Consider the following 55,405-nt stretch of genomic DNA (forward strand, 5'->3'; position numbering starts at 1 on the left):
GGCGCGCCTGGAACGCGCGTTGGCGTTGTCGCACTTCCACTCCAAGCGGCGATAGCCGAGATCGTCGAAGGCGTGGCGGGCCAGCAGGTAAACCGCCTCGGTCGCGCCAGGTGTGCGCTGCATCGACGCCCCGAAGACCACGTGGCCGATCTCGATGCTACCGTCCTGCGGGGTGATGCGCAGGTAACTGAACAGCCCCAGGGCGCGCCCCGAGCCCTGCTCCAGCACCGTGTAGAACAGTGGATCGCGGCTGCCGGCATTTGTGGTGAGCCAGGCATCGAATGCGCCGCGTTCGTTGAACGGGCCATAGGGCAAATAGTCCCACAGCGCCGGGTCCGGCCCCTGCAGAGCGGCCCACAGGTCATCGCCGTGGCGTGTGGCGTCGAGTGCCTCCAGACGTACGAAACGGCCCGGCAGCGTACGCTGATCCGGCGTCGGGCGAGGTTGCCAGTGGCTGAGGTCCCGGGTCATCAAAACAGCTTCCTGTACTGGATGAAGCCGGAGCGATCGGCAATACGGTCGTAGAGCTGGCGCCCGCGGTAGTTGGCTTCCTGAGTCAGCCAGTGCACGCGGCTGGCGCCGGCTGCCCGGGCCTGTGCATAGACATGTTCGATCAGCGCAGCACCGATGCCGCTGCCGCGAGTGTTCTCGGCCACGTACAGATCCTGCAGGTAGCAGTAGTCGCCCTTGGTCCAGCAACTGCGGTGGTAGATGAAATGCACCAGGCCGACGGCCTGGCCATCGAGCCAGGCGAGCGCGGCATGCATGGGTTCGGCCGGGTCGAGAAAGCGCTGCCAGGTCAGTGCGCTGGTCGCAGCGGGGATCTCGGTCTGGTAGAAGCGCTGGTAGCCGTGCCACAGCGGCAGCCAGGCAGCGTGGTCATCGGTGCCGATAGGGCGGATTTCGAGCATGGCGGTGTTCCTCTCAGTCCAGGGTGGACATACGGGCGGCAAGTTCGTGGTTGCGCGGGCTGGGTGAGGCGCTCAGCCCGGCACGCACGCCTGCCTGGTCGGCAGCCGAGCGGTTCTGGCCGAGCTTCCACTTGCCCTGCAGACGACGGATCGGCAGTGCGAAACCGACGATGGCGCGGAGCATGGTGTCGAGGTATTCGCGTGGTGCATCGCTAACCGCCCAGGGCTGCGCCTGCTGACGCTCGTGGCGGTCGCTGAGACGGCTGACCAGCTGCAGCAGGCGTTCGGGCTCATCGAACACTTCGGCCTGGCCCCAGGCGTGCACGGCGATGTAGTTCCAGGTCGGCACCACCTTGCCGTGCTCGGCCTTGGCCGGATACCAGCCCGGGTGGACGTAGGCGTCTGGACCGTTGAACACCACCAGCGCTTCGGCGCCGCTGGCGAGGTCGCGCCAGTGCGGGCTGGCGCGGGCGAAATGGCCGTACAGGGTGCCGAACTCGCCTTCGCCCGGCTCCAGCAGCAGCGGCAGATGGCTGGCCTGCAGGCCCTGTTCGCCAGAGCTGGTCAGCACGGCCAGGCCACTGGCATCGATCTGTGCATGGAGGGTGGCCAGGTCGTCCTGGCGGAATGCAGAGGGGCAATACATGGGCGTCTCCTGGTTTCGATGCGCCCATGCTAGGCAGGATATTGGTTCCCTGTAAGATCCATTTACAGGCAGTTTCATGGAGCCAATCATGCCCGCTACGCCACCCTTGCCGGTCGATCTGTCCGGTATCCGCCTCGACCCTGCAGCCGGCCTGTCGCGCCAGCTCTATCAGGCGTTGCGCGAACGCATTCTCGATGGTCGCCTGCCGGGCAATACGCGTCTGCCGGCCAGTCGTGACCTGGCCAGGCAGTTGGCGATATCGCGCAATACCGTGACCCGTGCCTTCGACCAGTTGTACGCCGAGGGCTATGTCGAAGGTCGGGTGGGTGACGGCACCTACGTGGCCGATCTGGCCCTGGCGCGGCCGGTTGTGCCAGCCATACCCTGCGCACCGGATCCGGGTGCCTCGCTGCAGCGCCATTCTCTGCCCGCTCCGCTGACGGGGGCGCCGCGTGCCTTCCGTATCGGCGTGCCGGCTTTCGACCTGTTCCCATTCGACACCTGGGCGCGCCTGCAGGCACGCTTCTGGCGCCGGCCCTCGCCTGAGCGCCTGGGCTATGGCGACCCGGCCGGCGATCGCACGCTGCGCGAACTGGTGGCCGCCTATCTGCGCAACGCCCGCGGGCTGGCCTGTGACCCGCGGCAGGTCGTGATCACCTGCGGCGCCCAGCAGGCGATCAGCCTCTGCGCGCAGTTGCTGGTGCAGCCAGGCGACCGTGTAGCGGTGGAAAACCCCGGCTATCGCGCCGCCGCTTACGCCTTTTCCGTGGCGGGCGCCGACCTGCGTGGCGTGCCGCTCGATGGCGAGGGCATGGAGACCACGGCGCTGGCAGCCATCGAGGGCTGTCGCCTGGCCTATGTGACGCCGTCGCACCAGTACCCGACCGGCGTCACCCTGTCGCTGGCGCGGCGCCTGGAATTGCTGGAATGGGCCGAGCGCCAGGACGGCTGGATCGTCGAGGACGACTACGATGGCGAATACCGCTACAGCGGCACGCCGCTGGCACCGCTGGCCGCGCTGGATCGTCAGGGTCGCGTGCTGTACGTCGGCACCTTCTGCAAGATCGCCTTCCCGGCGCTGCGCCTGGGCTATCTGGTGCTGCCGCCGGCACTGGCGGAGGCCTTTGCCCAGCGCCAGGCGCTGCAGATGCGTCATAGCGAGATCGGCACTCAGGCGGTGATGGCCGAGTTCATCGCCGCCGGGCATTTCCAGCGTCACGTGCGGCGCATGCGGCAGGCGGCACGACAGCGTCGCGATGCCCTGGTCCGGGCCTGGCCACAGGCGATACCCGGCTGTGCGCCGCTGCCGTGCGTGGAAGCCGGGCTGCACCTGTGCGTACGGGTCGACAGCCTGGCCCGCGAGCGCGAACTGGTCAGTGCCGCGCGGGCAGCCGGAGTGGAGATGAACGCGCTCAGCGATTACTGGCTGGAGGACAGCGTCGAGCCTGGCGATGCCCGCGCCGGGCTGGTGCTGGGTTTCGCGGCAGTGCCCGAGGCGCAGATCGACGAAGCGGTGCGGGAGCTGCGGCGGGCCTGGCATCTGTCGTAAAGCTCGGCAAGCCAGGTGTCGGCGGCTATGCCCGCCTGATTCTTGCACGCGCGGGCAGCTTCGTCGGAAAACCTATCCCGGAAGTCAACAACAGGCTAGAATGCGCGCCGCTCGTGGCCATGTCGGCTGCGGCAGTGGGTTCCCTCACCCCACTCCATGAAAAAGGACGCAGACATGACCCTGATTCCCGCGTCGGTCAGCCGCCCCGTGCTGGCTGGCCTGATCGCCTTCCACATCCTCATCATCATCGCCAGCAACTACCTGGTGCAGTTGCCGATCACCCTGTTCGGCTGGCATACCACCTGGGGCGCGTTCAGTTTCCCGTTCATCTTCCTGGCCACCGACCTCACCGTGCGCCTGATCGGCAAGCATGCCGCGCGGGTGGTGATCGCCCGGGTCATGCTGCCGGCGCTGCTGGCTTCCTACGTGGTCTCGGTGCTGTTCCACGAGGGGGCTTTCGGCGGCCTGGCGTCGCTCGGCGAGTTCAACCTGTTCGTGTTCCGTATCGCCGTGGCCAGCTTCCTCGCCTATGCCTTCGGCCAGTTGCTCGATATTCAGGTGTTCGACCGCCTGCGTACGATGCGCCAGTGGTGGATCGCCCCCACCGCCTCGACCATCTTCGGCAACCTGCTGGATACCTTCCTGTTCTTCTCGGTGGCCTTCTGGCGCAGCGACGACCAGTTCATGGCCGTCAACTGGGTGGAAATCGCCACGGTGGACTACGTGATCAAGCTGGCCATCAGCCTGATGCTGTTCGTGCCGCTGTACGGCATGCTGCTCAGCGCCATCATCCGCGCCCTGCCGCAGCGACCGGTGACGGCCGCCTGAGGCGGCGGCAAAAACCTGCTGCCGACGGTCTTCGTACAGAAAAATCTGCGGTCACGCCGCTCCGGCTTGGAAAAAACGCCAAGCCGCCCTTCCCTAGCATGTCTCCCATGCCCATCGGCCCGGAGACATCGCCATGCCCCTCGATCATCCCCTGCTGTTCAAATCGCTGTGCTACGTCGACGGCCACTGGGTGCACAGTGACGACGGCGCCAGCGTGGCGGTACAGAATCCCGCCGACCAGAGCGTGATCGGCCATGTGCCAATGCTTGGCGAGAAACAGATCAGCGCTGCGGTGGATGCCGCCCAGCGCGCCTTCGCCAGCTGGCGCGAACAGAGCCTGGATGCCCGTGCAGGCCTGCTACGGCGCTGGGCCGAACTGATCCTGCAACATCAGGAAGATCTGGCGCGCATTCTCAGTCAGGAGCAGGGCAAGCCGCTGGCCGAAGCCCGTGGCGAGATCCGCTACGCGGCCAGCTTCATCCCCTGGTTCGCCGAAGAGGCGCGCCGGCTATACGGCCAGACCATCCCCAGCCATATCCCCGGTGCCCAGCTCGGCACGCTGAAGGAGCCGGTCGGCGTCTGCGCCCTGCTCACGCCGTGGAATTTCCCCAGTGCGATGATCACTCGCAAGGCCGCTGCCGCCCTGGCGGCCGGCTGCACCGTGGTGGTCAAGCCGGCGCACGAGACGCCCTACAGTGCCTTTGCCCTGGCCCAGCTGGCCGAGGAGGCGGGGTTTCCCGCCGGCGTGTTCAACGTGGTGCTGGGCGAGCCACAGATGGCCATGGAGACGCTGGTCAAGGACACCCGCGTGCGTTCGGTGAGCTTCACCGGCTCGACCCGGGTCGGCAAGCTGGTGCTGCAGGCCGCCGCCGAGGACGTGAAGAAGGTGGCGCTGGAGCTGGGTGGCAATGCGCCGCTGATCGTCTGCGCCGATGCCGATCTCGACCACGCCGTGCAGGTGGCGCTGGATGCCAAGTTCCAGACCTCGGGGCAGGACTGCTGCGCGGCCAACCGCATTCTGGTGGAACGCCCGGTCTATGAAGAATTCCTGCAGCGCTTCGCCAGGGCGGTGCGCGGCCTGCGTGTCGGCCCCGGCAGCGACGAGCGCAACCAGATCGGCCCGCTGATGCACCAGGCCGCGCTGGATGCCACGGCCGCGCGCGTCGCCGATGCCGTCGAACGGGGCGCGCGTCTGCTCGCCGGCGGCGAGCCGCATGCACTGGGCGGCTGGTTCTGGCAGCCGACGCTGCTGGCCGATGTCACCGACGACATGCGCATCTACCGCGAGGAAAACTTCGCCCCCATCGCCGGCGTCCGCGCCTTCGACAGCCTGGATGAGGCCGTGGCCATGGCCAATGACACCGAATACGGCCTGGCCGCCTACATTTGTTCCAACCGCGTGGACGTCGTCCACCCGCTGATTCGCCGCCTCGATCACGCCATGGTGGCGGTCAACGGCACCAAGTTCACCGGCCACCCGATTCCCTTCGGTGGCATGAAAGCCTCCGGCCTCGGCCGCGAGGGTGGTACGGAAGGCTTCGAGCCCTTCGTCGAAACCAAGTACTTCTGCATCCATCATCAGGGCCAGCGCTACTGAGCCCCACCCGGAGGATTTCCATGAGCCATTACGACGAGCTGTTCGCCCAGGACCGTGCCCACTTCATGCACCCGTCCACTCACGCCCACGATCACGCCAGCGGCGCGCTCAAGGGACGCATCATCAAAAGCGCCTCGGGCATTCGCATCAAGGATCACGAAGGTCGCGAGCTGATCGACGCCTTCGCCGGTCTGTACTGCGTGAACATCGGCTACGGCCGCACCGAGGTGGCCGAGGCGATCTACAAGCAGGCCAAGGAGCTGGCCTACTACCACACCTACGTCGGTCACTCGACCGAGGCCATCATCGAGCTGTCGGCGCGCATCATCGACTGGGCGCCCAAGGGTATGAAGAAGGTCTACTACGGCATGTCCGGCTCGGACGCCAACGAGACCCAGATCAAGCTGGTGCGTTACTACAACAACGTGCTCGGGCGCCCGGCGAAGAAGAAGATCATCTCGCGCCAGCGCGGCTACCACGGCTCGGGCATCATGACCGGCAGCCTCACCGGCCTGGCCAGCTTCCACCAGCATTTCGACCTGCCGCAGCCGGACATCAAGCACGCCGCCTGCCCGCACTTCTACAAGGCGCCGGCCGGCATGGACGAGGCAGCCTTCGTCCGCCACTGCGCCGAGGATCTGGAGAAACTGATCCTCGCCGAAGGCCCGGATACCGTGGCCGCCTTTATCGGTGAACCGGTGATGGGCACCGGCGGCATCATCGTCCCGCCCAAGGGTTACTGGGAGGCGATCCAGGCCGTACTGGCCAAGTACGACATCCTGCTGATCGCCGACGAAGTGGTCTGCGCCTTCGGCCGCCTCGGTACGCCGATGGGCAGTCAGATGTTCGGCATGCAGCCGGACCTGATCACCACCGCCAAGGGCCTGACCAGCGCCTACGCACCGCTTTCCGCGGTGATCGTCGGCGAGAAGGTATGGAGCGTGATCGAAGAGGCCTCCGCCCGCGACGGCGCCATGGGCCATGGCTGGACCTATTCCGGCCACCCGATCTGCGCCGCTGCGGCGCTGGCCAACCTGGACATCCTGGAGAAGGAAAACATCGCCGCCAATGCCGCCGAAGTCGGCGCCTACCTCAACCAGCAGCTGCGCCAGACCTTCGAAGGTCATCCGCTGGTCGGTGAAGTGCGTGGCGTCGGCATGCTCGCCGCGCTGGAGTTCATGGCCGACCGCGAGGCACGCACGCCGTTCGATGCATCGCTCAAGGTGGGTCCGCGGGTCTCCGCCGCATGCCTGGAACGCGGCATGATCGCCCGTGCCATGCCGCACGGCGACATCCTTGGCTTCGCCCCGCCGCTGGTGCTGACCCGCGCCGAAGCGGACGAGGTGGTGGGCATCGCCAAGGCCGCGGTGGATGCGGTGGCCTGCGAGGTGCTCTGAGTCGAGCAGTGCGCAAGGTGGATGGCTGCGGCCATCCGCCCTCACCCATCCCCACCGTTTCGGATATCGATCTAGCGCGGCTGGGCCGCCGCCACCGGCAGCGCCTGCAGGCGCGACAGGTGCAGGGCTACGGCCAGCGCCACCAGCAGCAACGAGCCGATGAACAGGCCGAGGCCGTCCCAGCCGGCTGCCTGCCAGAACACGCCGCCCAGGGTACCGGCCACGCTGGAGCCGACGTAGTAGCAGAACAGGTACAGCGACGACGCCTGCCCCTTGGCCTGGGTGGCACGGCGGCCGATCCAGCTGCTCGCCACCGAGTGGGCGCCGAAGAAGCCGAAGGTGAACAGCAGCATGCCCACCAGTACCGCCGCCAGGTTGTCGACGATGGTCAGGGCCAGCCCGCCGAGCATCAGGCCGATGACCGCCCACAGCACCTTGCGCCGGCCCAGCTTGTCGCCCAGTGCGCCAATTTGCGCCGAGCTGTAGATACCGGACAGGTACACCACCGAGAGCAGGCCGATGCTGGTCTGGTCCAGGCGGAACGGCGCCTCGATCAGGCGGTAGCCGATGTAATTGAACAGGGTGACGAAACTGCCCATCAGCAGGAAGCCGAGCAGGAACAGCCAGGGCAACCCGGCATCGCGGAACTGCAGGGTGTAGCCCTGCAGCAGGCTGCGTGGGCGCAGCGAGCGTGGGCGGAAGTTGCGCGACACCGGCAGCAGGCGCCAGAACAGCAGCCCGGCCAGTACGCCCAGACCGCCAAGTGTGCCCAGCACGGCGTGCCAGGACATGTAGTCGACCAGTACCCCGCTGAGCAGGCGCCCGCTCATGCCGCCGATGGCGTTGCCACCGATATACACGCCCATGGCCAGGCCCAGGTGCAGCGGGTCGATTTCCTCACTGAGGTAGCTCATGGCCACGGCCGCCAGGCCGCTCAGGGCCAGGCCGACCAGTGCGCGCATCAGCAGCACGCCTTCCCAGGTCGGCATCAGCGCGCTGCCGACGGTGAACAGCGCCGCGGCCAGCAGCGAGACCACCATCACCGGCTTGCGTCCGAGCGCATCGGACAGCGGGCCGGTGATCAGCAGGCCGACGGCCATGGTGATGGTCGACACCGAGAGAATCAGGCTGCTCTGCGCCGCGCTCAGGGCGAACTGCTGCGACAGCATGGGCATCATCGGCTGCACGCAGTAGAGCAAGGCAAAGGTGGCGAAACCGCCGCAGCACATCGCCAGCAGGGTGCGCAAAAAGGCGTGGGTGCCCTTCTCGATATAGACGGGAGCCGCAGTCAGGCTGCCAGGAGCAGGCTCCTCGTCGGCGGGTACGCACTCGTTGGGCGCGTGGGGAACGGGTTGGCGCATGGTGACCTCGTGGGCGTGCGTTTTTCGGGCAAAGACCTGCCGTCACGCAGGGATCTGCCCGCGCGAGGACTGTTCTTGTCGTTGGAATGCCACAAGGATAAGTAGGACGCTATTTTTCATCCAATATAATATTCGACACCAATGATATGTTTTGCGACTTATGGAGGGCTCATGGAGCTGCGTCACCTGCGCTATTTCGTCGCCGTCGCCGAGGAGCTGCATTTCGGCCGGGCCGCCGAACTGCTGGGCATTTCCCAGCCGCCGCTGAGCCAGCAGATCCAGGCGCTGGAGCAGGAGTTGGGCGTGCGCTTGTTCGAGCGCAGCAACCGGCATGTGGCGCTGACCGATGCCGGCCGGCTATTTCTCGAGGAAACCCGTCAGACCCTGGCCCAGGTCAGTCGCTCGGTGGACGTGGTGCGGCGCGCCGAACAGGGCGAGATCGGCGAGCTGCAGATCGGCTTCACCGCGTCGGCTCCTTTCGTCTCGATGATCCCCCGCGCGGTGTTCGCCTTCCGTCAGGCCTTTCCTGCCGTGCACCTGAATCTACAGGAGATGACCAGCAGCGAGGTCAGCCAGGCGCTGATCGAACGCAAGCTGCAGATCGGCATGATCCGCCCGCTGGAGCTGCCGGCCGAGCTGGAAGCGGTGGAGTTGCTGCGCGAGCCGCTGATGGCCCTGCTGCATGCCAATCACCCGCTGGCCGCTGACGAGGATCAGGGGTTGGCGCTGGCCGAGCTGGCCGACGAGCCATTCGTGTTCTTTCCACGGGGTCATGGCACCGGGCTTTACCCGCAGTTGTTCAACCTGGCGCGCCAGGCCGGTTTCAGCCCAAGGGTCAGCCAGGAAGCGCACGAAGCGATGACCATCATCGGCCTGGTGGCCGCCGGTCTCGGGGTTTCGGTGTTGCCCTCGTCGTTTCGCCGGGTGCGGATCGACGGGGTGGTGTTTCGCCCGCTGCTCGACGCCGATGCCACCACCGCGGTCTGGCTGGTCAAGCGTCGCCAGGAGCATTCACCGCTGGCGCAGGCCTTCGTCGATCTGCTGACCCGGGAAGTGCAGGCGATGCAGTAGGTCGCGGAGGCGTCATCTGCCCGATGCTCAGGGGCGGGCGGGCTTGTCCAGCTTGCGCAGGAACACGGTCATTTCCTTCTCCGCCTGCTTGTCGCCCTTGTCCTGCGCAGCGGTGATGCCCTGTTGCCAGGCCGTCCGTGCGCCGTCCGCATCTCCGCCTGTTTGAAGAGCCTTGCCCAGCAGCTTCCAGGCGGCGGAATAGTTCGGGTCGAGTTCGACGCAGCGTTGCAGGTGCTCGGCTGCCCGCGCGGCGTTGCCGCCATCCAGATACGCCTTGCCCAGACCGAAGCGCAGCAGGGCATTGTCCTTGCCGCTGGCCAGCATTCTTTCCAGTGCCTCGGTACTCATCAGGGTTCTCCCGGTAGGCGCGAATTGCTTCGCAAGCAGCTGATATCCAGCCCCAGGGCTGGTCGCGCATGACGCGCCCTCGGCAACGTCAGAAGAAGGTCAGACCCGCCTGGAACAGCCGCTCGACGTCGCGAATGTACTTCTTGTCGACCAGGAACAGGATCACGTGGTCGCCGGACTCGATCACCGTGCTGTCGTGGGCGATCAGCACGGTCTCGTCGCGGATGATGGCGCCGATGGTAGTACTCGGCGGCAGGGCGATATCTTCGATGGCGCGGCCGATGACCTTGCTCGACTTGGCATCGCCATGGGCAATCACTTCCAGCGCTTCCGCCGCGCCCCGGCGCAGGCTGTGCACGCTCTCGATATCGCCACGACGCACATGGGTCAGCAGGGTGCCGATGGTGGCCAGCTGCGGGCTGATGGCAATGTCGATCTCGCCACCCTGGACCAGGTCGACATAGGCCGGATTGTTGATGATGGTCATCACCTTGCGCGCGCCCAGACGCTTGGCCAGCAGCGACGACATGATGTTGGCCTCGTCGTCGTTGGTCAGGGCGAGGAAGATGTCGGCGTCGTTGATGTTCTCTTCCACCAGCAGGTCGCGATCCGAGGCGCTGCCCTGCAGCACGATGGTGCTGTCGAGATTCTCCGACAGGTAGCGGCAGCGCGCCGGGTTCATCTCGATGATCTTCACCTGGTAGCGACTTTCGATGGCTTCGGCCAGGCGTTCGCCGATATTGCCGCCGCCAGCGATAACCACGCGCTTGTAGCTGTCCTCGAGGCGGCGCATCTCGCTCATCACCGCGCGAATGTGTGCCTTGGCGGCGATGAAGAACACTTCGTCATCGGCCTCGATCACGGTATCGCCCTTGGGCATGATCGGCCGGTTGCGACGGAAGATGGCCGCCACGCGCGTGTCGACGGTGGGCATGTGCGCACGGATCTGGCGTAGTTGCTGGCCCACCAGCGGGCCGCCGTAATAGGCCTTGACCGCCACCAGCTGCGCCTTGCCTTCGGCGAAGTCGATCACCTGCAGGGCGCCGGGGTATTCGATAAGGCGCTTGATGTAATTGGTCACCACCTGCTCGGGGCTGATCAGCACGTCGACCGGGATCGCCTCGTTGTTGAACAGTGCTTCGCGGGTCAGGTAGGCAGCCTCGCGCACCCGGGCGATGCGTGTCGGCGTGCGGAACAGGGTGAAGGCCACCTGGCAGGCGATCATGTTGACTTCATCGCTGTTGGTCACCGCCACCAGCATGTCGGCATCGTCCGCCCCGGCCTGGCGCAGCACGGTGGGGAAAGAGCCCTTGCCCTGCACGGTGCGAATGTCCAGACGGTCGCCGAGATCGCGCAGGCGATCACCATCGGTGTCGACCACGGTGATGTCGTTGGCCTCGCTGGCAAGGTGTTCCGCCAGGGTACCGCCCACCTGTCCGGCGCCGAGAATGATGATTTTCACTGATCACTCCGTTAGCTGTGGCTGGTCACAGCGCTCTTTGTCAGCTTGGCATAGTAGAAGCCGTCGTGGCCGTCGATTTGCGGCAGCAACTGGCGGCCATGCTCTGGCTGCAGGCCGAACTCACCGGCGATGGCGACTTCCCTGGCGTCATGCGTGCGTGTCAGGAACGCGGCAATGGTCTCGCTGTTTTCCGTCGGCAGCACCGAGCAGGTGGCATAGAGCAGGATGCCGCCAGGCGCCAGGGTCGGCCACAGGGCATCGAGCAGTTCACCCTGCAATTGCGCCAGGGAGGGGATGTCCTGGGGCTGGCGGGTCAGCTTGATGTCCGGGTGGCGGCGAATCACGCCGGTGGCCGAGCAGGGCGCGTCGAGCAGAATGCGCTGGAACGGCTGGCCGTCCCACCAGGCGCCGGTATCGCGTCCGTCGGCGGCGATCAGCGTGGCCTGCAGCTGCAGGCGCTCGAGATTCTCGCGCACGCGCGCCAGGCGTTTGGGCTCCAGGTCGACGGCAACCACTTCGCTCAGGTCCGGCTCGACCTCCAGCAGATGGCAGGTCTTGCCGCCCGGTGCGGCGCAGGCGTCCAGCACGCGTTGGCCGGGCGCCAGTTCGAGCAGGTCGGCGGCCAGTTGTGCGGCTTCGTCCTGCACGCTGACGCGTCCTTCCCTGAAGCCCGGCAGCGTGGTCACGTCGCAGGGCTGCAGCAGGCGCACGCCATCGCGGCTGAAGCGGCAGGGTTCAGCGGCCAGACCGGCGCCACGCAACTCGTCGAGGTAGGCATCGCGGCTGCCGTGGCGGCGATTGACCCGCAGGATCAGCGGCGGATGGGCATTGTTGGCGGCGCAGATGGCCTGCCAGTGCTCGGGCCAGAAGGCCTTGAGCTGTTTTTGCAGCCAGCGCGGGTGTGCGCTGTGCAGCACCGGATCGCGGTCGAGTTCGGCAAACAGAACCTCGTGCTCGCGTTGGGCGCGGCGCAGCACGGCGTTGAGCAGGCCCTTGGCCCAGGGTTTCTTCAGCACCCCGGCGCAGCCGACCGTTTCGCCGATGGCGGCATGTTCGGGGATGCGGCTGTGCAGCAACTGGTAGAGGCCGATCAGCAGCAGGGCTTCGACGTCCCTGTCGGCGGCCTTGAAGGGCTTCTCCAGCAGCTTGTCCGCCAGAAGTTGCAGACGCGGCTGCCAGCGTGCCGCGCCGAAAGCCAGGTCCTGCGCCAGGGCACGGTCGTGGTGTTCGACCTTGTCCAGCTGCGGTGGCAGGCTGCTGCCCAGCGAAGCCTTGCCGGAGAGCACGGCGGTCAGGGCGCGGGCGGCCGCCAGGCGCGGGTTCATTGGCCGAGCACCAGGCCGGCGGCGAACTGCTCGCGGCGGCTGTTGTACAGGTCGGCGAAGGCCAGCGGCTTGCCGCCGGGCAACTGCAGGCGGGTCAGGCGCAGCGCACCCTCGCCACAGGCTACGGTCAGGCCGTGCTTGTCGGCGGCGAGAATGCTGCCGGGAGTGCCCTTGCCCTCGCCGATCTCGGCGGCATGCACTTTCAACGCATCACCGTTCAGTGTGGTATGGCAGATCGGCCAGGGGTGGAAGGCGCGCACCAGACGCTCCAGCTCGACGGCCGGGCGGTTGAAATCGAGGCGCGCTTCGTCCTTGTTCAGCTTGTGTGCATAGTTGGCCAAGGCGTCGTCCTGCACCTCGCCCTTCAGCGTGCCGGCGGCCAGGCCGTCGATGGCCTGCAGTACGGCCTGCGGGCCAAGTCGGGCCAGGCGGTCATGCAGCGTGCCGCCAGTGTCGTCGGGGCTGATCGGCGTGCTCACCTTGAGCAACATCGGGCCTGTGTCGAGGCCGGCTTCCATCTGCATCACGGTGACGCCGCTCTCGGCATCGCCGGCCTGCACCGCACGCTGGATCGGTGCGGCGCCGCGCCAGCGCGGCAGCAACGAGGCGTGGCTGTTGATGCAGCCCAGGCGCGGGGTGTCGAGCACCACCTGCGGCAGGATCAGGCCGTAGGCCACCACCACCATCAGATCCGGCTTGAGCGCGGCCAGCTCGGCCTGCGCCTCTTCATTGCGCAGGCTGGCCGGCTGATGGACCGGGATGCCGTGCTCGACGGCCAGCTGCTTGACCGGGCTCGGCATCAGCTTCTGGCCGCGACCGGCCGGGCGATCCGGCTGGGTGTAGACGGCGATGATCTGGTGCGGGCTGGCCAGCAGGGCCTTGAGGTGTTCGGCGGCGAATTCCGGGGTGCCGGCAAAGACGATACGCATGGGGTCACCAAAGAAAAAGGCTTGCCTGGCAGGTCACATGGAAACTACTGCGCTCGGTTATGCCGCGTTGAAAACAGGCTCGGACTGCTCATTTACAGCTCGTAAACTCCGCGTCCTCGTCTGTTTTCGCCTTGCCTAACCTTCGCTCGTGACGTTTCCATGCGACCTGCTACGCAAGCCTTGGGAATAAATGAATCAGGCGCGCTGGCGATGCTGTTTTTCCAGCTTCTTCTTGATCCGGTCGCGCTTGAGGTTGGAAAGGTAGTCAACGAACAGCTTGCCGTTGAGGTGATCGCACTCGTGCTGGATGCACACGGCGAGCAGGCCTTCGGCGATCAGCTCGTAAGGCTGGCCATTACGATCCAGCGCCTTGATCTTCACCTTCTGCGGACGATCGACGTTCTCGTAGAAACCGGGCACCGACAGGCAGCCTTCCTGGTACTGGTCCATCTCTTCGGTCAGCGGTTCGAACTCGGGATTGATGAAGACCCGCGGCTCGGACTTGTCCTCGGACAGATCCATGACCACCACGCGCTTGTGCACGTTGACCTGCGTCGCGGCCAGGCCGATACCGGGTGCGTCATACATGGTCTCGAACATGTCGTCGATCAGCTGGCGGATGGAGTCGTCCACAACGTCCACCGGTTTGGCGATGGTACGCAGGCGTGGATCAGGAAATTCGAGGATATTCAGGATCGCCATATGCGTTTGTGATGCACTTGTGGAATAAAGTCAAAATCCGCTGCTAAGATGATGAACAGCATTGAAAAACGGCTTCACGCCGCGTATTCAGCGGGTTTGGCACGCGGCGCTAGGGCGCTTCACGTGAAGGCACATAATAAAGGGATTCACCGTATGAGGAAATCACTACTCGCCCTGCTCCTGGCAGCTGGCGGATTGGCCCTGACCTGCATGGCCCAGGCTGCAGTGCAACTCAAGGACGGTCATCCGGACCGTTACACCGTGGTCAAGGGCGATACGCTGTGGGATATCTCCGGCAAATTCCTCAGCCAACCGTGGAAGTGGCCGGAGATCTGGCATGCCAACCCACAGGTCGCCAACCCGCATCTCATCTATCCCGGCGATACCCTCAATCTCGTTTATGTCGACGGGCAGCCGCGCCTGATGCTCAACCGTGGCGATTCGCGCGGGACCATCAAGCTGTCGCCACAGGTACGCAGCACGCCGATGGCCGAGGCGATCCCGACCATCCCGCTGGAAGCGATCAACAGCTTCCTGCTGAGCAACCGCATTGTCGACACTCCTGAAGAGTTCAACGGCAAGCCTTACATCGTTGCGGGCAACGCCGAGCGCGTCGTCAGCGGCGCTGGTGATCGTGTCTATGCGCGCGGTCAGTTCGACGATGAACACGCTATCTACGGTGTCTTCCGTCAGGGCAAGACCTACGTGGATCCGGAAACCAAGGAATTCCTCGGTATCAACGCCGACGACATCGGTACCGGCGAGATCGTCGCGGAAGAAGGCGATGTGGGTACCCTGCTGCTGAGCCGTTCGACTCAGGAAGTACGCCTTGGCGATCGCCTGTTCCCCACCGAGGAGCGTGCGATCAACTCCACCTTCATGCCCAGCGAGCCGTTCGGCGAGATCAACGGCCTGATCCTCGACGTGCCACGTGGCGTGAGCCAGATCGGCCAGTTCGACGTGGTCACCCTGAACAAGGGCGCACGCGATGGTCTGGAAGTCGGCAACGTACTGGCGGTGTACAAGACCGGCGAAACCGTGCGCGACCGCGTCACTGGCGAAAGCGTGAAAATTCCCGACGAGCGCTCCGGCCTGCTCATGGTGTTCCGCACCTATGACAAGCTCAGCTACGGTCTGGTGCTCCAGGCCAGCCGGCAACTGGCAGTGATGGACAAGATCCGCAACCCGTAATACCCAACGAGCCCCGCGATTGCGGGGCTCGTGCTTTCTGCCCGCCAGGATGGCGGCGCAACATTTCAGGGAAGAATCGCCATGTCTTTACCCTCCCCGCATTTTCCCGCCGTCTCTCCTGCGGAACTTGAAGCCCGTCTGCGCCTGCACCTGCTGCCGGAACTGGGGCCGCGACGTTTTCGCAAACTGCTGCGTGCATTCGACAGCGCTTCGGCGGCGCTGAGTGCGCCGGCCAGTGCCTGGCGTGCGTTGGGGCTGCCCGCGGTTTGCGCCGAGCCTCGACGTAGCGAGGAAATTCGCGAGCGGGCGCGCGCTGCGCTGCAGTGGCTGGAAGAACCCGGGCAGCATGTGCTGATGTGGGATGACCCGCGTTATCCGGCTTTGCTGGCCGAGTTGGCCGACGCACCGCCGCTGCTGTTCGTGGCGGGCGAGCCAAGCGTGCTGGAGGCGCCGCAGCTGGCCATGGTCGGCAGCCGGCGTGCCTCGCAGCCGGGGCTGGACAACGCGCGGGCCTTTGCCCGCAGCCTGGCCGGTGGTGGTTTCGTCATAACCAGCGGGCTGGCGCTGGGCATCGACGGCGCCGCGCATCAGGGTGCGCTGGAGGCTGGTGGTAGAACGCTCGCCGTACTGGGCACCGGCTTGCAGTGTCTGTATCCACGGCGACATGTGGGGCTGGCGGCACGAATCATCGAGCAGGGCGGCGCACTGGTGTCCGAGTTGCCGCTGGACTGTCCGCCACAGGCGAGCAACTTCCCGCGGCGCAACAGGATCATCAGCGGCCTCTCCTTGGGCGTGCTGGTGGTCGAGGCCAGCCCTTCGAGCGGCTCGCTGATCACCGCGCGCCTTGCCGCAGAGCAGGGGCGCGAGGTCTATGCCATTCCCGGATCCATTCACCACCCAGGGGCGCGGGGCTGTCACCAGTTGATTCGCGATGGCGCTACGCTGGTGGAAAGCATCGAGCATGTTCTCGAAGCGCTGCGTGGCTGGCAGACGCCATCCGCCACCCCTGTAGCCAAGGCGGCGCCTGCCGGTGCCGGGCATCCTTTGCTGGCCTTGCTGCATGCCGCCCCGCACAGCACCGAGGCGCTGGTTCAGGCCAGTGGCCAGCCGCTGGCCGAGGTTCTCGCGGCATTGACCGAACTGGAGCTCGATGGCCTGGTGTGTAACGAAGCCGGGCGCTGGTTGGCGCGAAACCCTTAACCCAGGGAAAACACGCGTTCCATCTACAGTCGCATGGCGGTCTTGGATAGACTGCCGGCCATTGGTTCACTGGGAGACAGTCGATGGCCAGCAACTGGCAGATACAGCAAACGGCGCGAGTGGTGCGTCAGGGCGGCGTGATCGCCTACCCGACCGAAGCGGTCTGGGGCCTGGGCTGTGACCCGTGGAACGAAGAGGCGGTGGACCGCCTGCTGGCACTCAAGTCACGGCCGATGTACAAGGGCCTGATCGTGGTCGCCGACGACATCGCACAGTTCGACTTCCTCCTCGATGACCTGCCCGAAACCTGGCTGGAGCGCCTGGCAGGCAGCTGGCCGGGTCCGAATACCTGGCTGGTGCCGCACCAGAATCGTCTGCCCGAGTGGGTCACTGGCGAGCACGACACCGTTGCCCTGCGCGTCAGTGATCATCCGCTGGTACGTGCACTCTGCCGCTACACCGGCCCGCTGATTTCCACTTCGGCCAACCCGGCGGGACGCCCGTCGGCGCGTTCGCGGCTGCGTGTCGAACAGTATTTCCCGGGCGAGCTGGACAAGGTACTTGGCGGTGCCCTGGGCGGGCGCAGGAATCCAAGTCTGATCCGTGACCTGCGCACGGGCGATGTGATTCGTCCGTCCTGACTACTCTGAATCCCGCGGCTAAAGCCCCCTTGAGCACGGGGCCTTTAGCCGTGAGTGTTTCAGCGCGGAAGTTTTACGGCAGCAGAATGGTCGAGCCGGTGGTCTGCCGCGAGCTCAGTGCGTCCTGCGCGGCGGCGGCGTCCTTCAGCGCATAGCGATTGCTGATCTCCACCTGCAGCTTGCCGCTGGCGATCATCCCGAACAGCTCGTCAGCCATGGCCTGCAGACGCTGCGCGCTGGTAGCGTAGCCGGCCAGCGTCGGGCGGGTGACGTACAGCGAGCCCTTCTGCGCCAGGATGCCCAGGTTGACCCCGGTGACCGCCCCCGACGCATTGCCGAAGCTGACCAGCAGGCCGCGCGGCGCCACGCAGTCCAGCGAGGTTTCCCAGGTGCTCTTGCCGACACCGTCGTAGACCACCGGGCACTTGGCGCCGTCGGTCAGCTCCAGCACGCGCTGCACAACGTTCTCATGGCTGTAGTCGATGGTCGCCCAGGCGCCCAGCTCCCTGGCCCGCGCGGCCTTCTCCGCAGAGCTGACGGTACCGATGAGCTTGACGCCCAGCGCATTGGCCCACTGGCAGGCGAAGGAACCGACGCCGCCTGCTGCGGCGTGGAACAGGATGGTTTCGCCACCCTTGAGCTCATAGGTCTGGCGCAGCAGGTACTGCACCGTCAGGCCCTTGAGCATCACCGCGGCGGCCTGCTCGAAGCTGATGCTGTCCGGCAGTTTCACCAGCTTGTCGGCAGGCAGCACGTGCAGTTCGCTGTAGGAGCCGAGCGGGCCGGTGGCGTAGGCGACGCGATCGCCCACTTCGAGGCCTTCGACTTCACTGCCCACCGCCTCGACCACACCGGCGCCTTCAGTGCCCAGGCTCGAGGGTAGTGCGGGCGGCTGGTACAGACCGCTGCGGTAATAGGTGTCGATGAAGTTCAGGCCGATGGCCCGGTTGGCTACCCGTACTTCGCGTGGGCCGGGCGCCGCCGGCTGGTAATCGTGGTATTCCAGCACGTCGCTGCCGCCGTGCTGGCTGAACTGAATACGCTTGGCCATTTCGGATTCCTTGTCTGCTCAGGGCCGTCTCTGACGGCATAAAGGGTCTATCCAAACGCTCCGATTGACCGACGTCAACTGCGGATGTGCCTGGGTGAATGCTATGCTGCCCGCCGATTCCGCCCTGCTCTCTGTTCAAGGTGCCGCCGTGACTGACCGTACCGAGGCCGTGAAGGCCTATCTGCTCGACCTGCAAGATCGCATCTGCTCCGCCCTGCAAGCTGAAGACGGCCAGGCCGTGTTCGCCGAGGATGCCTGGCAGCGCCCGGCCGGCGGCGGCGGTCGCACGCGGGTGATCGAGAACGGCGCGCTGATCGAAAAGGGCGGAGTGAACTTCTCCCACGTGTTCGGTGACAGCCTGCCGCCTTCGGCCAGCGCCCACCGTCCCGAGCTGGCCGGGCGCGGCTTCCAAGCCCTCGGCGTGTCGCTGGTGATCCACCCGGAAAACCCCTACGTGCCGACTTCGCACGCCAACGTGCGCTTCTTCAGCGCCGAGAAGGCAGGTAAAGAGCCGGTGTGGTGGTTCGGTGGCGGCTTCGACCTGACGCCCTACTACGCCAACGAGGAAGACTGCGTGCACTGGCACCAGGTGGCCCGTGACGCCTGCGCGCCGTTCGGCGCCGAGGTCTATCCGAAGTTCAAGGCCTGGTGCGACCGCTATTTCCACCTCAAGCACCGCGGTGAGCCACGCGGCATCGGCGGGCTGTTCTTCGACGACCTCAACGAATGGGACTTCGACACCTGCTTCGCCTTCATGCGCGCCATCGGTGATGCCTATCTGCAGGCCTACCTGCCCATCGTGCAGCGCCGCAAGCTCACCCCCTTCGGCGAGCGCGAGCGCGAGTTCCAGGCCTTCCGTCGGGGTCGCTACGTGGAATTCAACCTGGTGTTCGACCGTGGCACCCTGTTCGGCCTGCAGTCCGGCGGGCGTACCGAGTCGATCCTCATGTCGCTGCCGCCGCATGTGCGCTGGGGCTATGACTGGAAGCCGGAGCCGGGCAGCGAGGAGGCGCGCCTGACCGAGTACTTCCTCACCGATCGTGACTGGCTTTCGGCCTGATTCCGCAGCCCGGCCAACACAACAGGATTTCTCATGGACCGCTACTGCGTCTTCGGCAACCCCATCGGCCACAGCAAATCGCCGCTGATCCATCGTCTGTTCGCCGAGCAGACCGGTCACGCGCTGACCTACGATGCGCGTCTGGCACCGCTGGATGACTTCGCCGGCGATGCCCGAGCCTTCTTCGCCGACGGTCTGGGCGGCAACGTCACCGTGCCGTTCAAGGAAGAGGCCTTTCGCCTGGCCGACGAACTCACCGAGCGTGCCCGCCGCGCCGGTGCAGTGAACACCCTGAAGAAGCTGGCAGACGGTCGCCTGCTCGGTGACAACACCGACGGCGCCGGGCTGACCCGCGACCTGCAGGACAACGCCGGTTTCAGCTTGGCCGGCAAGCGCGTTCTGATCCTCGGCGCCGGTGGCGCCGTGCGCGGCGTGCTGGAACCCTTCCTGGCGCAGAAGCCGGCGGTGCTGGTGATCGCCAACCGCACCGTAAGCAAGGCCGAGCAACTGGTGCGCGAGTTCGCCGATCTCGGCCCGCTGGTCGCCGCCGGTTTTGACTGGATCGATGCGCCGGTCGACCTGATCGTCAACGGCACCTCGGCCAGCCTGGGCGGTGAGTTGCCGCCGATTGCACCTGGCCTGATCCAGCCCGGACATACGCTCTGCTACGACATGATGTACGGCCGCGAGGCAACCGCCTTCAATCGTTGGGCCGCCGAGCAGGGCGCTGCGCGCTGCCTGGACGGCCTGGGCATGCTGGTCGAGCAGGCGGCCGAGGCCTTCGAGCTGTGGCGTGGCGTGCGTCCGGACACCGCGCCGGTGCTGGCCGAACTGCGCCGCCAACTGGCGGGCTAGCGCCCATGGACGAACGGACGCTGCCACGGGTGCGGGGTTACCACGCCCACGTCTACTTCGATGCCGGCACCCTCGATCAGGCCCGTGCGCTGTGCGAAGAAGCCGCGCGGCGTTTCCCGCTGAAGATGGGACGGATGCACGAGCGCCCGGTCGGGCCGCATCCGGACTGGAGCTGCCAACTGGCCTTCCGTCCCGATCTGTTTGGCGAGCTGGTGCCCTGGCTGATGCAGCACCGCGACGGCCTCAATGTGCTGGTGCACCCGATCACCGACGATGAGCTGCGCGACCACCGTGACTGGTCGCTGTGGCTCGGTCAGTCACGCCCGCTGGACCTGAGCGCATTCGCGGACGAATGATGGCCGGGGCCAGTTGCCCCGCTCAATGCTCGAACTGCATCGGGCAGTGCTCGGCGCCCTCCAGCTTGAGAATCTCCTCCACCACCTGAGGTCGTGCCTGGCGCAGCACCAGGTTGCGCTGCGCCGCCTGCAGGCGACGCGCCTCCTGGTGCAGCATCTCCACCCCGGCATAGTCGATGAAGTTGATGTGCCGAGCGTCGATCACCACACGCCGGCCACGGCTGCGTTGCAGCAGTTGCTGGATGTACTGGCAGGCGCCGAAGAAGATCGAACCGTCGATGCGCAGTACCTCGTCATCGCCGTCGTGCCACAGGCGCACGCGTGGCTGCGAGGTACGTTTGAGGTAGAAGAACAGCGAGGCCAGCACACCGGCGTAGATCGCCGTCTGCAGCTCCAGCACCAGAGTGGCGGTGAAGGTCAGCAGCATCACCACGAACTCCGAGCGACTGACCTTGCGCAGTGCCCGAATCGCCGGCAGATCCACCAGGCCCCAGCAGATCAGCAGGATACCGGCGGCCATCACCGGCAGAGGTATGTGCGTCAGCAGCGCCGCGCCGAACACCGCGAACAGCGCTACCAGCAGCGCCGAAAACACTCCGGCCAGCGGTGTGCGTGCGCCGGCCTGCAGGTTCAGCGCCGAGCGGGTGAAGGAGCCGGCCGACAGCGAGCCGGAGAACCAGGGGCCGATGATGTTCGACAGACCCTGGGCGCGCACTTCCTGGTTGGCGTCGAGGAACTGGTGCGACATCACTGCCAGGGCGCGGGCGATGGACAGGCTGGTGACCAGCCCGAGCATGCCGCAGGCCACCGCTGCCGGCAGCAGGCGCAGCACGTTGTCGAGGTCGAAATTCAGGATGGTCAAAGGCGGCAGGCCGCCGTCGAACGGCGCGACCAGAGCGATGTCCGCGGCGAAGCGGGCGGGCAGCAGCCAGACCAGCAGGCTGCCGCCGACCAGGCCGATCAGCAGTGCGGGTGCCTTCGGCCAGAGTTTGCGCACGGCCACGCTGAGCAGCAGGGTAAAGGCCGCCAGCGCCAGGCTCGGCCAGTGCGCCTCGGGCAGGTGCTGGCCGATCTGCAGCAGGCCGGTCAGGGCCGTGGGTTGGTTGGCGACCTCCACGCCGAGCAGATTGGGCATCTGCCCGATGGCGATCACCAGCGCCGCGCCGAGGGTGAAGCCGAGCACCACCGACTGCGAGACGAAGTTCACCAGCGCGCCGAAGCGCAACAGGCCGAGCAGCCACTGGAACAGCCCGGCGAGAAAGGTCAGCAGCAGGATCAGGGCGATGAACTCGTCGCTGCCCATGCGTGCCATGGGCGTGACGCTGGTGAACAGGACGATGGAGATGGCGGCGGTCGGCCCGCAGATCAGGTGCCAGGACGAGCCCCACAGGCAGGCGATGATTACCGGCACGATGGCCGCATACAGCCCGTACTCCGCAGGCAGTCCGGCGATCAGGGCGTAGGCCAGCGACTGCGGCAGGGCCAGGATGGCGCCACTGAGGCCCACCAGCAGGTCGTTGCCGAGGGTCTTGCGGCTGATGCCGGGTAACCAGCGTAGAAACGGCAACAGGGTCTGGCGGTCAGGTAGGCGCATGGCTCGGATCGGGGATGGGCCGCAGGCGGCTCCACCCTACTCACTTGCGGCGGTTAATTCAAAGTCGCGCCTTCACGGCAGCCACGCCGTCGCCGCCGTCGCGGGTGGTGACGCCTTGCAACCAGCCATCGAGCACCTGCGGGTTGGCCTTGAGCCAGGCCTTGATCGCGGCGTCGTTGCTGGCCTGCTTGCTCAGTACTTGGTCCATGATGCTGTTCTCCATGTCCTGGGTGAAGCGCAACTGGCTCAGGAGCTTGCCGACGTTCGGGCACTGCTCGGCATAGCCCTTGCGCGCCAGGGTATTGACCTGGCCACTGTCGCCGAAATACTTCTCGCCGCCCTTGAGGTACTGCATGTCGTACTGCACGTTCATCGGGTGCGGCGTCCAGCCGAGAAACACCACGAACTGATCGCGCTTCACCGCTCGGCCCACCTGCACCAGCATCGCCTGCTCGCTGGACTCCACCAGTTGCCAGTCGCCCAGGCCGAACTCGTCGGCGGCAATCATCTGCCTGATCGACTCATTGGCCGGCGAGCCGGAAGCGATGCCGTAAAGCTTCTTGCCGAACTTGTCGGCGTGCTTGTCGAGGTCGGCGAAGGTCTTCACCCCGGCCTCATAGGCATAGGTCGGTACGGCCAGGGTGTACTCGGTGCCTTCGAGGTTCTGCGCCAGCTTGTCGACCTCACCGCTGGGGACGAACTTGTCGTAGTTGCTCTGTTGCGCCGGCATCCAGTTGCCGAGGAAGACGTCGACCTGGCCCTTCTGCAGCCCGGCGAAGATGATCGGCACGGCCAGGGTCTGGCTTTCCGCCTTGTAGCCCAGGCCGTCGAGCAGGAAGCTGGCGATGCCGTTGGTCACGGCGATGTCGCTCCAGCCCGGATCACCCAGCTTGACCGTGCTGCAGGCTGCATCCTCGGCCCAGACATTTGCGGCGCTGCTGAGCGCGGTGGCGAGTAACAGCGCATTCAATCGGTTCATGGCGTCTCTCCTTTTTTCTTCTGTTTTGGGGGCGGCAGTCAGTAAAGGTTCATACCTGAGGGAAACGGGCGCGGCGCTCCAGATCGTCGAGGTCGATGTGGTTGCGCATGTACTGCTGGCTGGCGTCGACCCAGGGCTGGTGATCCCAGCTGGTTCGCTTGCCCTGGCTCAGCGCTTCGGCCACCAGTCGGCGGCGACGCTGGCTGGCCAGGGTGGCGGCGTGGATCGCCGGAACGTCCCAGCGCTCGCGGGCCTCGGCGAGGAAGCCGGCGAGGATGCCCTTGTGCTCGCTGCAGTCGGCCAGGTTGTGGCGTTCCTGCGGGTCGCTGTCGAGGTTGAACAGCAGCAGCGGGTCCTGCTCGGAGTAGACGAATTTCCATGGGCCGCGGCGGATCATCATCAGCGGGCTGAGCGTGCCTTCGGCCATGTATTCGCCGAGCACTTCGTTATGGCCGCCTTCACCCTTGAGATGCGGCAGCAGTGAGCGGCCTTCCAGCTCCAGGCCGGCATCGACCTGGCCACCGGCGAGTTCCACCAGGGTCGGCAGCAGATCGAGGGTGGAGACCGACTGGCTGACCCGATGCGCGGCGAAGCGCTTCGGTGCATGCACCAGCAGCGGCACGCGGGCCGACATCTCGAACCAGTGCATCTTGTACCAGAGGCCACGTTCGCCAAGCATGTCGCCGTGGTCGCCGGAGAAGACGATCAGGGTGTCTTCGGCCAGACCGCATTCTTCCAGCGTCTTCAGCAGCTTGCCGATGTTGTCGTCGATATAGCTGCAGGCGCCGAAATAGGCGCGGCGGGCGTCGCGGATCTTATCCTCGGGTAACGGCTTGTCCCACAGGTCGATGACCTTGAGCAGGCGTTGCGAGTGCGGATCCTGCTCGGCCTGCTCGATGTGCTGATGTGGCATGGGAATGTCCACATCTTCGTAGCGATCCCAGTATTCACGGGGAATGGTGTAAGGGTCGTGCGGGTGGGTCATCGATACGGTCAGGCAGAACGGCTGCTCGGGTGTCATGCGGACGTGGTCGTAGAGATACTGGCGGGCCTTGAACACCACCTCCTCATCGAAGTCCAGCTGGTTGCTGCGCACGCAGGGGCCGGCCTGCAGCACCGAGGACATGTTGTGGTACCAGCTGGCGCGCACGTCCGGCGCGTCCCAGTTCACCGCCCAGCCGTAGTCGGCCGGGTAGATGTCGCTGGTCAGACGCTCCTCGTAACCGTGCAACTGGTCCGGGCCGCAGAAGTGCATCTTGCCCGACAGCGCCGTGCGGTAGCCGAGGCGGCGCAGGTAGTGGGCGTAGGTCGGCACGTCGGCCGGAAAATCGGCGGCATTGTCATAGGCGCCTATCTTCGACGGCAGCCGGCCGCTGACCAGAGTGAAGCGCGACGGCGCACAGAGTGGGCTGTTGCAGTAGGCCGAGTCGAACACCACGGCCTGCTCGGCCAGTTTCATCAGGTTGGGCATCTGCACCGGCGAGGCGGCATCGTGCAGCGGCAGGATCGGCGCGGCCAACTGGTCGGCCATGATGAAAAGGATGTTCGGGCGCTTCATGTGGCGGCTATTCCATACTGTGTGTTTATGCGACAGTGCTGGCGCCATGATTCCGGTAGAACGGCGGCAGGGTAAACCCGGCTGCGACACATGTCTCGGATAAGTAGAGCTTATGTTTAAAGCCTTCGATGGGGTGTCGCTCGACGCGCTGCGGGTGTTCGAGTCGGCGGCGCGCCAGCTCAGTTTCACCGCTGCCGCCAACGAGCTGGGCAGCAGCCAGCCGGCCATCAGCCAGCAGATCAAGCGCCTCGAGCAGCAACTGGCCACGCGCCTGTTCGACCGCGTCTATCGCGGCATTGTCCTGACGGAGGCTGGCGAACTGTTGCTAGGCCATGTGCAGGAAGGGCTGACAGCCCTCGATGCGGGCCTGGCGGCGGTCACCGCGCGGCAGCAGCACGAAGTCCTGCAGGTGGCCACCGACTTCGCCTTCGCCGCCTACTGGCTGATGCCGCGCCTGCAGCGCTTCAATCGCCTGTACCCGGAGGTGGACGTCAGCCTGATCACCAGCGAGCGTGACCCGGCCACGGTGCCCAGTGACATCGACGTGGCGATCCGCTTCGGTGACGGTCGCTTCAAGCATGGCGAGGCGCATCTGCTGTTTCGCGAAGAGGTTTTCCCGGTGTGCAGCCCGCGCCTGCTCGGCGAGCGTCAGCCTCCGCTGCCGACCAAGGTGCTGACCGAGCTGCCGCTGCTGCACCTGCGCCCGGAACACCGCTCACGCTGGTTCGAATGGGAGGGACTGTTCCGTGTCCTCGGCATCGCCAGCCCGCCGACACCAGGTGCCCTGCGCTTCGATAACTACACGCTGTTGATCCAGGCCGCCATCGCAGGGCAAGGTGTGGCCATCGGCTGGCGCCATCTGGTGGATGAACTTCTCGCTCAGGGACTGCTCTGTCGTCTGGGTGACGCTGAAGCATATTCGGCGCTTGGCTATTACCTGGTGCTGCCCGAGCGCAAGCGTCGCCAGCGCCTGACCGCGCGTTTCGTCGACTGGCTGCAGGCCGAACTGAATTCTCCGGCAGCGAGCGTTTGATCGGACCATACTGCAATAGCCAAGCGTGAGTCCCTATACTGAGCGGCGCCGCACAGGTCGGTCTTTCTTCATTGCCGGCCGCGGCCTTTCCACTCCAACCGGTGAAGTGAACCGTGAAACTCCGTCATTCGATATTGGGCCTGCTGCTGTGTGGCAGCCTTGTTGTTTCGAACCTCCAGGCCGCGCCGGCCCAGCCCAAGCAGGAGCTGGCCGCAGGTAGCGCCCTGCTGATCGATCTGAAGACCGGCCAGGAACTGTATTCCAGCAACCCGGACCTGCGCCTGCCGGTTGCCTCCGTCACCAAGCTGATGACCGCCATGGTGGTACTCGACGCCAAGCTGTCGCTGGACGAGGTGCTGCCGATCACCATCCGCGACACCAAGGAAATGCAGGGCGTGTTCTCCCGCGTGCGCATCGGCAGCGAGATCACCCGCCGCGAAATGCTGCACCTGGCGCTGATGTCCTCGGAGAACCGCGCGGCTGCCAGCCTCGCTCACCATTATCCGGGTGGCCACGCGGCCTTCGTCGCGGCGATGAACGCCAAGGCCAGGGCACTGGGCATGCACAACAGCCATTTCGTCGAGCCCACCGGCCTGTCCGAGCAGAATGTCGCCACTGCGCGCGACCTGGCGCTGATGGTCAAGGCGGCCAATCAGTACCCGCTGATCCACCAGTTCAGCACCGATTCCGAAGCCACCGTGGCCTTTCGCAAGCCCAACTACACACTGGGCTTTCGCAATACCAACGCTCTGGTGCGCAAGGCGGACTGGAACATCGACCTGAGCAAGACCGGCTTCACCAACGCCGCCGGTCGCTGCCTGGTGATGGCCACCACCATTGCCAACCGTCCGGTCGCCTTCGTGGTGCTCGGCGCCTTCGGCAAGTACACGCACATGGCCGACGCCAACCGCCTCAAGCGCTGGATGGAGACCGGCAAGATCACTCCTGTGCCGGCCGCCGCGCTCAGCTACAAGCAGCAGAAGCTGGCCGAATGGAGCCTGCAGGCCGCGCAGTGACCTCAAGTTGACGATGCACAAAGGGCGACTCGGTGAGTCGCCCTTTTTCATTGTGCTGTCGTGTAGCCCGGATGCAAGCCGGGGAAACAGTCAAAAGGCCCCGGGTTGCATCCGGGTTACGGTCAATCTTCCTCAGTCGTGAGCCGTCAGCGCGGACTGCCCAGCCGCTCGCTGAGAAAGTCGAGAAAACAGGTGATGCGCGAAGCCAGCGCCGTGTTGCGGTAGTACACCGCGTTGATCGGCTGACGGGCCTCTACGCGCTGCCCGGCCAGTACCTCCACCAGGGCACCGCTGGCGCGAGCGGCCTCGGTCATGAAGTCCGACAGGCACACCAGACCCTCGCTGGCCAGAGCCAGCTCGAGAACGGTATCGCCGCTGGAGGCACGCAGGCTCGGGGTAATGCGCCAGCGCTCGCCGAGGGCATGGCGCAGCGGCCATTCGTTGAGGCTGTCGGGCTCGGTAAAGCCGATCAGGCTGTGCTGCGCCAGGTCTTCGGTACGTGCCGGCGTGCCATGACGCGCCAGATACGCAGGGCTGGCCAGCACCCGGCGATAGCTGTGGCACAGCGGCCGGGCGTGCAGGCTGGAATCCGGCAGGTTGCCGATACGGATGGCCAGGTCGGTACGTCGCTCCAGCAGGTCGATGATGCGGTCGTCACTGTTCAGTTCCAGCTCGATCTGCGGATAAAGCGCGCGAAATTCGCCGATCAGCGGCACTATCACGTGCAGCATGAACGGTGAGGCAGTATTGATGCGCAGGCGTCCGGCCGGCGCCTGGCGACGCAGGGCCATCTGCTCCTCGGCGTCCTCGACGCTGGCCAGGATGCGCCGTGCCTGAGACAGGAAAACCTCGCCCTCCTCGGTCAGTTCCAGGCGCCGGGTGGTGCGGCGCAGCAGGGTGACGGCGAGCTTTTCTTCCAGGCGGCTCAGTGCACGGCTGACGCCGGATGCGGTCTGATCCAGTTGTTCGGCCGCGGCGCTGATCGAGCCGCTGTCGACCACGCTGACGAAGGCGAGCATTTCTTCCAGGCTGGTCTTCATTGTTGATCTTCAGTCAAAGGTGTTTGCCGGGTTGTTGGCTTTTTCCGCATGAGTCTGGCGCGGATACTGCTCCACCTCAACTCCGCTCGCCGTCAGTGGGGTTCTGCAACCCTGCCGGATCGACGAGACCGAACCTTCTGTCGCCGTTCCGGCCTGATGTTGACCGGCGCTTCGTAATCCAGCAGGAGATTGTTCATGAAGTTCATTCCACCCTTCGGTCTCGGCACCTTCCGCCTCAAGGAACAGGTCGCCATCGACTCGGTGCGCACCGGCCTGGAGTTGGGCTACCGGCATATCGACACGGCGCAGATCTACGGCAACGAGGTTGAGGTTGGCCAGGCCATCGCCGCCAGCGGCGTGGCCCGCGACGAGTTGTTCGTCACCACCAAGATCTGGACCGAGAACCTCGGCAGCGGCCGGGTGATCGCCAGCCTGAAGGAGAGTCTGCAGCGCCTGGGGCTGGAGCGGGTCGACCTGACCTTGATCCACTGGCCGTCGCCGAATGACGAGATACCCGTGGCGCAGTATCTGGGCGAGCTGCTGGAGGCCAAACGCCAGGGCCTGACTGCAGCCATCGGCGTATCCAACTTCACCATCGCTCACCTGCGTCAGGCCATCGAGGCCGTGGGCCTGGAGGAGATCGCCACCAACCAGGTGGAAATCCATCCGCTGCTGCAGAACCGCAAACTGGTGAATTTCGCCCGTCAGCAGGGCATCCATTTGACCGCCTACATGCCGCTGGCCTACGGCAAGGTGCTGGTCGAGCCGGAAATCCAGCGCATCGCCGCCGCTCATGGCGTCAGCCCGGCGCAGGTTGCCCTGGCCTGGTCGCTGCAGCAGGGCTACACGGTGATTCCGTCCTCGACCAGGCGCGAGAATCTGGCCGCCAACCTGGCAGCTGCCGAGCTGCGCCTGAGCACCGAAGACATGGCTGCCATCGAGGCGCTGGATCGTGGCGAGCGCGTTGCCAACCCGGGCTTTGCGCCGCGCTGGGATTGAGCCGTCCGTGTGGGTGCGCATGGCGCACCTGACCACGAATGTGTGAGAGGGGCTTTAGCCGCGACTCTGGTTTCTATCTGCCGCCAGCTATATCGATCAGCGCCCCGGTGGTGTAGCTGGCCTTGTCGCCGAGCAGCCAGACGATCGCCTCGGCGACTTCCTCTGCGCGTCCGGCGCGACCAAGCGGTGTGGTCTTGCCGAGGCGCTCGGCGCGGTCCGGCTGGCCGCCGCTGGCGTGGATCTCGGTGTCGATCAGTCCGGGGCGGACGGCGTTGACCCGCACGCCTTCGCCGCCCAGCTCCTTGGCCAGACCGCGCGTCAGCACATCCATGGCGCCTTTCGCTCCGGCGTAGTCGACGTACTCGAAGGGGGCGCCGAGGCTGGCCGCTATCGATGACACCAGTACCATCGAGCCCCCCTCGCCACCGCGGCTGCGGGCCATGCGGCGCGCGCCCTCGCGGGCGGTCAGGTAGCTGCCCAGGACGTTGACGTCGAACATGCGCCGCAGGCGCTCGCCACTCATTTCCAACAGCGGCATGGGTGGGGCGACGATCCCGGCGTTGACTACCAGGCCATGCAACGGGCCGAGCTTGTCCATGGCCTCGAACAGGCGCTGCACGTCCTCTTCGGCGGCCACATCGCCGGGCAAGGCGAGGGCCTTGCCGCCCATGGCTTCGATCTGCGCCACCACTTCGTCGGCGGCGGCGCGGTCGCTGCGGTAGTTCACCCCGACCGTCCAGCCCCTGGTCGCTGCCAGGATGGCGGTGGCACGGCCAATGCCCCGACTCGCACCAGTGATCAGCAGGTTCTTGCTCATATTGGACTCCTTGAGGGTTTCGTGGGGCCTGCTTTGCGCCGATCCGGCCAGTGCCGGTCAGGCTCGCTGCATTGGTTCTATCAGAACAGGGTCAGCGCTGATAGCGGATGCAGGCTTGAGTATGTGCGCACTTTATTGGTGCGAAATGGCTGTTTGTATTGGTGCTTTGAGCATCGTTATGGGGCGTTTTTCAGATTTGTGTGTCTGGATATGGCTCTCAGTGCGTCGCAGCCCCGGATAGGCGATTGTCGGCAAGTAGAGCCCTTTGCTGGGCTCTTTGCGTTCCCGCACCTTACAAGGGCACAGGCGGCTGGATTTCCCTTGCCGTTAATCGTCGAGGGCGCAGTTTTTGCTAGTAATCAGGGGGTTGTCTCATGTTCTGGGTGCGCCGCGGGCGTACACAGTGCTGACCTGCCATCCCCTCCGCTGTAGTCATCAGTCTGGGGCTGATTTAAGGAGCCGCGATGGAACACAACGTCTCACTCATCACAATGCTGGCAGGGGGCTTCGGCCTCGCGCTGATTTTCGGCTTCATCGCCGAAAAGATCCGCCTGCCAGCATTGGTCGGTTATCTGTTTGCCGGCATCGTCATGGGCCCGGCCACGCCCGGCTTCGTCGCCGATGTGGAACTGGCCCCGCAGCTGCTGGAAATCGGCGTGATGCTGCTGATGTTCGGCGTCGGTCTGCACTTTTCCCTGAAAGATCTCCTGGCCGTCAAGAAGATTGCCCTGCCTGGCGCAGTGGTACAGATGGGGCTTGCCACCGGGCTTGGGCTGGGCATCGCCAGCTGGTGGGGCTGGACCTTCGGCGAGAGCCTGCTGCTCGGCCTGTCGCTGTCCTGCGCCAGTACCGTGGTGCTGCTGAAGGCCCTGGAAACTCGCGGCATCCTCGACTCGATGAACGGCCGCATCGCCGTCGGCTGGCTGGTGGTGGAAGATCTGGCCACCGTACTGGTACTGGTTCTGCTGCCGCCGTTGGCCGGCGTACTGGGCGGTAACAGCCCGGTCGGTGATGCCAGTCAGCCGCTATGGTATGTGCTGGGTGTCACCATGCTGCAGGTTGCCGGTTTTATCGTGGTGATGCTGGTGGTTGGTCGCCGCGTGCTGCCGTGGATGCTGATGCAGATTGCGAAAACCGGCTCGCGTGAACTGTTCACCCTTTCCGTGGTGGCCGCTGCGATTGGCATCGCCTACGGTGCGGCCATGCTGTTCCACGTGTCGTTCGCGCTGGGTGCGTTCTTCGCGGGTACGGTCATGCGAGAGTCGGACCTGTCGCACCGTGCGGCAGAGGAGTCCCTGCCGCTGCGCGATGCGTTCTCGGTATTGTTCTTCGTGTCCGTGGGTATGCTGTTCGATCCTGCGGTGCTGATTTCCGAACCGCTGCATGTGCTGGCCGTGGTGGCCATCGTGATTGTTGGCAAGGGCCTGGCCGCGGTATTTATCGTGCTGGCCTTCCGCTACCCGCTGAACACGGCGCTGACCGTGGCGGCGAGTCTGGCGCAAATCGGCGAGTTTTCCTTCATTCTCGCCGGCCTGGGCATGGCCTTGGGGCTGTTGCCACAGGAGGGCATGAGCCTGGTACTCGCCGGCGCGCTGATATCCATAGCGTTCAACCCGTTGGTCTTCGGCATGATCCAGCCATTCAAGAACCTGGTGCTCAAGCGCTCGGCTCTGGCGCGGCGTCTGGAGCACCGCGCCGACCCACTGGCCGTCCTGCCGATGAGCACCGAGAAGAAATTCCTCGAAGGTCAGGTGGTCGTGGTCGGCTATGGTCGCGTGGGCCGACGCATCGTCAGGGCGCTGGGCGAGCGGAACATCCCGTTCGTGGTGGTCGAGCAGAATCGCGAGCGCGTCGAACAGATTCGTGCCGAAGGCCTGGCCGCGGTCAGTGGTGACTCGGGTGATCCGGGCACGCTGATCCAGGCGCACATTGCCAAGGCCTCGATGCTGGTCATCGCCACACCGGATCCGATGAACGTGCAGCGCATGGTGGAAATCGCCCGTGCGCTCAACCCGGACATCGAAGTGGTGATCCGTACCCACAGTGCCGATGCCGTGCAGATCTTCCGTCGCGATGGCATTGGCGAGGTGTTCTTCGACGAAGAAGAACTGGCGCGCGGTATGAAGAACCACATCCTGTCCAAGTTTGCCCCGTCCGAGGCCGAGAGCTACAAGCCGGCTCACAATCACTGACCGGCGGGCAGACACGAGCCGCTGGCGGAGCAATCCGTCAGCGGCTTTTTCATGAGCGCCGTTCTGGCCAGTATCGGGCCGGGGGCTGCCTGTGCTGGAAAGCTTCGATCAGCCGGTGCGGATCTTCATCGCCAGGAATCAATTGAAGGCCAAACGCCGACCTTCTCCTGCCTCAAGAGGGATATGAGCGCAGCGCTTTTTGCCTTGTCTCGCTAATCCCTGCGCGGCCACCCAGCGCCAGCCGAGTTGCAAAAGCGGATCGGAACCATCGTGGCGTCGCCTAACCTAAACATTATCCTCGCCGGTAATGGAATACCGCCGGCGGCGGAATCGGGTTTGGGGATCCGGCTGCCTTGCTCTGTCCTCGCGCCCCTTTCGAAAACGCGACCATAGGACGATACCCGTGTCTGCACTTCTCGAAGCCTTTTCCGGCTGGCTATGGAGCTACCTCGCCATTCCCATGCTGCTGCTCAGCGGGGCGTACCTGTCCTTCGTCTGCCGTGGCGTGCAGATCCGCCTGATTCCGGAAATGTTCCGGGTCATTACCGAGCGCAATCATGGCGACAAGCAGGCCATCTCCTCGTTCAAGGCCTTCACCATTTCCGCCGCCTCCCGTGTCGGCACTGGCAATATCGCCGGGGTGGCCACTGCCATCGCTCTCGGCGGGCCGGGGGCAGTGTTCTGGATGTGGATGGTGGCGCTGCTCGGCGGAGCAACCTCCTTCGTGGAGTCGACCCTAGGCCAGTTGTACAAGTCCGAAAAGGAGTATCGCTACCACGGCGGGCCTGCCTACTACATCCAGCGTGCGCTGGGCTGGCGCTGGCTTGCGGTGATCTTCGCGGTGATGATCAGCATCACCTACGGCCTGGTGTTCAACTCGGTGCAGGCCAACTCCATTGTCGATGCCATGCAGACCTCGTTCGGCGGCGAAGGTGGCAGCGAGACACTGGCCTGGGGCATCGGTATCGTGCTGACTGTGCTCACCGGACTGATCATCTTCGGTGGCGTGCAGACCATCTCCAAGGTTTCGGTGACGGTGGTACCAGTGATGGCCGTGCTGTATCTGGGCATCGGCGCGCTGGTCATTCTGCTCAATATCGATCGCGTGCCGGCAATGTTCGGCGAGATCTTCACGCATGCCTTTGGCCTTCGTGAAATCGCCAGCGGCGGGGTCGGTGCGGCGATCATGATGGGCGTGCGGCGCGGCCTGTTCTCCAACGAGGCGGGCATGGGATCGGTGCCCAATGCCAGCGCCACGGCCTCCGTCTCGCATCCGGTCAAGCAGGGCCTGGTACAGACGCTGGGGGTGTACTTCGACACCCTGGTGATCTGCACCATGACGGCAGTGATCATCCTGCTGGCGGACCCCAGCCACGCCTATGGCGACCAGACCCTCGGCGCCAGCCTCACGCAATGGGCACTGGCCGCGGAACTGGGCAACTGGGCGATCCACTTCCTGAGCTTTGCCATCCTGCTGTTTGCCTTCACCTCGGTGATCGGCAACTACTACTACGGCGAATCGAACATCCAGTACATGTTCGGCGGCAAGCTGTGGCTGCAACCGTTCCGCGTGCTGGTGCTGGCCTTTGTACTGATCGGCTCTGTGGCCAAGGTTTCGGTGGTGTGGGCCATGGCCGATGTGTTCATGCCCCTGCTGGCGCTGACCAACCTGATCGCCATCGTACCGCTGGCCGGCATCGTCGCACGGCTGCTCAAGCATTACCGGGATCAGCGCCGTCAGGGTGTGGAGCCGGTGTTTCACCGCGACGACATGCCGGATCTGAAGAACATCGAATGCTGGGATGGCAGCGACCATGTCACGCGCGCCGAGACCTACGGTGATGCTGCGGTGAGGGCGCTGAAGAACTGAGCGAAGAAGCGTTCAGGCATAAAAAACCGCTGCACATGCAGCGGTTTTTTATGCCTGGGCAGTGGCTTGCGATCAGCGTCGCGCGCCGCGTACCCCTTCGGCCAGTTCGCGGCACAGGCCGAGCACGCCGTCGATGGCCTGCTGCGGGCTTTTCGCCTCGGCGATCTTGTCGATCAGCGCCGAGCCGACCACCGCGCCTTCGGCGCGCTTGGCCACTTCGGCAGCATGGGCCGGGGTGCGGATGCCGAAACCGATGCACACCGGCAGATCGGTATGACGGCGCAGGCGAGTCACCGCTTCCTCGACGTGATCCATGGTCGCCGCACCGGCGCCGGTTACGCCGGCCACCGACACGTAGTAGACGAAGCCGGAGCTGCCGGCCAGCACGGTCGGCAGGCGCTCGTCGTCGGTGGTCGGGGTGGTCAGGCGGATGAAGTCGATGCCTGCGCTCTGCGCCGGTTCACACAGCTCATCGTTGTGCTCCGGCGGCACGTCGACCACGATCAGTCCGTCGACACCGGCAGCCTTGGCATCGGCGATGAAGCGCTCCACGCCGTAGACGAAGATCGGGTTGTAGTAGCCCATCAGTACCAGCGGCGTGCTTTGGTTGCCTTCGCGGAATTCGCGAACCATCTGCAACGTCTGTTTCATGTCCTGCCTGCCGGCCAGCGCGCGGATGTTGGCGAGCTGGATGGCCGGGCCGTCGGCCATCGGGTCGGTGAACGGCATGCCCAGCTCGATCACATCGGCACCGGCTTCCGGCAGGCCCTTGAGGATGCTCAGCGAGGTGGCGTAGTCGGGGTCGCCGGCGGTGATGAAGGTCACCAGCGCGGCGCGGTTTTCCGCTTTCAGTTCGGCAAAACGGTTCTGCAGGCGGCTCATGCGTGCTTCTCCTGGTTGTCCTGCATGTGGTGCATCACGGTCTGCATGTCCTTGTCGCCACGACCGGACAGGTTGATCACCATCAGGTGATTCTTGGGCAGGCTGGGTGCACGTTTGAAGGCTTCGGCCAGCGCGTGAGACGACTCCAGCGCCGGGATGATGCCTTCCAGGCGGCAGCAGTGGTGGAAGGCTTCGAGGGCTTCGTCATCGCTGATCGGCACGTATTCGACGCGCTTGATCTCGTGCAACCAGGCGTGTTCCGGGCCGACGCCGGGGTAGTCGAGGCCGGCGGAAATCGAATGGGCATCGGCGATCTGACCGTCCTCGTCCTGTAGCAGGAAGGTACGGTTGCCGTGCAGCACGCCCGGCGCGCCACCAGCCATGCTCGCCGCATGCTTGCCGGTGTCGATACCGTGGCCGGCCGCCTCGACGCCAACGATCTGCACGCCTTGGTCATCGAGGAAGGGGTGGAACAGGCCGATGGCGTTGGAGCCGCCGCCGATGCAGGCCACCAGCGAGTCGGGCAGGCGCCCTTCCTTCGCCAGGATCTGCTCGCGCACTTCGTTGCCGATCACCGACTGGAAGTCGCGCACCATGGCCGGGTACGGATGCGGGCCGGCGGCGGTGCCGATCAGGTAAAAGGTGTTGTGGACGTTGGTTACCCAGTCGCGCAGGGCTTCGTTCATGGCGTCCTTGAGGGTGCCGGTGCCGGCGGTGACCGGGATCACCTCGGCGCCGAGTAGCTTCATGCGGAAGACGTTGGCCTGCTGGCGGTCGATGTCGGTGGTACCCATGTACACCACGCACTGCATGCCGAAGCGCGCGGCCACGGTGGCGGTAGCCACGCCATGCATGCCGGCGCCGGTCTCGGCAATGATGCGTTGCTTGCCCATGCGTTTGGCCAGGAGGATCTGGCCAATGCAGTTGTTGATCTTGTGCGCGCCGGTGTGGTTCAGGTCTTCGCGCTTGAGGTAGATCTTCGCTCCACCGAAGTGCTCGCTCAGGCGCTCGGCGTAATACAGCGGGCTGGCGCGGCCGATGTAGTCGCGCTGGAAGTAGGCGAGCTCTTCGAGGAAGGCCGGATCGTTCTTGGCCTTCTCGTATTCGGCGGCCAGTGAATTGATCAGCGGCATCAGGGTTTCGGCGACGAACTGACCACCGAAACGGCCGAACAGGCCGCGGGCGTCGGGGCCGGTGCGAAATGAGGTCATGGCGTGCTCCTTGTCGACAGCGCGGGGCTGGCCGGGCGAGTGAGAGATGGGGCCATTCTAGCCCCATGCGGCCCAGCGAAAAGCGATTTGATTGAGCTTATTCGTCAGAAAAACTCACAGGTGTGAACTGTGCGTCAGGGCACATTTCCGGATGCTCCGCTGGACGGCGCAGAACTCGGCAGCGCCTGATCAGTCCCAGCATCTGCGGCCGTGGGGTCGTTCTATCAGGGAGAAAGCGATGCGCAAGGTATTGGCGGCGGGCGTGATGGTGGCGGCTTGTGCGGCACAGGCGCAGACACTGGATCTGCATGGCATCGGCGTATCACGCGAGGTTCCATGCAAGGGGCTCGATGTGAGCGTCACCGGCAACGGCAATCAGTTCCGCCTCACCGGCGACTGCGGCCAGGTCGAGGTCAACGGCTCCGAACAGCAGGTGAGTTTCGGCAAGGCCGCCGGTCTGGTGGTCACGGGCGTGAGGAACCGCATCGAGGCCGAGCGCGTCACCAGTCTCGAGGTCAGTGGCAGCGAGCACAACCTTGAAACCGAGGTGAGCGGCGATGGCGGGCAGGCGGCGTCGGTTGCCATATACGGCGAAGGCAACGTGCTCGATCTCGACCTCGGCGGTCCGGTACTGATCGAGATAAACGGTCTCAGCCAGCAACTGACCTGGAGCGGCGATGAGCCGCAGATCGAGACCACAGGCGTCGATCACCGTATCAGGCAGGACTGATCGGCGCGGCAGGTTGGCGCCCGGCGGTGAACGTGATTAGATGGCGTCGAATCGTCAGAAAAAATCACCTCTCCATGAGCCGCGACCTGCCACCACTCAATGCCCTGCGCGCCTTCGAGGCGGCCGCCCGACTGCAAAGCGTCAGCCGCGCCGCCGAGGAGCTGCACGTCACCCACGGCGCGGTCAGCCGGCAGATTCGTGTGCTCGAAGAGCAGCTCGGCCTCGGTCTGTTCGAAAAGGATGGCCGTGGCGTCAAGCTCACCGCCGCCGGCCTGCGCCTGCGCGACGCCACCTCGGAAGCCTTCGAGCGCCTGCGTGATACCTGCGCCACGCTGCGCCGCGAAACCGAGGAACGTCCCTTCGTCCTTGGATGTCCGGGCAGCCTGCTGGCGCGCTGGTTCATTCCGCGTCTCGATCGCCTGCAGCGCGAGTTGCCCGAGCTGCGCCTGCAGCTATCGGCCAGCCAGGGCGAGCTGGACCCGCGCAGCGCAGAGGTGGACGCCACCCTGCTGTTTGCCGATCCGCCCTGGCCGGCCGACATGCAGGTGTTCGAGCTGGCGCCGGAGCGCATCGGCCCGGTGCTCAGCCCGCGCTACGGCAACCATGCGCAGTTGGCTGCTGCGCGGCCCGAAGCGCTCTACGCCGAGCCGCTGCTGCATACCACCTCGCGCCCGCAGGCCTGGCCGCAGTGGGCGCAGGCCCAGGGGCTGGCGCCCGAGCGCCTGCAGCAAGGCCAGGGTTTCGAGCATCTCTACTATCTGCTGGAAGCTGCTGCGGCGGGGCTCGGTGTGGCCATCGCGCCGCAGACGCTGGTCGCCGATGATCTGCGCGCCGGGCGTCTGGTCGCGCCCTGGGGCTTCGTCGAAACCAGTGGCTACCTGGCGCTGTGGACGCGCCGCGCCGACCCACGCAGCGAGCGCCTGGCGCACTGGTTACGCAAAGAGCTGGCGGCCTGAGCACGACAGCGCTGGCCGGCTGCCAACGCGATAGATGACACTTGTGCCGGGCAGGCTAGTCTGAAGGAGAACCTACAAGTCACAGGAGCTCCGCCATGACCGACCACCACACCTACAAGAAGATCGAGATCGTCGGCTCGTCTCGTACCAGCATCGAAGATGCCATCGAAAACGCGCTGGCCGAGTGCGCCAAGAGCGTACGCAACATGGACTGGTTCGAAGTGATCGATACGCGCGGCCATATCGAGAATGGCAAGGTCGGCCACTATCAGGTCACGCTGAAGATCGGCTTTCGCCTGAGCGATAGCTGATGCCGTGGGCGTCGAGGAAGGCGAAGAAGGCTTCACGGCTGGAATAGCGCGGCTGGTAGCCGAACTCGTCTTTCAGGCGCTGATTGCTCGGCACCGGCCGATAGCGCAGAAAGTCCAGTTGCTCCGGGCCGTACTGACTCAGCCCCAGCGGCTTGAGCAGGCGTAGCGCGCCGGCGATGCTCTGATGACCAGCCACGCCGAGACCTTTGGCGCGTCGTTCGGCCTGCTCGACAGCGGCCTGGTGCAGGAGGAAGTGCCGCTGCAAACCCAGCCGCGCCAGCCTCAAGCTGTTGACCCAGGGTGGCGAACCGTTGGGCCACCTATGCTATGCCACGGTCGGCAACAGATCGATGTTCACCATCTTTACCTGCGTGTATTTCGAGCAGGCGGGACTTCGAGGCGTTCATCGCGCGCAGGCTGCGGGCATTGCGTGAACCGGCACGATGACCCCGTGCTGGCCTGGGCTGGCGACAGGCTGGGCTGGGGGGGACTGAGCGGCCCCGCTTTGCTGCCTCAACCGAAGAACCAGTAGGTAACGCTGATTGCGGCGATGACGCCAGCCAGTTCCGCCAGCAGGGCGCAACCTACTGCGTGGCGCGCACGCTGGATACCGACCGCACCGAAGTACACCGCCAGCACGTAGAAGGTGGTTTCCGTACTGCCCTGGACGATCGCCGCCGCCAGCGCGGGAAAGCTGTCCACGCCATGGGTCTGCATGGTTTCGATCAGCATCGCGCGTGCGGCACTGCCGGAGAACGGCTTGACCAGGGCCGTGGGCAGCGCGTCGACGAAGCGCGTGTCCCAGCCGAAGGTTTCCACTATCCAGCGGATGCCGTCGAGGCCGAACTCCAGCGCACCGGAAGCGCGTAGCACGCCTATGGCGCAGAGCATCGCCACCAGGTAGGGCAGCAGGCTCTTGGCGATATCGAAGCCCTCGCGTGCGCCCTCGATGAACTGTTCGTAGACCTTGACCTTGCGCAGCGTGCCAACCAGCAGGAAGGCGAGGATCACGCCGAACAGGGTGAGGTTGCCGAGCAGCGAGGACAGGGCTGCCAGTGCCGTGGCGCTGAGCCCGGCCAGCAGGGCCATGAAGCCGCCGAGTAGCAGTGCGCCGGGAATCAGATAGGCCAGCACCACCGGGTCCCACAGGCGCAGACGTTGCATCAGTGCCACCGACAGCAAGCCCACCAGGGTCGAGGCGCTGGTTGCCAGCAGGATTGGCAGGAACACCAGGGTCGGATCTACGGCGCCCTGTTGCACGCGGTACATGAAGATCGATACCGGCAGCAGGGTCAGTGACGAGGCATTGAGCACCAGAAAGAGAATCTGTGCATTGCTTGCGGCGAGCTTGTCCGGGTTAAGTTCCTGCAGGCTGCGCATGGCTTTGAGGCCGATAGGCGTGGCGGCGTTGTCCAGGCCCAGGCCGTTGGCGGCGAAGTTCATGGTGATCAGTCCCAGCGCAGGATGGCCGCGCGGCACTTCCGGCATCAGGCGGGCGAATAGCGGGCCCAGCACGCGGGCCAGGCTATCCACCAGGCCGGCCTGCTCGGCGATGCGCAGGAGGCCGAGCCACAGGGTCATGGTGCCGAACAGCAACACCATCACTTCCACTGACAGCTTGGCCATGGCGAACAGGCTCTCGACCATGGCACCGAATACCGTCGGGTCATCGCCGATCAGCCAGCGGGAGAAGCCCGCGACCGCTGCCACCAGAAAAAAGCTCAGCCACAGGCCATTGAGCATGCTGCACCCCCTCGTCGTTCTGGCGGGGGATGATAACGCGTCGACCCGTTCCGTGGGCCTCGGGAAAATTGCCGCTCCTCAGCGATCTCGCTGTGGCAGCGCGTCCCTGCGTGGAACAGCCGGCATCTTCCTAGTACCAGTTCGGATCGCTGCGCAGCTGCTCCATCAGCATCTTGCGGACTTCCTCGTCCGGGTCGCCCAGCCAGCGCAGGGTCGCGTGTTCACTGGGGGCGCGATCCTCCGGCAGGCCTTCCGGTACCTGCACGTAAAGCGCATAGGCGTCGTCGTCCTCCCACTCGAAGGCGAGGTAGGCGCGCTGGCTGAAACATCTCTGGGCTTCGCACACCTGGCCGACCAGGTAGCGATCGTTATCGGCTTCCAGCGCCTGCATGGGGGTGGAAAGGCCGCTGAGATTGATCAGCCAGTCCGGCAGGCGCTCTTCATCCTTGACCAGATCCTGCCAGGCTTCACGGTACTCGGTATTGCTGCTGAGCAGCTCGCCCGGATGGAAGCTGGCGTCGTGATCGGCGGCCTGAGCCGCCAGGGCGCCGCCCAATAGCAGGGCGGCAGCGATGGCGTGGATCGAATGCATTTACGTCTCCCTACATCCGTGGGCGGCGGCCCATCACGAACGAGATGATGAACAGCACCAGGAACACAACGAACAGGATCTTGGCGATACCTGCAGCGGTGCCGGCAATACCACCGAAGCCCAGTACAGCGGCGATGATGGCGATGATCAGGAATGTGACTGCCCAACTAAGCATGGTGTTTCTCCTTGATGGATCAGTGGGTAATGGCCCAGGTAGGCCAGGGGTCTTGCGCGTTGCTTGATACCGTTGGCTGGGGAGCGGCGCCCGTGGGCAGCTCCAGCTCGGCGGTGTTTCGGCTCGCGCACAGGGTCTGGCCAATCAGCAGGACGCTGGCGAGCATCAGGCTGAGCAGAAGCAGCAAGCTGGCAAGTACCAGAGCAACTATCCACATGGCGGTTCTCCTGTTGCGTTTGAGGCGGATGGCAAGCATTCCGTCTCTTCCTTTTTTGCATCGCGACCGGTGCATTACCGATCGCCCACCAAGGACATTGCAGTGCTCGTGCCAGACTTTTCGTTTAAGTAAAATCTTTGAAAATCATTGGCTTATGTCGGTGCGTGGCTGTCTGATTGCGGGCATCCTGCCCGAATGAGCTTTTCTGATCGTGCGTTTTGCCCGACGGGCCATGGGTTGTGTGGGCCTTGCCGATAGCCAGAGTGGTCGCTCGCCGACTGCGCAGTCGGTATACTCGCTGCGCCCGCGTGCCATGCGGGTTCCGCGCCCAGAACAACAACCGCGCCGCGAGTCCGAGCTGATGAACGACTACGAACAGGAAGACCCGATTCCCCAGGGTGACCTTGCCCTGCAGATCACCGCATTGCCGCGCGAGACCAATGGTTTTGGTGATATCTACGGTGGCTGGCTGGTGTCGCAGATGGATCTCGCCGGTACCGCCATGGCGAGCAAGGTGGCAGGTGGGCGTGTGGCGACCGTGGCCATCGATCGCATGGCGTTTCTGGTGCCGGTGGCCGTGGGCGCGCAGCTGTCCTTCTATACCCAGGCGCTGGAGATCGGCCGCAGCTCGATCCAGATGATGGTCGAGGTATGGAGCGACGATCCGCTGTCCAACGAATGGCGCAAGGTCACCGAGGCGGTGTTCGTCTTCGTCGCCATCGACGGCAGTGGCCGCACCCGCCCGGTACCGCCGCGCCGCGGCTGATACTCGCAACGAAGTAATGAAAACGCCGGCTATAAGCCGGCGTTTTGTTTTGCTCCGAGAGGTCAGCCTCGGATGTTGTAGATGTCTTTCTCGTTGCTTTCCGCATAGTCGTACAGACGTTGCAGGTAGGCCTTCTGCTGCTCCCAGACCTTCTTCGCGACCGGGTCGGCGTTGGCCGAGGCTTCGACCACTTCGGTGGCGACTTCCTTCAGGCGAGCCAGTACTTCGTCAGGCAGGCGACGGACATCGACGCCTTCGGACTTGAGCTGCTCCATGGCCTCCATGTTCTTGGCGTTGTAGTCGTCGAGCATGTCGCCATTGATCGCGCGAGCGGCGCTGCGAACGATGGCTTGCAGGTCGGCCGGCAGGGTTTCCCAGGCCTTGAGGTTGACGTCCAGCTCGAACTGTACGCTCGGCTCCTGCCAGCCCGGGGTGTAGTAGTACTTGGATGCCTTGTGCAGACCCAGGGCCAGGTCGTTGTACGGGCCGATCCATTCGGTGGCGTCGATGGCGCCGGTCTGCAGCGCGGTGAAGATCTCGCCGGCCGGCATGTTGACCACGGTTCCGCCCATCTTGGTCAGCACTTCGCCGCCCAGGCCCGGGGTGCGCATCTTCAGACCCTTGAAGTCGTCGACCGAAGTGATTTCCTTGTTGAACCAGCCGGCGGTCTGTACACCGGTGTTGCCGCAGGCCATCGGCAGTACGCCGAACGGTTTGTACACCTCTTCCCACAGCTGCATGCCGCCGCCGTAGTGCAGCCAGGCGTTCATTTCCAGTGCGTTGGGGCCGAACGGCAGGGCGCAGAAAAACTGCGCTGCCGGTACCTTGCCCTTCCAGTAATACGGTGCGCCGTGGCCCAGTTCGGCTGTGCCGCGGGAAACTGCATCGAATACTTCCAGCGCCGGCACCAGCTCGCCTGCAGCGTAAATGCGGACTTTCAGGCGACCGTTACTCATTTCCTCCACGAGCTTGGCGAAGCGCTCTGCGCCTACGCCTACGCCGGGGAAATTCTTCGGCCAGGACGTAACCATCTTCCAGGTGAAGGTTTGCGAGCTCGAGCCCTCTTGAGGCGCGGCGGCGCTTTTCGAATCTTCTTTGCAACCAGCCAGGGCGGTTGCGGCAAGGCCTACGCCCGCTGCGGCGAGTATGTCGCGACGTTTCATTCGATGCTCCTTTTTTGTTGTATTGGTCTGACCACGGGATCGCCGGCGTCAAACCCGACCTGAGTAACATAAGGCGGCGACACCCTCAAGCCACGGAAGTGCGACTAAAGTTGTAGTGGCATTGCTGATCCGCGCGCAGCCCGCATAAAATCGCCGCCCGCACCCCACAAGGATGCGCTCGGCGCGACGACATGCCAACAGGCTCGTCGTCATGTCCATAAACCATAACGATAAGGACTCCCTATGTCCGACAAGCCTTCAGTACCCCTCAAGCTTGCATGCCTCATCGACAGCCTTAACGGCTGGATCGGCAGAGTAATCGCCTGGCTCACCCTGTTCCTGGTCTTAGGTACCGCTGTTGTGGTGGTGCTGCGTTATGGCTTCGGTATTGGCGCCACTGCCCTGCAGGAGGCCGTTCTCTACGCTCACGCGCTGGTCTTCATGGGCGCTTCTGCCTGGGTTCTGCAGCGTAACGGTCACGTGCGCGTAGACATCTTCTTCCAGAAATTCAACGGTCGTCGGCAGGCGGTGGTGGAGCTCTTCGGCACACTGTTCCTGCTGCTGCCGGTCTGCCTGTATCTCGGCTGGGCCAGTTGGGACTACGTGGCCAACTCCTGGGCGACCAAGGAGATTTCCAACGAAACCGGCGGGCTGCATTTCGTCTACCTGCAGAAGAGCATCATCCTGGTGCTGGCTGCGGCCATGAGCCTGCAGGGCCTGTCCAATCTGATCAAGGCTGCGTACATCATCGCTGGCCGCATTCCGGCGCCGGAGGTGAAGCATGGCTGAGGTGATGGCGATTCTGTTGTTCATCAGCATCTGTGTGGTGCTGATGGCTGGCTTCCCGGTGGCGTTTACGCTGGCGGGTGTTTCCCTGTTGTTCGCCGGCCTTGGTGTGCTCACCGGGACCTTCGATCCGGGATACCTGAGCGCACTGCCCAACCGTCTGTTCGGGATCATGAACAACCAGACCATGCTGGCTGTGCCGCTGTTCGTGTTCATGGGGGTGATGCTGGAGAAGTCCAGGGTCGCCGAAGATCTGCTTGAGTCCATGTCGCGCCTGTTCGGCCGCATGCGTGGCGGCCTGATCATCTCGGTCTGCGTAGTGGGCGCTCTGCTGGCCGCATCGACTGGTATCGTCGGCGCCACCGTGGTGACCATGGGCCTGCTGGCCCTGCCGACCCTGCTCAAGCGCGGCTACGACCCGGGCGTAGCCACCGGTACTCTGGCTGCCACCGGTACTCTGGGCCAGATCATTCCACCGTCGATCGTGCTGGTGCTGCTGGGGGACGTGATGTCCAGCGCCTACCAGCAGGCGCAACTGAAGATGGGCATCTTCTCGCCCAAGACCGTGTCGGTCGGCGACCTGTTCATGGGCGCGCTGATTCCGGGCCTGGTGCTGGTCGGTCTGTACGTGCTCTATCTGGTCGCGATGATCTTCATCAAGCCGGAGAAGATGCCGGCGATTCCCCAGGAGGAGCTGGGTGAAGTGCAGTGGGGCAAGCTGCTTGGCGCCCTGGTGCCGCCGCTGGCGCTGATCGTCATCGTGCTGGGGTCGATCCTTGCCGGTTTTGCCACCCCCACCGAAGCGGCTGCTATCGGTGCCGTTGGTGCGACGCTGCTGGCGCTATTCAAGGGCCAGCTGAACATCCCTCAGCTACGTAATGTGGCTCATGGCACCACCGAGATCAGCTGCATGGTGTTCCTGATCCTAATCGGTGCCTCGTTGTTCTCGCTGATCTTCCGCGGCTTCGGTGGCGAGCATCTGATCGAAGAGGTGTTCCACTCGCTGCCGGGCGGCGTGCTGGGTGCTTTCTTCCTGGTGATGCTGGTGATCTTCCTGCTCGGCTTCATCCTCGACTTCATCGAAATCATTTTCGTGGTGGTGCCGATTGTCGGGCCGGTACTGCTGGCCATGGGGCTCGACCCGATCTGGCTGGGTGTGATGATCGCGCTGAACCTGCAGACGTCGTTCCTCACACCGCCGCTGGGCTTCTCGCTGTTCTACCTGCGTGGCGTCACGCCACGTTCGGTGACTACCGGCACCATGTATCGCGGTGTGATGCCCTTCATCGGTATCCAGTTGCTGATGCTGGTGATCGCCTACCTGTTCCCGGGCATCATCACCTGGCTGCCGGAGCAGATTTACGGCAAATAAGCGTCACTGGTGCGGTTTGGAAAACGCCCGTCCTCGTGACGGGCGTTTTGCTTATTGCGTTGTCACACTATGCATCATCCATCTCAAGGAGAGGTCGTAATGAGCGCTGCCCAAGTCGAACGCGTGGAACTGGATCAACTGATCTGCTGGCGAATTCGTGCTGCTGGCAGCGAACTGCTGGTGACGCAGCAGGGCGCGCAGATACTTGGTTACCGACAGGCCGAGCAGCCACCGCTGATCTGGCTGAGCCCGGACGCGGCTTATCGAACCGGGCAAAGCGTGCGCGGTGGTGTGCCGGTGTGCTGGCCCTGGTTCGGCGATCTGCAGCGCAATCCGCAGGCAGTCCAGGCGCACTATCAGCTGGAGCAGGCGCCGGCCCATGGCCTTGTGCGCGCGCTGGACTGGGAGTTGCTGAGCATCGACGAGGAGGACGACGCCGTCACCCTGCGTTTCGCCTACGACACCCGCAATCGGCCATTGGAGGGCTGGCCTCGGGATGTCGGCCTGAGCTTCGTCGTACGTCTGGCAGACGATTTGAGCATGGGGCTGGAAACCCACAATCGTGGTGACACGCCACTGACCCTGAGCCAGGCACTGCACAGCTACTTCGCCGTCAGCGATGTGCGCCAGGTCAGCGTCGAAGGACTGCAGGGCTGCCGCTACATCGATACCCTGCTGGACTGGCAGGAGATGCGTCAGCAGGAGGCACCGGTGTTCGATGCCGAGACGGATCGCATCTACTTCGATACACCTGCGCGTCTGAGCATCGTCGATCCGGGCTGGGGCCGGCGCATCCATCTGGATACCCGTGGCTCACGTTCGGCCGTGCTGTGGAATCCGTGGATCGACAAGGCCAGGCGCCTTTCACAGTTTCCGGATGAGGCCTGGCAGGACATGCTCTGCATCGAAACGGCCAATGTTCTGGAGGATGTCGTGCAGCTTCAGCCCGACGAACGGCACCGACTCGATCTGCGCCTTTCCAGCGACAGACTGCATCCCTGACCCCGCCCCCCGTCTTCTTGTGCCCTGACATAAAAGTCAGGGCGCCGACCGCGTTCGTTGTCACAAAAAATAATGGCATGAAGCCATTAAATGTGACGCGCCACTAATTTGCCAGTAAGTTATTTCTTACAACTATCAGCGAACTTGTCTGATTGGTAAAAACTCGATCACAACTTGTTCCGAGTGGCGACAACATTACTGGTACGGATGTTCCGTTAATTCTTTGAAAGATCTCTTTGAATGTTAGGCATTTCACACTTCCGGCGGTTGCCCAACATCGTTCATGGGGCTAGGATGCCCGTCCTGTAAGGATCTTGCGCAATTTGTTGCACAAACTACTGTGCAAAAAGTTGCGCATTTTGATGTGTTTGACCGGGTTGGATGGCTCGGTCTAGTGCAATGAAGTTGCCCACTTTAAATAGGCGAGTCATGGAATGACGTACTCCAGCAAGCTGACCGCGCATTATCTCAATTTGGCCAAGTCTCCTATTAATGAGGGGAACTTCGCCGGTGAAGATGTGCGGTATTCCAGCGAATTCGAGATGCTGGAGCTCGAACTGGGCAAGGCCTCTTCCCTGCATGAAACCGGTGCCATCGACTGGCAGAAGATCAGGGAAGGCAGCGAGAACCTGCTGACCACTCAATCCAAGGATTTGCGCGCCGCTACCTGGCTGACATGGGGGCTGTTCCAGCGCGAATCCTTCGCCGGCCTCCAGGCTGGTCTGAACCTGCTGCATTACCTCTGCGAACATCACTGGCACGAACTGCACCCGCGCAAGCCGCGGACTCGTGCTGCTGCCCTAAACTGGCTGCTACCGCGCCTGGAGCAGGCGCTGGCCGAGCATGTGCCGATCAGCGAGCAGCTGCCGCTGTTTCGTCGTCTGGCCGAGCATCTGCACGGCCTCGAGGCCAGCCTGTCGAGTCATCTTGGCGAAGACTCGCCGCTGCTGCTGCCGCTGTGCCGGCGTCTCGACGAGCAAATCAAGCGCGCCAGCCAGGGGCAGGCCGAACCCGGTGCCGTGGGCGCCGCCATCGCGCAGGTCAAGCAGGTCGCTACTCAGATCATCACGGGCGCCGGTCCCATCGATAACGAGAAGGACGCGCACAAGGCACTGCGTAACCAGCAGGACTCGGCCCGTCCACTGTGCGCCTGGTGGCTGAAGAACAAGGCCACCGACCTCAAGCCGCTGCGCCTGGCGCGCACCCTGTTGTGGCTGCCCATCGAGTCGCTGCCCGAGCGCAACGCCGAACACATCACTGCCCTGCGCGGCCTGCCGGCCGACAAGCTGGCCTCCTACAAGGAGCGTTTCGCCCAGGGTGCCTATGCCGATCTGCTCGTCGACCTGGAAGCCAGCATCGTCCGCGCGCCTTTCTGGCTCGACGGCCAACGCCTGGTCTGGGAATGCCTGCAGGAGCTCAAGGCCGATCAGGCCATGCGCGAGGTGGAGATCCAGCTCGCGTTGTTCCTGCAGCGCGTGCCGGGCCTCGACGAGCTGCGTTTCCACGATGGCGTGCCCTTCGCCGATGCCGAGACGCGCGCCTGGATCGGCGCGCATGTACTGCCGCACCTGCAGGCGCCGGAAGTGGAGAAGAAACCTGCCGCCAGCGAGCAGGGTGCCACGCCGCCCTGGGAAGAAGCCCTGCAGCAGGTGCTGCCGGGCCTGCGCAAGGACGGCCTGAAGGCTGCCGTGCAGCAGCTCAAGCAGGGCATGTCGCGCGCCCGTGGTGGACGCGAGCGCTTCTTCTGGCAACTGACCCTGGCCCGTCTGTGCTTCGCCGCGAAGAAGTACGACCTGGCCAAGACCCAACTCGAATCGCTCGACCAGACGCTGCAGACCTCCGGCCTCGGCGAGTGGGAACCCGATCTCGCCCTGGATGTGCTGCGCCTGTTGCACAACTGCTGCGAGCTCCTGCCGCAGAACCATGCGGTGCGCGACAGCAAGGACGAGATCTACCGCAGGTTGTGCCACCTCGACCTGGAGGTGGTGCTGGAGTAAGGCGCCAACACGCCAATCAAGGCCTCCGGGCCATCAACGCAAAGGAGAACACCCATGGCCAAAGAAGGCTCGGTAGCCCCCAAGGAACGCATCAACGTCACCTTCAAACCCGCCACCGGCGGAGCCCAGGAAGAAATCGAACTGCCCCTGAAGCTCATGGTGCTCGGCGATTTCACCCAGCGTGCCGACGATCGCAAGATCGAAGACCGCAAGCCCATCAGCATCGACAAGAACAGCTTCGATGAAGTGCTGGCCAAGCAGGAGCTGAACCTGACCTTCGCCGTGCCGAACCGTCTGCAGGAAGAACAGACCGACGACGAGCTGGCCGTGCAACTGAAGATCAACTCCATGAAGGACTTCAACCCGGCCAACCTGGTTGAGCAGGTGCCGGAGCTGAAGAAGCTGATGGAGCTGCGCGACGCACTGGTCGCCCTGAAAGGCCCGCTGGGCAACGCCCCGGCTTTCCGCAAGGCCATCGAGAGCGTGCTCTCCGACGACGACTCGCGTGACCGCGTGCTCGGCGAACTGGGCCTGGCCGCCAAAGACAAGCTCGATTCCTGATTCTCACTGACAAGGACGCACTCTCATGAGCACGACTAGCGCAGCCGTAGAAAGCAGCCACAGCGCCGCCGAACTCGGCATCCTCGACCGCATCATCGCGGAAACCAAGCTGACCCCGGACGACGAGGCTTACGACATCGCCAAGCGCGGTGTTTCGGCCTTCATCGAAGAGCTGCTCAAGCCGCAGAACGAAAACGAGCCGGTGAAGAAGGCCATGGTCGACCGCATGATCGCGGAGATCGACGCCAAGCTCAGCCGGCAGATGGACGAAATCCTCCACCACCCGGACTTCCAGGCTCTGGAGTCCTCCTGGCGCGGCCTCAAGCTGCTGGTGGATCGCACCAACTTCCGCGAGAACATCAAGCTGGAGATCCTCAACGCCTCCAAGCAGGATCTGCTCGATGACTTCGAAGACAGCCCGGAAATCGTTCAGTCCGGCCTGTACAAGCACATCTACACCGCCGAGTACGGCCAGTTCGGTGGCCAGCCGGTCGGTGCCCTGATCGCCAACTACTACTTCGATCCGAGCGCCCCGGACGTCAAGACCCTGCAGTACGTCGCCTCGGTGGCCTGCATGTCGCACGCCCCGTTCATCGCTTCGGCCGGTCCGAAATTCTTTGGCCTGGAGACCTTCACCGGCCTGCCGGATCTGAAGGACCTGAAGGATCACTTCGAAGGCCCGCAATTCACCAAATGGCAGAGCTTCCGCGAGCAGGAAGATGCCCGCTATGTCGGCCTGACCGTACCGCGCTTCCTCCTGCGCAACCCGTACGACCCGGAAGACAACCCGGTGAAGAGCTTCGTCTACAAGGAAAACGTGGCCAACAGCCACGAGCACTACCTGTGGGGCAACACCGCCTATGCCTTCGCCAGCCGCCTGACCGACAGCTTCGCCAAGTTCCGCTGGTGCCCGAACATCATCGGCCCGCAAAGCGGCGGCGCGGTGGAAGACCTGCCGCTGCACCATTTCGAGAGCATGGGCGAGATCGAAACCAAGATCCCGACCGAAGTGCTGGTTTCCGACCGCCGCGAATACGAGCTGGCCGAGGAAGGCTTCATCGCCCTGACCATGCGCAAGGGTAGCGACAACGCCGCGTTCTTCTCCGCCAACTCGGCGCAGAAACCGAAGTTCTTCGGCATCAGCGAGGAAGGCAAGACCGCCGAGCTGAACTACAAGCTGGGCACCCAGCTGCCGTACATGTTCATCGTCAACCGCCTGGCCCACTACCTGAAAGTGCTGCAGCGCGAGCAGATCGGTGCCTGGAAGGAGCGCACCGACCTCGAGCTGGAACTCAACAAGTGGATTCGCCAGTACGTCGCCGATCAGGAGAACCCGAGCTCCGAAGTGCGTAGCCGTCGTCCGCTGCGTGCCGCCCAGGTCATCGTCAGCGATGTTGAAGGCGAGCCGGGCTGGTACCGCGTCAGCCTGAACGTGCGTCCGCACTTCAAGTACATGGGTGCCGATTTCACCCTGTCGCTGGTCGGCAAGCTGGACAAGGAATAAGCATCGATGAACGGATACGGCAGCCTGTTCGAGCGCCTCGGTGGCGAGGCCGGCCAACGTGCCGGCTGGAGCCGCGAGGTTGCCACCATGGCCTCGGTGGCTGCCCATCTGGCCAAGATGCTCAGCACCCGTGCGGGCAGCGTGCAAACGCTGCCCGACTACGGGTTGCCCGATTTGAACGATATGCGCCTGTCGCTGCACGACTCGCTGCAGCAGGCGCGTATCGCCATCGAACGCTTTATCGAAGCGTACGAACCCCGACTGACCCAGGTGCGCGTGATCTCCCTGCCGCGTACCCATGACCCGTTGCGTCAGGCCTTCGCCATCGACGCGATGCTGGAAATGGACGGCATCAGGCGCCAGGTCAGTTTCTCCGCGAGCCTGGATGGCAGCGGTCAGGTCAACGTCAACCCAGGAGCCTCACATGTCCGGTAAACCCGCCGCCCGCCTGAGCGATCCCACCTCCTGCCCGGTTCCCGGTCACGGCACCAACCCGATCGCCGCCGGTTCGCCCGACGTGCTGTTCGACAGCCTGCCGGCTGCGCGCATGGGCGATGCCTCCGCCTGTGGCGGTGCCATGGCTGGCGCGGTGATTCCTACCGTGCTGATCAACGGCAAGCCAGCGGCGGTGGTGGGCTCGGTGGGGAGCCACGGCAATGTAGTGATTGGCGGATCGGGGACGGTGATTATTGGAGCTAGTGGGGGTGGTGCTTCGTTTGTCTCTCCTGCTCCTGTGGATATCAAGGGTGTGTTCGATGAGTTTTTCGTCCTGCTCGACCAAGACTCTGGGGCTCCACTGAGTGGGGTTTCGTATGTGCTCCGCAGCGCATCTGGCAAAGAGATCCATGGGACCACCGGTGTGGACGGGAGCACCGACAAACTCCGCTCTTCGAGTGGAGAAGCCGTTGAGCTCGTTATCGCCGAACAGTCCGAAGTAGTGATTGCCTGACTGCGTGGAGAACTGCTCATGTCCGATATTGTCCTGAAATCCACGCTCACACCAAGTTCGCAAAACCTACAAGGAACGACCGCGCAGGTTCGGCTGTTCAAGATCACGGATATTCCAGCAGCCATGGACAAAATGGGCTGGCCGATTTCCGCGAAGCTTATGCGGCACTGGTTCCAAGGAATGCCCTGGGGAACGCCCAGCGGCGGTATGACAGCCGAGGTGAAGAGCCATGCGCAGATGCCCCCTGCTCAATACATGGAGGAGACCATAGTCACGTACGAATGGTTGATAGGGTTTTCGCGGGTGGTGAGGGCTCGCAACGAACTAAGAACTGCTTGGAACAACCCCCAGGCGACCAGACTCATCCGTAGAAACATCCTCAGGAAGTTCGGTCAGCACTCTAGCGGATGCTTCCCATTGACGTTCAATGGCCAAGGCAGCAAAGCCGAGGCTTTCGGTTACGCCAACAGCCGTTCGGTCACTTTCGACACCTTTGATGAGCTTAATGATCTGCGTGGCGCACTCGCCAACTTCAATCTGCGAGTCACAGTCGAGGGTACCGTCAACGCGTTCCCGGACAAGGTCACTTTCATCGCTGAGCGCATTGGTTTCTATGCCGAAGATGCATATGACTTTAACGACGAGGGTCCGCTCAGCCAGCCACTTGGCTACTGGAACTTCGATGGTATTGCACAGGGCGTGGCAGACGGTCTCAGCAACAACGCCAATATCGGCTACGAACAAGTGAAGGCGGTTGTCACAGCGCCGTTCACCGGCGATGACGTTGAACAGCGTTTCAAGGATTTGGAAAGCAAGCGCTATTTCTTGATCACCAACAGCGATTTTGTGGCGTACCGCTCAAGGCATAGGAAAGGTGGCGACTTCGTCGTCTATTCCAATATCGGCTACGAAACCATTACTCCAATTGCCTTCGAGCTTATGAAATGAGTATCCGAAAGCTCTCTGTGGCCTTGCTGTTGCCGGTATCCCTTCTGCTCCTGCTCTTTTGGGGAGCGGTTCACATCGCCACCACTCAGAAAGCGCAGTACTCGTATCCGAGCCCCTCAGGAAGATTCGTTTTGCAGAGCGTGTTGCTGGCGCCTTGGCTCGGATCTTGGAACGACCTTGCCTACATCCGCGTCATCGACACCCATGCACCGGGCTCCGCCTACCGTACGCCTCTCTACGACAAGCACTACACGGACATGCGTTCGCACGAAGATGACAGAACCGTAGGCATCGTTTGGTTCGACTTCGACAAGCAGCAGCAGACCTTTGAGATCGGCGTGCCGGAATGGCAAGACAGCTGGCTGAACCGGTTCATCAGCAATACCCCTTACCGAATTATCGAGAATTGACGCCGTGGCCGTTAATCCGCAAAACCAGCTCGGTTTTTCTACTCAGCCAAAAATGAGGGCTCCTCTACTCCTGGCAGCGCTATCGGCTCTGGGTGCCTGCGTCCCCTATCCACACTCGGTGACCCGAAACCCTGCCATCGAGGGCCGCGTGCTGTCTGCCGAAACGGGGCAGCCCGTGGTGGGCGCCAAAATTGAGCTGGATATCGGCAGCGACGAGTTCTGGGGCGGTGAAACGGTCAGCGACGCCGAAGGCCGTTTCGCCTTTGCTGAGCAACGCGACTATCGCCTGATTGCCCTGCTAGCCGATGCGCCACGCTGTTCGACCAGGCTTTCGGTCAGTGCCCCCGGTTATCGCACGCGCCGTTGCGGCTGGATCAGCATGCATGGGTGTTCGTCAGAACCGCTGGTGCTGCCGCATCTGACCCTGCAGTCGGAGCATCTCGCCGCCCTTGAGGAAGAGACGTCAGATGACCTCTGGCATTGCATCGAATCGGCCATGGAGAAGGCCAGCTAATGTCTTTCAACCACTACTACCAAAGCGAACTCACCGCCCTGCGCCAACTGGGCAAGCGCTTCGCCGAGCGCAGCCCGGCGCTGGCGCCGTTCCTCGGTCAGGCCGGGCGCGATCCGGATGTCGAGCGCCTGCTGGAAGGTTTCGCCTTCCTCACCGGGCGTCTGCGGCAGAAGCTCGATGACGAGCTGCCGGAGCTGACCCATTCGCTGATGCACCTGCTGTGGCCGAACTACATGCGCCCGCTGCCGGCCTTCAGCATGCTCCAGTTCGACCCGCTGACCCGCCCCGGCCCTGCACTGCCGGTCAAGCGCGGCACGCCGGTGGAGGCCAAGGCCATCGAGGGCGTCACCTGCCGCTTTCGCACCTGCTACCCCACCGAGGTGCTGCCGCTGGCGCTGACCGGTCTCGACTACTCGGTAAAAGGTGATGGCGCGTTGCTCAGCCTGCGCCTGGCCATGAGCGCCGACGGCCATCTCGGCGAGATCGGCGTGAACAAGCTGCGTCTGCACCTGGCCGGCGAGCGCTATATCGGCCAGATGCTCTACCTGGCGCTGCTGCGCAACCTCGGCGGCATCCAGCTGGTGCTGCTCGATGCGGCCGGCAAACCCATGCAGGATGCCTTCGGCCAGACTCTCGGCACCCTGCAGCTCAAACCCGAGCAGGTGCAGCCGGTGGGGTTCGCCGAGGACGAGGCACTGATCCCCTATCCGCTAAATACCTTCCGCGGCTATCGCTACCTGCAGGAATATTTCGCCTTCCAGGAGAAATTCCTCTTCGTCGATCTGCTGGGGCTCGATGCCATTCACAGCCTGCCCGAAGACCTGCTCAAGCAGGCGCGCGGGATGGAGCTGCGCTTCGATATCCACAAGGCTGGCGCGCAGCGCATTCGTCCGACCCTGGAAAACGTGCGCCTGTACTGCACGCCGGTGGTCAACCTGTACCAGCACGATGCCATCCCGATTCGCCTCGACGGCAAGCAGGACCAGTACCTGCTGCTGCCCGCCGAGTATGACGCGCGGCATTGCGGGGTGTTTTCGGTCGATCGCGTCACCGGCTGGAAGCCGGGCGGCATGGGCTACGAGGAATATGTGCCGTTCGAGTCGTTCGAGCACGACCCCAGCTTCGATGTGCCGGTGGCGCGCCCGCACTACAGCGTGCGTCAGCAGCCCTCGATGCTAGGCGACGGCCTGGAGACCTGGCTCAGCTTCGGTCTGCGCAACCTCGACCAGCACGAGACGCTGTCCATCGAACTGACCTGCACCAACCAGAACCTGCCGCGTCAGCTGCGTCTGGGCGACATCTGCCTGCCCAGCGAGGACACCCCGGACTTCCTCAGCTTCCGCAATATCAGTGCAGTCACCCCCAGCTACGCGCCGCCGCTGCACCGCGACTTCCTGTGGAAGCTGATCTCCAACATGTCGCTGAACTACCTGTCGCTGGCCAACGTCGAGGCGCTCAAGGTGATCCTCGAAACCTACGACCTGCCGCGCTACTACGACCAGCACGCCGAGCGCGTCAGCAAACGCCTGCTCGGCGGCCTCAAGAGCATCGGCCACCGCCATGTCGACCGCCTGCACCGCGGCCTGCCGGTACGCGGTGTACGCACCGAACTGACCATGAACCCGGAAGGGTATCTGGGCGAGGGTGACCTGTTCGTCTTCGCCTCGGTACTCAATGAATTCTTTGCCCTGTACGCCAGCCTCAACAGCTACCACGAGCTGCACGTACAGAGCACACAGGGAGAGTTGTACAAATGGACGCCACGCATGGGGCAGCAGCCCCTGCTCTAAGTCGATTGAGCAAAGGCATCCGCGAGTACAGCCTGTTCCAGGCCGTACAGCTGGTGCTGGAGCGCTTGGGGGCTGCTCATCCGCATCTGGATGAGGAGCGCCTCTACGAGTACCTGGAGTTCCAGGCCAACCCGAGCCTGGGTTTTCCTGGCAGCGATATCGATCGCGTGCAGTTCTTCGAGGAGCATGGCGAACTGCGTGCGCGCATGCGCGTCAACCTGATCGGCCTGTTCGGCGGTGGCTCGCCGCTGCCGGCGTTCTACAGCGAACAGGCCCTGGGCGACAGCGAGGATGGCAACCCGACGCGGGACTTCCTCGACCTGTTCAACAACCGCCTGCAGCGCCTGCTGCTGCCGATCTGGAAGAAGTACCGCTACCGCGCCTGCTTCCAGAGCGGTGCGATGGATGCCTTCTCGGCGCACCTGTTCGCCCTGATCGGCCTGGGCAGCGAGCAGATCCGCCAGGCTCAGGAGCTGAACTGGAAGCGCCTGCTGCCCTACCTCGGCCTGCTCAGTCTGCGCGCCCACTCGGCGGCGCTGATCGAGTCGGTGCTGCGCTACTACTTCAAGCACGCGGAGCTTTTCATCGAGCAGTGCCTGGAGCGCCAGGTGACGGTGCTGGACGAGCAGCGCAACCGCCTCGGCCGCGTCAACAGCCGCCTCGGCGAGGACACCGTGCTCGGCGAGCGCGTGCGCGACCGCGGCGGCAAGTTCCGCATCCACGTGCGCCAGCTGGGCTGGACGCGTTTCCATGAATTCCTGCCAATCGGCACGGGCTACCAGCCGCTCTGTGCGCTGGTGCGCTTCACCCTGCGCGATCCGCTGGACTACGACATCCGCCTGGAACTGCGTCAGGACGAAATCCGTGACCTGCGCATCGGCGAAGAAAACCCCTGCCTGCTCGGCTGGACCACCTGGCTCGGCCGCGACAACGCCGATGGCCTGGTGACGCTCGGCAGCAAGATTCATTAAGGACAGATGAGATGATCAACGTCGACCTGCAACAACTGGTTCAAGCCCTGGATGCCGCGAGCAAGCGCGACCTGGAAATGGCCGCCGAACGCTGCGTGGTGCGCGGCGGCAACAAGATCCTCGTCGAAGACCTGCTGCTGGGTCTGCTGGAGCGTACGGAAGGCCTGCTGGCGCGTGCCCTGCAGGACGCCGAGATCGATGCCGGCGAACTGGCCCAGGCACTGCAGCCACGTGGCGAGCACAGCGAATCGCGCAACCCGGTGTTTTCCGCCGAGCT

General features: G+C 64.2%; 56 protein-coding genes and 1 pseudogene (2 of these 57 only partly in view). 34 read left to right on the forward strand and 23 right to left on the reverse strand.

Annotated elements, in window-relative coordinates:
- The 3 genes in view from OEG79_RS00240 to OEG79_RS00250 are tightly spaced (at most 13 nt apart) and all read right to left on the reverse strand, a layout consistent with a single transcriptional unit that may run on beyond the window.
- On the reverse strand, window positions 1-471 hold the 5' portion of the coding sequence (locus OEG79_RS00240; protein ID WP_264146909.1) for a GNAT family N-acetyltransferase. It extends 201 nt beyond the left edge of the window; the window shows 471 of its 672 coding nt (coding positions 1-471); it begins with the start codon at window positions 469-471; the stop codon falls past the left edge of the window.
- A complete protein-coding gene (locus OEG79_RS00245; RefSeq protein WP_264146910.1) occupies window positions 471-911 on the reverse strand; it encodes a GNAT family N-acetyltransferase in 441 nt (146 codons plus the stop codon). The genes OEG79_RS00240 and OEG79_RS00245 overlap by 1 nt, the downstream gene beginning before the upstream one ends.
- Window positions 912-924: 13 nt before the next feature.
- Entirely contained in the window at window positions 925-1,557 is a 633-nt protein-coding gene (locus OEG79_RS00250; protein WP_264146911.1) for an FMN-binding negative transcriptional regulator, read from the reverse strand.
- 88 nt (window positions 1,558-1,645) lie between these two features.
- Between OEG79_RS00250 and OEG79_RS00255 the strand changes: the two genes are divergently transcribed.
- From OEG79_RS00255 to OEG79_RS00270, 4 genes are all read left to right on the forward strand, one after another.
- Complete coding sequence (locus OEG79_RS00255; RefSeq protein WP_264146912.1) at window positions 1,646-3,106, forward strand: PLP-dependent aminotransferase family protein; 1,461 nt, start codon at window positions 1,646-1,648, stop codon at window positions 3,104-3,106.
- Between the two features lie 174 nt (window positions 3,107-3,280).
- Window positions 3,281-3,934, forward strand: a complete 654-nt coding sequence (locus tag OEG79_RS00260; protein ID WP_264146913.1) for a 7-cyano-7-deazaguanine/7-aminomethyl-7-deazaguanine transporter — start codon at window positions 3,281-3,283, stop codon at window positions 3,932-3,934.
- A 133-nt stretch (window positions 3,935-4,067) separates the two neighbouring features.
- Complete coding sequence (locus tag OEG79_RS00265; protein ID WP_220801847.1) at window positions 4,068-5,531, forward strand: NAD-dependent succinate-semialdehyde dehydrogenase; 1,464 nt, start codon at window positions 4,068-4,070, stop codon at window positions 5,529-5,531.
- 20 nt (window positions 5,532-5,551) lie between these two features.
- Window positions 5,552-6,928 carry an aspartate aminotransferase family protein gene (locus OEG79_RS00270; protein ID WP_264146914.1) on the forward strand — a complete coding sequence of 459 codons (1,377 nt, stop codon included), beginning with the start codon at window positions 5,552-5,554 and terminating at the stop codon, window positions 6,926-6,928.
- Between the two features lie 71 nt (window positions 6,929-6,999).
- Here OEG79_RS00270 and OEG79_RS00275 read toward each other — a convergent pair whose 3' ends face one another.
- Entirely contained in the window at window positions 7,000-8,289 is a 1,290-nt protein-coding gene (locus OEG79_RS00275) for an MFS transporter (RefSeq protein WP_264146915.1), read from the reverse strand.
- A 171-nt stretch (window positions 8,290-8,460) separates the two neighbouring features.
- Between OEG79_RS00275 and OEG79_RS00280 the strand changes: the two genes are divergently transcribed.
- Window positions 8,461-9,360 carry a LysR family transcriptional regulator gene (locus tag OEG79_RS00280; RefSeq protein ID WP_264146916.1) on the forward strand — a complete coding sequence of 300 codons (900 nt, stop codon included), beginning with the start codon at window positions 8,461-8,463 and terminating at the stop codon, window positions 9,358-9,360.
- 27 nt (window positions 9,361-9,387) lie between these two features.
- Here the strand turns inward: OEG79_RS00280 and OEG79_RS00285 are convergent, their stop codons facing one another.
- The 5 genes from OEG79_RS00285 to def all read right to left on the reverse strand — a co-directional run bounded on the left by OEG79_RS00285 (window position 9,388) and on the right by def (window position 14,126).
- On the reverse strand, window positions 9,388-9,708 hold the full coding sequence (locus tag OEG79_RS00285) for a tetratricopeptide repeat protein (RefSeq protein ID WP_264146917.1): 321 nt from the start codon (window positions 9,706-9,708) through the stop codon (window positions 9,388-9,390).
- An 88-nt stretch (window positions 9,709-9,796) separates the two neighbouring features.
- Window positions 9,797-11,170, reverse strand: coding sequence for a Trk system potassium transporter TrkA (gene trkA / locus OEG79_RS00290; RefSeq protein WP_264146918.1), 1,374 nt, complete (start codon window positions 11,168-11,170; stop codon window positions 9,797-9,799).
- Between the two features lie 11 nt (window positions 11,171-11,181).
- On the reverse strand, window positions 11,182-12,495 hold the full coding sequence (gene rsmB / locus OEG79_RS00295) for a 16S rRNA (cytosine(967)-C(5))-methyltransferase RsmB (protein WP_264146919.1): 1,314 nt from the start codon (window positions 12,493-12,495) through the stop codon (window positions 11,182-11,184).
- Entirely contained in the window at window positions 12,492-13,424 is a 933-nt protein-coding gene (fmt, locus tag OEG79_RS00300) for a methionyl-tRNA formyltransferase (RefSeq protein WP_264146920.1), read from the reverse strand. Before fmt ends, rsmB begins: the two co-directional genes overlap by 4 nt.
- A gap of 195 nt (window positions 13,425-13,619) precedes the next feature.
- Window positions 13,620-14,126, reverse strand: coding sequence for a peptide deformylase (def, locus tag OEG79_RS00305; RefSeq protein ID WP_264146921.1), 507 nt, complete (start codon window positions 14,124-14,126; stop codon window positions 13,620-13,622).
- A gap of 153 nt (window positions 14,127-14,279) precedes the next feature.
- Between def and OEG79_RS00310 the strand changes: the two genes are divergently transcribed.
- The 3 genes from OEG79_RS00310 (at window position 14,280) to OEG79_RS00320 (ending at window position 17,158) form a co-directional block, all read left to right on the forward strand.
- Window positions 14,280-15,317, forward strand: coding sequence for a LysM peptidoglycan-binding domain-containing protein (locus tag OEG79_RS00310; protein WP_264146922.1), 1,038 nt, complete (start codon window positions 14,280-14,282; stop codon window positions 15,315-15,317).
- An 81-nt stretch (window positions 15,318-15,398) separates the two neighbouring features.
- Window positions 15,399-16,517, forward strand: a complete 1,119-nt coding sequence (gene dprA / locus OEG79_RS00315; protein ID WP_264146923.1) for a DNA-processing protein DprA — start codon at window positions 15,399-15,401, stop codon at window positions 16,515-16,517.
- An 83-nt stretch (window positions 16,518-16,600) separates the two neighbouring features.
- Window positions 16,601-17,158: an L-threonylcarbamoyladenylate synthase gene (locus OEG79_RS00320; protein WP_264146924.1), complete on the forward strand. Its 558-nt coding sequence runs from the start codon at window positions 16,601-16,603 to the stop codon at window positions 17,156-17,158.
- A 73-nt stretch (window positions 17,159-17,231) separates the two neighbouring features.
- Here the strand turns inward: OEG79_RS00320 and OEG79_RS00325 are convergent, their stop codons facing one another.
- Window positions 17,232-18,209 carry an NADPH:quinone reductase gene (locus tag OEG79_RS00325; protein ID WP_264146925.1) on the reverse strand — a complete coding sequence of 326 codons (978 nt, stop codon included), beginning with the start codon at window positions 18,207-18,209 and terminating at the stop codon, window positions 17,232-17,234.
- 148 nt (window positions 18,210-18,357) lie between these two features.
- Here OEG79_RS00325 and hemF point away from each other — a divergent pair, with 148 nt between their 5' ends.
- From hemF to OEG79_RS00340, 3 genes are read left to right on the forward strand one after another with little or no spacing between them, the layout of a single operon-like run.
- On the forward strand, window positions 18,358-19,269 hold the full coding sequence (gene hemF / locus OEG79_RS00330) for an oxygen-dependent coproporphyrinogen oxidase (RefSeq protein ID WP_264146926.1): 912 nt from the start codon (window positions 18,358-18,360) through the stop codon (window positions 19,267-19,269).
- 33 nt (window positions 19,270-19,302) lie between these two features.
- Window positions 19,303-20,124 (forward strand): shikimate dehydrogenase, encoded by an 822-nt coding sequence (gene aroE, locus OEG79_RS00335; protein WP_264146927.1) that lies wholly within the window; start codon window positions 19,303-19,305, stop codon window positions 20,122-20,124.
- A gap of 5 nt (window positions 20,125-20,129) precedes the next feature.
- Window positions 20,130-20,480, forward strand: a complete 351-nt coding sequence (locus OEG79_RS00340; protein WP_264146928.1) for a DOPA 4,5-dioxygenase family protein — start codon at window positions 20,130-20,132, stop codon at window positions 20,478-20,480.
- Between the two features lie 22 nt (window positions 20,481-20,502).
- Here OEG79_RS00340 and OEG79_RS00345 read toward each other — a convergent pair whose 3' ends face one another.
- From OEG79_RS00345 to betC, 3 genes are read right to left on the reverse strand one after another with little or no spacing between them, the layout of a single operon-like run.
- Window positions 20,503-22,074, reverse strand: coding sequence for a SulP family inorganic anion transporter (locus OEG79_RS00345; protein WP_264146929.1), 1,572 nt, complete (start codon window positions 22,072-22,074; stop codon window positions 20,503-20,505).
- 58 nt (window positions 22,075-22,132) lie between these two features.
- Window positions 22,133-23,053, reverse strand: coding sequence for a choline ABC transporter substrate-binding protein (choX, locus tag OEG79_RS00350; protein WP_264146930.1), 921 nt, complete (start codon window positions 23,051-23,053; stop codon window positions 22,133-22,135).
- A gap of 49 nt (window positions 23,054-23,102) precedes the next feature.
- On the reverse strand, window positions 23,103-24,611 hold the full coding sequence (gene betC / locus OEG79_RS00355) for a choline-sulfatase (RefSeq protein ID WP_264146931.1): 1,509 nt from the start codon (window positions 24,609-24,611) through the stop codon (window positions 23,103-23,105).
- A gap of 112 nt (window positions 24,612-24,723) precedes the next feature.
- Between betC and OEG79_RS00360 the strand changes: the two genes are divergently transcribed.
- Together OEG79_RS00360 and pbpG are read left to right on the forward strand one after the other, a co-directional pair.
- Window positions 24,724-25,644, forward strand: coding sequence for a choline sulfate utilization transcriptional regulator (locus OEG79_RS00360; protein WP_264146932.1), 921 nt, complete (start codon window positions 24,724-24,726; stop codon window positions 25,642-25,644).
- A 113-nt stretch (window positions 25,645-25,757) separates the two neighbouring features.
- Window positions 25,758-26,660, forward strand: coding sequence for a D-alanyl-D-alanine endopeptidase (pbpG, locus tag OEG79_RS00365; protein ID WP_264146933.1), 903 nt, complete (start codon window positions 25,758-25,760; stop codon window positions 26,658-26,660).
- A gap of 146 nt (window positions 26,661-26,806) precedes the next feature.
- On the opposite strand, the gene OEG79_RS00370 is transcribed toward pbpG, so the two are convergent.
- Entirely contained in the window at window positions 26,807-27,700 is an 894-nt protein-coding gene (locus OEG79_RS00370) for a LysR substrate-binding domain-containing protein (RefSeq protein ID WP_264146934.1), read from the reverse strand.
- Window positions 27,701-27,895: 195 nt separating this feature from the next.
- Between OEG79_RS00370 and dkgB the strand changes: the two genes are divergently transcribed.
- The gene (gene dkgB / locus OEG79_RS00375; protein WP_264146935.1) at window positions 27,896-28,699 is read left to right on the forward strand and encodes a 2,5-didehydrogluconate reductase DkgB; all 804 of its coding nucleotides are present in this window, start codon (window positions 27,896-27,898) and stop codon (window positions 28,697-28,699) included.
- Between the two features lie 73 nt (window positions 28,700-28,772).
- On the opposite strand, the gene OEG79_RS00380 is transcribed toward dkgB, so the two are convergent.
- Window positions 28,773-29,516: an SDR family oxidoreductase gene (locus tag OEG79_RS00380; protein ID WP_264146936.1), complete on the reverse strand. Its 744-nt coding sequence runs from the start codon at window positions 29,514-29,516 to the stop codon at window positions 28,773-28,775.
- Between the two features lie 464 nt (window positions 29,517-29,980).
- On the opposite strand from OEG79_RS00380, the gene ybaL reads away from it, so the two are divergent.
- A complete protein-coding gene (ybaL, locus tag OEG79_RS00385) occupies window positions 29,981-31,708 on the forward strand; it encodes a YbaL family putative K(+) efflux transporter (RefSeq protein ID WP_264146937.1) in 1,728 nt (575 codons plus the stop codon).
- Between the two features lie 403 nt (window positions 31,709-32,111).
- Window positions 32,112-33,578, forward strand: coding sequence for an alanine/glycine:cation symporter family protein (locus OEG79_RS00390; RefSeq protein WP_264146938.1), 1,467 nt, complete (start codon window positions 32,112-32,114; stop codon window positions 33,576-33,578).
- 72 nt (window positions 33,579-33,650) lie between these two features.
- Here OEG79_RS00390 and trpA read toward each other — a convergent pair whose 3' ends face one another.
- Both trpA and trpB read right to left on the reverse strand, forming a co-directional pair.
- A complete protein-coding gene (gene trpA, locus OEG79_RS00395) occupies window positions 33,651-34,460 on the reverse strand; it encodes a tryptophan synthase subunit alpha (RefSeq protein WP_264146939.1) in 810 nt (269 codons plus the stop codon).
- The gene (trpB, locus tag OEG79_RS00400) at window positions 34,457-35,671 is read right to left on the reverse strand and encodes a tryptophan synthase subunit beta (protein WP_264146940.1); all 1,215 of its coding nucleotides are present in this window, start codon (window positions 35,669-35,671) and stop codon (window positions 34,457-34,459) included. The genes trpA and trpB overlap by 4 nt, the downstream gene beginning before the upstream one ends.
- Before the next feature lie 238 nt (window positions 35,672-35,909).
- On the opposite strand from trpB, the gene OEG79_RS00405 reads away from it, so the two are divergent.
- From OEG79_RS00405 to OEG79_RS00415, 3 genes are all read left to right on the forward strand, one after another.
- A complete protein-coding gene (locus OEG79_RS00405; RefSeq protein WP_264146941.1) occupies window positions 35,910-36,401 on the forward strand; it encodes a DUF3060 domain-containing protein in 492 nt (163 codons plus the stop codon).
- Between the two features lie 74 nt (window positions 36,402-36,475).
- Window positions 36,476-37,357 (forward strand): LysR family transcriptional regulator, encoded by an 882-nt coding sequence (locus OEG79_RS00410; protein ID WP_264146942.1) that lies wholly within the window; start codon window positions 36,476-36,478, stop codon window positions 37,355-37,357.
- 95 nt (window positions 37,358-37,452) lie between these two features.
- Window positions 37,453-37,668: a dodecin gene (locus OEG79_RS00415; RefSeq protein ID WP_264146943.1), complete on the forward strand. Its 216-nt coding sequence runs from the start codon at window positions 37,453-37,455 to the stop codon at window positions 37,666-37,668.
- Here OEG79_RS00415 and OEG79_RS00420 read toward each other — a convergent pair.
- The 5 genes and pseudogenes from OEG79_RS00420 to OEG79_RS00440 all read right to left on the reverse strand — a co-directional run.
- Window positions 37,631-37,846: pseudogene (locus OEG79_RS00420) on the reverse strand (epimerase); the annotation flags it as partial. The gene OEG79_RS00415 and the pseudogene OEG79_RS00420 sit on opposite strands and share 38 nt — an antisense overlap.
- Window positions 37,847-38,181: 335 nt before the next feature.
- Window positions 38,182-39,411 (reverse strand): nucleoside recognition domain-containing protein, encoded by a 1,230-nt coding sequence (locus OEG79_RS00425; protein ID WP_264146944.1) that lies wholly within the window; start codon window positions 39,409-39,411, stop codon window positions 38,182-38,184.
- A 130-nt stretch (window positions 39,412-39,541) separates the two neighbouring features.
- On the reverse strand, window positions 39,542-40,003 hold the full coding sequence (locus tag OEG79_RS00430; protein WP_264146945.1) for an inhibitor of vertebrate lysozyme family protein: 462 nt from the start codon (window positions 40,001-40,003) through the stop codon (window positions 39,542-39,544).
- Between the two features lie 10 nt (window positions 40,004-40,013).
- Complete coding sequence (locus OEG79_RS00435; RefSeq protein ID WP_024306218.1) at window positions 40,014-40,178, reverse strand: DUF1328 domain-containing protein; 165 nt, start codon at window positions 40,176-40,178, stop codon at window positions 40,014-40,016.
- A 19-nt stretch (window positions 40,179-40,197) separates the two neighbouring features.
- Window positions 40,198-40,395: a hypothetical protein gene (locus OEG79_RS00440; protein ID WP_264146946.1), complete on the reverse strand. Its 198-nt coding sequence runs from the start codon at window positions 40,393-40,395 to the stop codon at window positions 40,198-40,200.
- A 361-nt stretch (window positions 40,396-40,756) separates the two neighbouring features.
- On the opposite strand from OEG79_RS00440, the gene OEG79_RS00445 reads away from it, so the two are divergent.
- Complete coding sequence (locus tag OEG79_RS00445) at window positions 40,757-41,161, forward strand: acyl-CoA thioesterase (protein WP_013713264.1); 405 nt, start codon at window positions 40,757-40,759, stop codon at window positions 41,159-41,161.
- Between the two features lie 62 nt (window positions 41,162-41,223).
- On the opposite strand, the gene OEG79_RS00450 is transcribed toward OEG79_RS00445, so the two are convergent.
- Complete coding sequence (locus OEG79_RS00450; protein ID WP_264146947.1) at window positions 41,224-42,324, reverse strand: TRAP transporter substrate-binding protein; 1,101 nt, start codon at window positions 42,322-42,324, stop codon at window positions 41,224-41,226.
- Between the two features lie 243 nt (window positions 42,325-42,567).
- Here OEG79_RS00450 and OEG79_RS00455 point away from each other — a divergent pair, with 243 nt between their 5' ends.
- The 14 genes from OEG79_RS00455 to tssH all read left to right on the forward strand — a co-directional run.
- On the forward strand, window positions 42,568-43,113 hold the full coding sequence (locus OEG79_RS00455; RefSeq protein ID WP_220804443.1) for a TRAP transporter small permease subunit: 546 nt from the start codon (window positions 42,568-42,570) through the stop codon (window positions 43,111-43,113).
- Entirely contained in the window at window positions 43,106-44,482 is a 1,377-nt protein-coding gene (locus tag OEG79_RS00460; RefSeq protein ID WP_264146948.1) for a TRAP transporter large permease, read from the forward strand. The genes OEG79_RS00455 and OEG79_RS00460 overlap by 8 nt, the downstream gene beginning before the upstream one ends.
- Before the next feature lie 99 nt (window positions 44,483-44,581).
- Window positions 44,582-45,484, forward strand: coding sequence for a D-hexose-6-phosphate mutarotase (locus OEG79_RS00465; protein ID WP_264146949.1), 903 nt, complete (start codon window positions 44,582-44,584; stop codon window positions 45,482-45,484).
- A gap of 434 nt (window positions 45,485-45,918) precedes the next feature.
- Window positions 45,919-47,481, forward strand: coding sequence for a type VI secretion system protein TssA (gene tssA, locus OEG79_RS00470; RefSeq protein WP_264146950.1), 1,563 nt, complete (start codon window positions 45,919-45,921; stop codon window positions 47,479-47,481).
- 54 nt (window positions 47,482-47,535) lie between these two features.
- Window positions 47,536-48,042 (forward strand): type VI secretion system contractile sheath small subunit, encoded by a 507-nt coding sequence (tssB, locus tag OEG79_RS00475; RefSeq protein ID WP_264146951.1) that lies wholly within the window; start codon window positions 47,536-47,538, stop codon window positions 48,040-48,042.
- A gap of 25 nt (window positions 48,043-48,067) precedes the next feature.
- Window positions 48,068-49,546, forward strand: a complete 1,479-nt coding sequence (tssC, locus tag OEG79_RS00480; protein ID WP_264146952.1) for a type VI secretion system contractile sheath large subunit — start codon at window positions 48,068-48,070, stop codon at window positions 49,544-49,546.
- Between the two features lie 6 nt (window positions 49,547-49,552).
- Window positions 49,553-49,981, forward strand: coding sequence for a type VI secretion system baseplate subunit TssE (tssE, locus tag OEG79_RS00485; protein ID WP_264146953.1), 429 nt, complete (start codon window positions 49,553-49,555; stop codon window positions 49,979-49,981).
- Window positions 49,971-50,495: a PAAR domain-containing protein gene (locus tag OEG79_RS00490; protein WP_264146954.1), complete on the forward strand. Its 525-nt coding sequence runs from the start codon at window positions 49,971-49,973 to the stop codon at window positions 50,493-50,495. Before tssE ends, OEG79_RS00490 begins: the two co-directional genes overlap by 11 nt.
- Window positions 50,496-50,513: 18 nt before the next feature.
- Entirely contained in the window at window positions 50,514-51,443 is a 930-nt protein-coding gene (locus tag OEG79_RS00495) for a DUF6402 family protein (protein ID WP_264146955.1), read from the forward strand.
- Complete coding sequence (locus OEG79_RS00500; RefSeq protein WP_264146956.1) at window positions 51,440-51,853, forward strand: hypothetical protein; 414 nt, start codon at window positions 51,440-51,442, stop codon at window positions 51,851-51,853. Before OEG79_RS00495 ends, OEG79_RS00500 begins: the two co-directional genes overlap by 4 nt.
- Window positions 51,854-51,857: 4 nt before the next feature.
- Window positions 51,858-52,367 carry a carboxypeptidase-like regulatory domain-containing protein gene (locus OEG79_RS00505; RefSeq protein WP_264146957.1) on the forward strand — a complete coding sequence of 170 codons (510 nt, stop codon included), beginning with the start codon at window positions 51,858-51,860 and terminating at the stop codon, window positions 52,365-52,367.
- Window positions 52,367-54,157: a type VI secretion system baseplate subunit TssF gene (gene tssF / locus OEG79_RS00510; RefSeq protein WP_264146958.1), complete on the forward strand. Its 1,791-nt coding sequence runs from the start codon at window positions 52,367-52,369 to the stop codon at window positions 54,155-54,157. The genes OEG79_RS00505 and tssF overlap by 1 nt, the downstream gene beginning before the upstream one ends.
- Window positions 54,121-55,128 (forward strand): type VI secretion system baseplate subunit TssG, encoded by a 1,008-nt coding sequence (tssG, locus tag OEG79_RS00515; protein ID WP_264146959.1) that lies wholly within the window; start codon window positions 54,121-54,123, stop codon window positions 55,126-55,128. Before tssF ends, tssG begins: the two co-directional genes overlap by 37 nt.
- Window positions 55,129-55,139: 11 nt before the next feature.
- Window positions 55,140-55,405: the beginning of a type VI secretion system ATPase TssH gene (tssH, locus tag OEG79_RS00520; RefSeq protein ID WP_264146960.1), read on the forward strand. The gene runs 2,335 nt beyond the window's last position; only the first 266 of its 2,601 coding nucleotides appear in the window; it begins with the start codon at window positions 55,140-55,142; its stop codon lies off the right edge, out of view.

The organism is Pseudomonas sp. Z8(2022) (assembly GCF_025837155.1).
Lineage (GTDB): Bacteria > Pseudomonadota > Gammaproteobacteria > Pseudomonadales > Pseudomonadaceae > Aquipseudomonas.

Bases quoted from the DNA above. Each gene is read 5' to 3' on its own strand.
- trpA (WP_264146939.1), bottom strand. From the start codon at position 34,460: ATGAGCCGCCTGCAGAACCGTTTTGCCGAACTGAAAGCGGAAAACCGC.
- OEG79_RS00435 (WP_024306218.1), bottom strand. From the start codon at position 40,178: ATGCTTAGTTGGGCAGTCACATTCCTGATCATCGCCATCATCGCCGCT.
- OEG79_RS00405 (WP_264146941.1), top strand. From the start codon at position 35,910: ATGCGCAAGGTATTGGCGGCGGGCGTGATGGTGGCGGCTTGTGCGGCA.
- choX (WP_264146930.1), bottom strand. From the start codon at position 23,053: ATGAACCGATTGAATGCGCTGTTACTCGCCACCGCGCTCAGCAGCGCC.
- OEG79_RS00495 (WP_264146955.1), top strand. From the start codon at position 50,514: ATGTCCGATATTGTCCTGAAATCCACGCTCACACCAAGTTCGCAAAAC.
- fmt (WP_264146920.1), bottom strand. From the start codon at position 13,424: ATGCGTATCGTCTTTGCCGGCACCCCGGAATTCGCCGCCGAACACCTC.
- dkgB (WP_264146935.1), top strand. From the start codon at position 27,896: ATGAAGTTCATTCCACCCTTCGGTCTCGGCACCTTCCGCCTCAAGGAA.
- aroE (WP_264146927.1), top strand. From the start codon at position 19,303: ATGGACCGCTACTGCGTCTTCGGCAACCCCATCGGCCACAGCAAATCG.
- OEG79_RS00285 (WP_264146917.1), bottom strand. From the start codon at position 9,708: ATGAGTACCGAGGCACTGGAAAGAATGCTGGCCAGCGGCAAGGACAAT.
- def (WP_264146921.1), bottom strand. From the start codon at position 14,126: ATGGCGATCCTGAATATCCTCGAATTTCCTGATCCACGCCTGCGTACC.
- OEG79_RS00260 (WP_264146913.1), top strand. From the start codon at position 3,281: ATGACCCTGATTCCCGCGTCGGTCAGCCGCCCCGTGCTGGCTGGCCTG.
- OEG79_RS00500 (WP_264146956.1), top strand. From the start codon at position 51,440: ATGAGTATCCGAAAGCTCTCTGTGGCCTTGCTGTTGCCGGTATCCCTT.
- OEG79_RS00465 (WP_264146949.1), top strand. From the start codon at position 44,582: ATGAGCGCTGCCCAAGTCGAACGCGTGGAACTGGATCAACTGATCTGC.
- OEG79_RS00245 (WP_264146910.1), bottom strand. From the start codon at position 911: ATGCTCGAAATCCGCCCTATCGGCACCGATGACCACGCTGCCTGGCTG.
- OEG79_RS00430 (WP_264146945.1), bottom strand. From the start codon at position 40,003: ATGCATTCGATCCACGCCATCGCTGCCGCCCTGCTATTGGGCGGCGCC.
- OEG79_RS00415 (WP_264146943.1), top strand. From the start codon at position 37,453: ATGACCGACCACCACACCTACAAGAAGATCGAGATCGTCGGCTCGTCT.
- tssF (WP_264146958.1), top strand. From the start codon at position 52,367: ATGTCTTTCAACCACTACTACCAAAGCGAACTCACCGCCCTGCGCCAA.
- OEG79_RS00440 (WP_264146946.1), bottom strand. From the start codon at position 40,395: ATGTGGATAGTTGCTCTGGTACTTGCCAGCTTGCTGCTTCTGCTCAGC.
- OEG79_RS00490 (WP_264146954.1), top strand. From the start codon at position 49,971: ATGTCCGGTAAACCCGCCGCCCGCCTGAGCGATCCCACCTCCTGCCCG.
- OEG79_RS00320 (WP_264146924.1), top strand. From the start codon at position 16,601: ATGGCCAGCAACTGGCAGATACAGCAAACGGCGCGAGTGGTGCGTCAG.
- OEG79_RS00340 (WP_264146928.1), top strand. From the start codon at position 20,130: ATGGACGAACGGACGCTGCCACGGGTGCGGGGTTACCACGCCCACGTC.
- tssE (WP_264146953.1), top strand. From the start codon at position 49,553: ATGAACGGATACGGCAGCCTGTTCGAGCGCCTCGGTGGCGAGGCCGGC.
- OEG79_RS00325 (WP_264146925.1), bottom strand. From the start codon at position 18,209: ATGGCCAAGCGTATTCAGTTCAGCCAGCACGGCGGCAGCGACGTGCTG.
- OEG79_RS00360 (WP_264146932.1), top strand. From the start codon at position 24,724: ATGTTTAAAGCCTTCGATGGGGTGTCGCTCGACGCGCTGCGGGTGTTC.
- OEG79_RS00310 (WP_264146922.1), top strand. From the start codon at position 14,280: ATGAGGAAATCACTACTCGCCCTGCTCCTGGCAGCTGGCGGATTGGCC.
- tssA (WP_264146950.1), top strand. From the start codon at position 45,919: ATGACGTACTCCAGCAAGCTGACCGCGCATTATCTCAATTTGGCCAAG.
- OEG79_RS00445 (WP_013713264.1), top strand. From the start codon at position 40,757: ATGAACGACTACGAACAGGAAGACCCGATTCCCCAGGGTGACCTTGCC.
- OEG79_RS00460 (WP_264146948.1), top strand. From the start codon at position 43,106: ATGGCTGAGGTGATGGCGATTCTGTTGTTCATCAGCATCTGTGTGGTG.
- OEG79_RS00370 (WP_264146934.1), bottom strand. From the start codon at position 27,700: ATGAAGACCAGCCTGGAAGAAATGCTCGCCTTCGTCAGCGTGGTCGAC.
- tssG (WP_264146959.1), top strand. From the start codon at position 54,121: ATGGACGCCACGCATGGGGCAGCAGCCCCTGCTCTAAGTCGATTGAGC.
- OEG79_RS00380 (WP_264146936.1), bottom strand. From the start codon at position 29,516: ATGAGCAAGAACCTGCTGATCACTGGTGCGAGTCGGGGCATTGGCCGT.
- trpB (WP_264146940.1), bottom strand. From the start codon at position 35,671: ATGACCTCATTTCGCACCGGCCCCGACGCCCGCGGCCTGTTCGGCCGT.
- OEG79_RS00345 (WP_264146929.1), bottom strand. From the start codon at position 22,074: ATGCGCCTACCTGACCGCCAGACCCTGTTGCCGTTTCTACGCTGGTTA.
- OEG79_RS00270 (WP_264146914.1), top strand. From the start codon at position 5,552: ATGAGCCATTACGACGAGCTGTTCGCCCAGGACCGTGCCCACTTCATG.
- OEG79_RS00250 (WP_264146911.1), bottom strand. From the start codon at position 1,557: ATGTATTGCCCCTCTGCATTCCGCCAGGACGACCTGGCCACCCTCCAT.
- OEG79_RS00280 (WP_264146916.1), top strand. From the start codon at position 8,461: ATGGAGCTGCGTCACCTGCGCTATTTCGTCGCCGTCGCCGAGGAGCTG.
- OEG79_RS00455 (WP_220804443.1), top strand. From the start codon at position 42,568: ATGTCCGACAAGCCTTCAGTACCCCTCAAGCTTGCATGCCTCATCGAC.
- OEG79_RS00410 (WP_264146942.1), top strand. From the start codon at position 36,476: ATGAGCCGCGACCTGCCACCACTCAATGCCCTGCGCGCCTTCGAGGCG.
- tssC (WP_264146952.1), top strand. From the start codon at position 48,068: ATGAGCACGACTAGCGCAGCCGTAGAAAGCAGCCACAGCGCCGCCGAA.
- OEG79_RS00425 (WP_264146944.1), bottom strand. From the start codon at position 39,411: ATGCTCAATGGCCTGTGGCTGAGCTTTTTTCTGGTGGCAGCGGTCGCG.
- betC (WP_264146931.1), bottom strand. From the start codon at position 24,611: ATGAAGCGCCCGAACATCCTTTTCATCATGGCCGACCAGTTGGCCGCG.
- OEG79_RS00265 (WP_220801847.1), top strand. From the start codon at position 4,068: ATGCCCCTCGATCATCCCCTGCTGTTCAAATCGCTGTGCTACGTCGAC.
- OEG79_RS00275 (WP_264146915.1), bottom strand. From the start codon at position 8,289: ATGCGCCAACCCGTTCCCCACGCGCCCAACGAGTGCGTACCCGCCGAC.
- tssB (WP_264146951.1), top strand. From the start codon at position 47,536: ATGGCCAAAGAAGGCTCGGTAGCCCCCAAGGAACGCATCAACGTCACC.
- rsmB (WP_264146919.1), bottom strand. From the start codon at position 12,495: ATGAACCCGCGCCTGGCGGCCGCCCGCGCCCTGACCGCCGTGCTCTCC.
- OEG79_RS00450 (WP_264146947.1), bottom strand. From the start codon at position 42,324: ATGAAACGTCGCGACATACTCGCCGCAGCGGGCGTAGGCCTTGCCGCA.
- dprA (WP_264146923.1), top strand. From the start codon at position 15,399: ATGTCTTTACCCTCCCCGCATTTTCCCGCCGTCTCTCCTGCGGAACTT.
- OEG79_RS00255 (WP_264146912.1), top strand. From the start codon at position 1,646: ATGCCCGCTACGCCACCCTTGCCGGTCGATCTGTCCGGTATCCGCCTC.
- ybaL (WP_264146937.1), top strand. From the start codon at position 29,981: ATGGAACACAACGTCTCACTCATCACAATGCTGGCAGGGGGCTTCGGC.